Here is a 54309-nt window from a genome sequence, read left to right as displayed (position 1 = left end):
CAACCGTTCGGGCAGCGCCGACAGTCCGGCCGCGGCGGCGACACCGCCCAGGACGGTGCCGAGGCGGGTGGTCTCCTTGTCGTGTTCCCCCGACATGGCCACGGTGGCCTCGACCACCGGGGTGGGCGCGGTGTCGACCAGCAGCCGACTCACTCCGTCGATGAGCGAACCCCCGCCGCTCGCGGCGATCAGCTCACCGGCGCCCAGGGCACCCAGTCCCACCGCGGCGGCCCCGAACACCCGGCGCTTCCCGTTCCTCGACACAGTCGAACCTGCTTCCCACACGATCGGTCGTCTCGGCCCATTGTTCCCCAACCCGGGGAGCGCCTCGCGGGGTTCGCCGCCATCGGCCGGAAATCCGGTGCGTACTCAGTCTCGCGGTGCCGACGGTGAGCGGTGGCCCGCCAGGTACGCGTCCACCCGCGGTCCGATATCGGCGAGCGCCTCCGGCGTGATCAGCCGGTTGTGTTCGAAATCGAGCGTGACCTCGTGTATTTCGCCGTCGACATACGGAATCCAGGTGTCCACGTTGGGTTCGGGCGGCCCGGCCGCGGCGGTGAAGAACAGCACGTCGCCGTCGAAGACCTCGGGGCGGTGGGCGCCGATGCGGTGGAGCAGGCCGCGTAGGTCACGATAGAGGCGGTCGAGATCAGCGGCCGTGAGGGCGCTGGCCGCGCCGGTGGTCGAGTGCAGCAGATCGGCCGCGCGTTCGGCGGTCAGGGCGACGCCCTGCGGGACGTCCACTCCGCCGAACTCGGCGAGCAGCAGTTCGGGGGCGGGCATGCGATCGTCGGTGACCTCGACGTCGGCGCGGGCGTCCATCATGATCAGCGAGGGCACCGGTGCGCCGCGGCGGCGCAACTCCACCGCCACGGCGTGGGCCAGCAGCCCGCCCGCCGAATAGCCGAGCAGATGGTAGGGGCCGTGCGGTTGGGTGCGCTGGATCTCGTCGGCGTAGCAGGTGGCGAGATCGCCGACCGTGCCGCCGTCGGGAATGCCCGGTGACTGGATGCCGTGGACGGGCCGCGCCGGGTCGATGTACCGCACCAATCCCGCGTAGCACCAGGCCAATCCGATGGCGGGGTGGAGGCAGAACAGCGCCGGTGCGGTACCGGTCGACCGCAGGGGCAGCAGTATGTCCGCGTCGGAATCGGGGGTGCTGTCACTCAGGCGGCGGGCCAGTGCGGCCGGGGTGGGTGCGGCGAACATCAGGTGCAGCGGTACGGCGTCGCCCGTGCTGGCACGCAACCGCTCGGCCAGTCGGACCGCCGCCATGGAGTTGCCGCCGTGGTCGAAGAAGTTGTCGTCCACGCCGATTCGCGGATTCTCCAGTACGGCCTCGAAAGCGTCGACGACCAGTCGTTCCAGTTCGGTACGGGGTGCGCGGTAGGGACGCGGCGGGACCGGTTCGGGGCGGCCGTGCACCGTCGGGACAGCGGTCGCCGTGGCCACGCCGGTCCAGCCGGTGAGTTCGGCGAGGGTGCTCTCGGGCGCGGTGGTCGCCGCCTCGATCAGGCGCTCGAGGCCATCGGCCATGGTCTGGGCGGTGGTGCGGTCGAACAGGTCGGTGGCGAAGATGAGCGAGCCGGTGATACCGGCGGGCTCTCCGGCGGGGCCGAAGTGTTCGGCGAGCATCCATTCCAGATCGAACTTGGCGCCGGGGGCCGCGGTGTCGAGTGGTCGAATGTGCAGACCGGGCAGCGCGGTCGCCGCCGGGGGCAGGTTCTGGAACGCCAGCAGCACCTGGAACAGCGGATGGTGCGCGGTGTCGCGGGTCGGTGCCAGGGCCTCGACCACCTGCTCGAAGGGGAGGTCGAGATTGCCGTAGGCGGCCAGGTCGGCGCGGCGGGTGTCGGACAGCGCGGCGGCGAAGCTGAGTGCCGGGTCGAGATGGGAACGCAGCACGACGGTATTGACGAACATGCCCACCAGATCGTCCAACTCCCCGTCGCCGCGGCCCGCGACCACCGAGCCGATGGCGATATCGGGGACACCGGACAGGCGGGCCAGCAGGACCGCGAGCGCGGTGTGCGCCACCATGAACGGGCTCGCACCGGCTGCCCGGGACAGCATGTGGACGCGGTCGTGCACCTCGGCCGGAATGGTGAAGGCGATGCGGTCGCCGCTGCCCGAGGGGGTGGCCGGGCGGGGCCGGTCGGTGGGGATGGTGTGCCGTTCGGGCAGGCCGTCGAGGGTGGTGCGCCAGAACTCCAGCTGGCGGTGGGCGAGACCGGCCGGATCGTCGGCGGCGCCGAGCAGATCATGTTGCCAGAGGGCGTAATCGGCGTACTGCAGGGGCAGCGGCGTCCACCGGGGCGGTGCACCGGACAGGCGGGATGCGTACGCGGCCAGCACATCTCGAGCCAATGGTCCCATCGACCAGCCGTCGGCGGCGATGTGGTGGACCGTCATGGCCAGCACGGCGTGTTCGGGTGCCAGGCGCAGCACCCAGACGCGCAACGGGGTCTCCCGGGTGAGGTCGAAGCCACGAGACAGGCGGGCCGCCAGCATGTCGTCGAGTTCGTCTGCGGCCACCTCGAATTCGCGCACCGGGGTCATTCCCGGTGCGGAAGCCAGGATCTCCTGCCGGGGCAGGCCGTCCGCGTCGACCGGGTAGCGGGTGCGCAGGATCTCGTGCCGTGCCACCACATCGTCCAGCGCGGCGCGCAGCGCCGAAATATCCAGTGCCCCGGTGATGTCGAAGGCGGCGGGGATGTTGTAGGCGGGTGACCCCGGGTCGTAGCGGTTCAGGAACCACATGCGCCGCTGCGCCGCCGACAGCGGAATGCGTTCCGGACGCGGCCGCGGACCGGGCCGGGTGCGGCCGGACGTGGCACCGGAGGTGACGAGTTCGGCCAGCTCCCCCACCGTGGGCGCGTCGAACAGTGCCCGCACCGGTACGGCGGCGTCCAATGCCGCGCCGAGGCGGGACACCACGCGGGTGGCGATGAGCGAATTGCCGCCGAGGGCGAAGAAGTCGTCGTCGAGCCAGACCCGCTCGACCGCCAGCACCTCCTGGAACACGGTCGCCACCGCGCGCTCGGCGGCGGTTTCGGGGGAACGGCGTTCGGCTGCGGTGGGCTGCGGCGCGGGCAGTGCGTCGAGGTCGAGCTTGCCGTTGGCGGTGCGCGGAAGAGAGTCCAGCACCACGATGGCCGAGGGCACCATATAGGACGGAAGTCGCTGCGCGGCAGCATGTTTCAGCTGCACGACGTCCGGCGGTCCGGCCGCGCCCAGCACGTAGGCGACCAGCGCGTCACCGCGGCCGTCGGCACGGATGACGGCCACCGCGTGGGCGACGGCCGGGTCGGCGGTCAGCGCCGCCTCCACCTCACCGAGTTCGATGCGCAGGCCGCGCAGCTTCACCTGATTGTCGGTGCGGCCCAGATATTCGAGCTCGGTGCCGCGCCGCCGCACCAGATCGCCGGTGCGATACACGCGCTCCCCCGCGGCGCCGTACGGATCGGCGACGAAACGAGCCGCGGTCAGGTCGCCGCGCCCGATGTAGCCACGGGCGAGGGTGATCCCGGACAGGTACAGCTCCCCCACCACACCATCGGGGACCGGGCGCAGCCGGTCGTCGAGAATCACGGCCCGCACACCGGGTGCGGGCGTGCCGATGGTGACGGCGTCCCCCGGATGCAGTGCGGCGCTGCCGGTCGCCCACACCGTCGCCTCGGTCGGACCGTAGTCGTTGTAGTGCGCTCGACCCGGGGCCGACCAGGCGGCCACCAGCTCCGGCGGGCAGGGCTCGCCGCCATTGATGATCACCCGGAGTGCGTCCAATCCGGCCGGATCGACCGTGGCCAGCGCCGACGGGGTGAGCGCGATATGCGATACCCGTTCGCGCGCCAGCAGATCCGCGAGTTCACTGCCAGCGAAGACGGTCGGCGGGGCCACCACCAACGTCGCCGCCGCACTCGCCGCCATGACCAACTCCAGTACCGAGGCGTCGAAACTCGGTGAGGCGACGTGCAATACCCGCGAGTCGGAGGTCAGGTGGCACCGCTTCCGCTGTGCGGCAGCCATATTCGCCAGCCCGGCGTGGGTGACCACCACGCCCTTCGGGGCACCGGTCGAGCCGGAGGTGAACAGCACGTACGCCGGGTGCTCCGGGCGGATCCGACGCGGGAGTCGGTGCTGCTCGGCGGCGGTCGGCCCACTGTCCGCGTAGTCCGGATACCGACTGTCCAGGTTCCACCAGTGCACGGTGGCGGGCAGGCGGTCTCGGCAGGCGGGCACGGTCAGACCGAGGCGCACTCCGGCCGTGTCGATGATGTGCGCGATGCGCTCGGGCGGATAGGACGGGTCCACGGGGACGAAGGCGGCCCCGGTGCGGGTGACGGCCCAGACGGCGAGAACCGATTCGAGCGAACGCGGAATACCCACGGCCACCACGGTTTCCGGTCCCGCGCCCGCGCGGGTCAACTGCCGGGCCAGCCGTTCGGCGCGGGCGTCGAGTTCCCGATAGGTGAGCTGACGGTCCGCACAGCGGACGGCCACGCCGTCCGGGTTGGCGGCGACGGCCTCGGCCAGGAGATCCGCCAGCGGACGCGGCGTCGCCACGGGCGTGGTGTGCGTGCGCAGGTGGAGCAGTTCCGTCTCGGTGCACAGCTCGATGTCTCCCACCGGTCGGGCCGGATCGGCGGTGACTGCGGTGAGCAGTCGCACCAGTCGCCGCAGGAGCATGCGCACGGTGGTGGCGTCGAACAGGTCGGTGGCGTAGTCGCAGCGCAGCTCCATGCCGTCCGCGCCGCCGGAGACGGTGAGGCTCAGGTCGAATCGGCTCACGGTCCGGGGCAGCTCCACGGGTGCCACCGTGAGGCCGGGGAGGGTGAACTCCGGGTGGGTGAGGTTCTGGAACACCAGCATGACCTGGGTGATCGGGTGCCGGGCCGCGGACCGGGCCGGTGCCAGCTCCTCGACGAGGCGCTCGAAGGGCAGGTCCGCGTGGCCGAAAGCCTCCAGGTCGGTGCGGCGCACGCGTTCGAGCAGTGCGCCGAAGCCCTCGTCAGCGCGGATATCGGTGCGTAGGGCGAGGGTGTTGACGAACATGCCGACGAGGTCGTCCAGTTCGCGTTCCCCGCGCCCGGCGATGGGCGTGCCGATCACCACCTCGCGGGCACCGCTGAGCCGGGCCAGCAGGATCGACAGCGCGGCGTGCAGGACCATGAACGGGGTGGCGCGCCGGGTTCGGGCGCAGCGGTCCACGGCCGCCGTCAGGTCGGCGTCCAAGCGGTCGGATACCTCGGCGGCGCGATGCGAGGCGCGGGCCGGGCGAGGTCGGTCGGTGGGCAGGTCCAGCTGGTCGGGTGCGTCGGCGAGGACTTCGGTCCAGTATCGAAGCTGGTGATGCAGCAGGGATTCCGGGTCGTCGGCGGCACCCAGGCGGGTGTGTTGCCAGAGCGCGTAGTCGGCGTACTGCACGGGTAGCGGCTGCCACGCGGGTGCGGCGCCGCGCACGCGTGCGGTGTAGGCGGTCACCACATCCCGGACCAGTGGTGCCATCGAATACCCGTCCAGGGCGATGTGGTGGGCGACCACCACCAGGACGAAATCGTCGGTCCGATCGACCCGAAACAGCCGCAGCCGCAGGGGAACCGAAGCGGTGACATCGAACCCGGTGCCGACGGCGGCCGCCACCGCCGCGCCGATATCGGCCGCGCGCACGGGGATCGGGGTCAGGTCGAGTTCCACCGCCGCGGCCGCGACGATGCGCTGGCTGCCGACGCCATCGATGTCCGGATAGACGGTGCGCAGCGCTTCATGCCGTTCCAGCACGTCGGAAAGTGCGCGACGCAATGCTGTTCGATCGAGGTCGCCCGAGAGTCGCAGGGCCAGCGGGATGTTGTAGGCCGGGGATGTCGGGTCGTAACGATTGACGAACCACATGCGCTGCTGGGCCGGGGACAGCGGTATCCGGTCGGGCCGTGGGCCCGATACCAGCGGCGGTGCGGCGGCCGTGGTCGCGGTGTCCAGGCTGCGGGCGAGATCGGCCACCACGGGTGCCTCGAACAGGGCGCGCACCGGGATCGCGGTGTGCAGGGCCGTGCTCAGCCGGGCGGCCACCCGGGCGGCGAGCAGTGAATCGCCGCCGAGAGCGAAGAAGTCGTCGCGGGCACCCACGCGGTCGGCGTGCAGGACCTCGGCGAAGGTAGCGGCCACGACGGCCGCGGTGCCGGTCGGAGCCACATACTCCGTGTGCGGCGCTTCGGGTTCAGGCAGGGCACGTAGGTCGACCTTGCCGCTCGCGGTGCGCGGCAGCTCGGGCAGCACGGTAATGCTCGACGGCACCAGATAGCGGGGCAGCCGCTCGGACAGCCATGCGGTCAGTCCGGTGACCGACGGCGGCGCGGCAGACTGAGCTTCCTGCGGTGGGACGCTCGGCTCTGTGTGCGACGGCGGCACGGGAGGCGCAGCGTCCTGCGATGGGACGCTCGGCTCGGTGTGCGACGGCGGCATGGTGGGTGCAGTGTCCGACAACGGCACAGCGGACTCGGCGACCTGCGGCGGGAAGGTCGGCTCGGTGTCCGACGGCGGCACGCTCGGCCCCGAGTCCGACAGCGGCACACTCGACCCAGTGCCCGACAGCGGCACGCTCGACCCGGTGAACAGCGGGGGCTCGGCGGCTGTCGGGGTGCGGAAGGTGATGTAGGAGCACAGTGCGGTCGTGCCCGCGCGGGTGGACCGGGCCACCGTGACGGCCGACTCCACCTGGGGATGCGCGGTGAGCGCGGAATCCACTTCCCCTGGCTCGACCCGGATTCCGCGCACCTTGACCTGGGAATCGCCGCGCCCCACGTATTCCAGCGTCCCGGGTGCGGTGTGGCGCACCAGATCGCCGGTGCGGTACAGCCGTTGGCCCGGTGTGAGCGGGTCGGCTACGAAGCGGCTCGCGGTCAGGGCGGTGCGCCCGGCGTATCCGCGGGCCAGGCCCGGGCCGCGCACGTACAGCTCGCCGACCGTGCCCAGCGGAACGGGCCGCAGCCAGCGGTCGAGCACCAGCAGGGTGGCACCCGGTACCGGCGCGCCCACGACGGCGGCGGTGTCGGGGGTCATGGGGTCGCCGAAACTCACCGCGACCGAGGTTTCGGCCGGGCCGTAGGAATTCACCAGGGCGCGAGTGGAACCCAGCCGCGCGACCAGCGCGGGCGGGCAGGGTTCACCACCGATGATGGCCGTCGCCACGCCGCGCAACTGTTCGTCGCGCAGGGTGGCGAGGACGCCGGGCGTGCAGATCAGGTGGGTCGGCGCACCGGTCGCGATGGCGTCGGCCAGTTCACCGCCCGCACTCGCCTCGGGCGGGGCGATGACGAGCGTGGCCCCGACGGCGAAGGCGCTCAGCCACACCAGGATCGCGGCGTCGAAACTCGGGTTCAGGGCGTGCAGCAGGCGGGAATCGGGGGCGATGCGGCCGTCGGACGCCGCGGCGGCGACCAGGTTCACCAGGCCCGCGTGTGTGACCACCACGCCCTTGGGGGTTCCGGTGGAACCGGAGGTGAACATCACGTAGGCCGGATGCTCGGGGCGCAGCGGTGCGAGCCGGACGGTGTCATCGACGGCAGCGCCCGGTGCGGCGGCGGTGGCCGCGCCGGTCTCGGGATCGTCGAGCAGCAGCCAGCGTACCGAATCCGGGAGTGCCGCATCCGCTCCCGCCGCGCTGATGCCCAGGACCGCGTCGCATTCGGCGGCGATGGCGGCCGTCCGCGCGGCCGGCTGCGCGCAGTCCACCGGCACGAACGCCGCGCCGGTCTTGGCGACCGCCCACAGCGCGATCATCTGATCGACCGAGCGCGGCAGTGCGAGCAGCACGGTTCGCTCCGGTCCGGCACCGGCCCGGATCAGCACGCGGGCAAGGCGATTGGACAGCTCGTCGAGCTGGGCGTAGGACACCGCCGTCATACCGAACCCGACGCCGCCGTGAACATTCGAGCCCGGCGTCGCGTGCCCGCGACGGTCGAGTTCGCCGACATCGGGCTGGCCGAGCACCGTCGATCCCCGCTCCGCACTCATGCCACGATCGAAGTCCCGGGCGTCGGACTCACCACGCCCGCTCGAACCCGGCTCCGCGAGTTCACACCGACCGGAGTCCCCGGCAACGGACTCACCGTGCCCGTTCGAACCCGGCTCCGCACCTCGGCCCCGACCGAAGTCCCCAGCGACGAGCCCGCCGCGCCGCGCGGGCACGGTCGGCTTCGGGGTCGCCATGGTCGCGGCGAGGGCGTCCGGTGACCCGGTGGCGGTCAGGAGATCCGGTAGGAGACGTGGCGGAAGCGTGGGAGGGCCGGACCATTCCGGGTGTCCGCGATCGGCTGTGCCGCGCACCTCGGCGGTGCGGAGGTTGTCGCCGTCGGCCAGGGTGGTGAGGATGCGGGACAGGGCGCGGGCCATCGACTCGGTCTGGTCGGCGTCGAAGTGGCGGGGTGAGCGGCTGAGGACCAGGCGCAGGCCGTCACCGGCGTAGGTGGCCAGGGCCAGCGGGTAGTGGGTGCCGTCGTGGCCGCGGATGCCGGTGACGCGCAGGCGGGCCTGGCGGGTCGCGGCGGTGAGGGCCGCGGCGTCGACCGGATAGGACTCGAAGACCGTCGCCGTATCGAAGAGCGGACCGATTCCGGCCAGCGCCTGGATCTCGTCCAGCCCCAGCGTGTGATGTTCGGCCAGGGCGCTCTGCTCGGCGCGGACGCGGGTGAGCAGGTCGGTCACGGATTCGGCGGGTCGCAGGGTGATGCGCACCGGAACGGTGTTGACCAGCATGCCGATCATGCGATCGGAGCCGGGCAGCTCCGGCGGGCGACCGGAAACCGTTGCGCCGAAGACGATATCGGTGTCACCGGTCAGCTCGGCGAGCAGCAGCGCCCACGCCACCTGCACCAGGGTGTTCACGGTGACCTCGCGGTCGGCGGCCGCGCGGCGCAGCCTCGCCGCGCAGCCCTCGGGCAGCGGCACCTCGTGGGCGACCGGCGTCGTGGCCGCCTCGCCCCGGGGTGCGGAGGGTGCGGCCAGGGTGGGACCGTCCAGACCGGCCAGGGCCGAGGTCCAGGCGGCGCGGGCCGGGTCGCGTGGACGGGCGGCGAGCCATTCCAGATAGTGGCGCGGCGCGGGCGGCTCCGCGAATCCGGTGTCGCTGCCACCCGTTTCGTAGAGGGCGACGAGGTCACCGAACAGCAGCGGCATGGACCAGCCGTCGAGAATCAGGTGGTGGTTGGTGATGACGAGCCGGAACCGGTTCGGGGCCACCGCGATACCGGCGAAGCGCAGCAGCGGTGGGCGATCCACCTCGAACGGGATGCGCAACTGCCGTGCCGCGAGCTCGTCGAGTTCGGCGTCGGTGGCACCGTGCGCGTCCAGCTCGGTCCAGGGCACCTCCACGTCCGAGACGATCACCTGCACAGCCGTTTCCGCGGTCTGCACGAAGGCCGCCCGCAGGGCCGGATGGCGGCGCACCAGGGCGGCGGCCGCGGCGGTCAGCCGATCACGAGCGAGTTCGGCCTCGATATCGATGACGGCCTGCACCGAGTAGCCGTCCAGCCCGTCCGGGGCGAGCTGCGCCTGGAACAGCAGGCCGCGTTGCAGCGGCGTCAGCGGCCACACATCGTCCAGGTGGCCGAAACGCGCCTCCCAGGAATCGATCTCGGCCTGCGTGGTAGCGACCAGCGAAAGGTCGCTCGGCGTGCGGCCGCCCGTCTCCGGCTCGGTCAGCCGCCGCGCGATCTCGGTCACCGCCGCCAGCCAGTCCTGGGCGAGTTCGTCGGCGGCCTCGTGGTCGATGGCCGCGCAGGCGTACTGCCAGACGGCGTGCAGTCGGGTGCCCCGCTCGGTCACCAGGGCGGCGGCGTCCACCGACAGCACCGCGGCCAGCGGCATATCCGGATGCGCGTGCCCGCCCAGCCGATCCGTCATCCCCACCGGCATCCAGTCGGCCTCGACGGCGGCACCGGGAATCCGACCGAGATAGTTGAAGCCGATTTGCGGCTCCGGCAGCGCGGCGAGGTCGCCCCCGGCGGGGTTCAGATATCGCAGCAGACCGTAGCCGACACCGCCCGCGGGTACCGAGCGCACCTGCTCCTTGACGGTCTTCACCACCGCCGCAACGGTTTCCGCGGCGGGCCCGATCCGCAGCGGCACCTGCCGGGTGAACCAGCCGACCGTCCGCGACAGCTCCGCGCCGGGAGCGACGGCCTCGTCCCGGCCGTGCCGCTCCACGGTCACCACCGTCTCGGCATCGGGCCGCCCGCGGCGCGCGCGGAACCGCGCCAGCGCCAGCACCAGTGCCGCCAGCAGCGCTTCCTCCACGCCGCAGCGGTAGGCTGCCGCCACCCGCGTGAGCAGCACCTCGGTCTCGGCCTCGGGCAACTCCACGCGGATCCGGCCCGCGGTCCGATGCGTATCCACCGCCGGGTCGAGCCGACGGCGACCGAGGACCGGGTCCGGGGCCAGGACGGCACGCCAGTGGTCGAGACCGCCGAACCGTTCGGCGAACCCCTCCGGCAGCCCGTCCGCGTCCTCATCGACGGCCAGGGCGTGCAGGACATGCGCCCAGGTGCGCACGGATGTTCCGGTCTCCGGCAGCTCGGCGGCATGTCCGGTGCAGGTTCGCGACCAGGCGGTCATGAGATCGGGCAGCAGAATGCGCCAGGAGACGGCGTCGCAGGCGAGATGGTGGGCGGCCACGATCAGACGGCCCGACGCCGTCGGGCCGGGATCGAGCCAGGTCAGTGCGAGCATGCGGCCGCCGCGCGGATCGAGCCGCCGCACCGCCTCGGCGAGTTCCCGGTCGACGCGCGGATCAGGATCGCCGCACGGCACCCGGGTCAGCAACTGCTCGGCGTCGGCCAGCTGCGGCGGCGCCACCTCGAGCAGCGGACCCGCCACCGCTTCCACCACCCGGGCGCGCAGCATGTCGTGCCGGTCCAACAGACCCTGCACCGTGCGGACCAGAGCCGCGGACTCGATGCCGACGGGCAGCCGCACCACCATGGACTGGGCGAAGCGCTCCCAGCCCGGACGTGCCAGCAGCCAGGCGGCGATGGGGGTGAGCGGCATGCGGCCCACTCCCCCACCCGGCAGCTCCGGAAGGCGATGCGGCCCATCGGAAGTCCGGTGCGCGGCGGCGGCCAGGGCGGCGGGGGTGCGGTGTTCGAAGATGTCGCGCGCGGAGAACACCAGTCCGGCGGCGCGGGCGCGGGACACCAGGCCGATGGCCATGATCGAATCGCCGCCCAGGGCGAAGAAGGAGGAGTCGGGATCCACCGGCTCAGAACCCAGTACCTCACCGAACAATGCGCACAGCAGGCGCTCGGCCTCGCTGGCCGCCGCGCGCCGCCGCACCGGCGGGGCGACCACCGGCTCCGGCAGGGCCGCGCGGTCGACCTTGCCGTTGCCGGTGAGCGGCAGCGCGCCCAGCACCGTGACGGTGGCGGGCACCATGTACGGGGGCAAGCGTCGCGCGGCATGCTCGAGCAATTCCGGCTCACCGATCCGGGCGCCCGCCACCGGCACCACATAGGATGCCAGCGCGGTGCCCGCGCCGACCGGGCGCGCCACCGTCACAGCGATTTCCACGCCCGGGTGGGCGTCCAGCACGGCGTCGATCTCACCGAGTTCGATCCGCATCCCGCGCAGCTTCACCTGGAAGTCGCCGCGCCCCACGTACTCCAGGACGCCGGGGGCCCTCCAACGCACCAGATCGCCGGTGCGGTAGACGCGTTCGCCCGACGGCGCGGCCACGAAACGCTGCGCGGTGAGCCCCGGCCGCCCGGCATAACCGCGCGCCACGCCCGCACCGGCCACGTACAGTTCACCGACCACGCCGATCGGGACCGGGCGCAGCAGTCGGTCCAATACCAGCATCCCGACCCCCGGAATCGGGTCGCCGAGGCCCGCGGGCACGCCCGGCAGCAGGGCGTCGGTGTAGGTGACGGCCACCGTGGTCTCGCTGGGGCCGTACGAATTCAGCAGCCGCCGCCCGGGGCCGAAGCGCGCCACCAGTTCGGGCGGGCACGGCTCCCCGCCGGTGGACACCGCCCGCACCCCGTCCAGGGCATCGGGCTTCAAGGTGGCCAGCACGGCGGGCGTCGAACACACCTGTGTCACACCGTATTCGCGCACGATGCGCGCCATCTCACCGCCGAGCACCGGATCGGCGTCGGCGACCACGAGCGTCGCCCCGGCCGCGAACGCCTGGAGCCATTCCAGCACGGCGGCATCGAAACTCGGGTTGAGACACTGCAATACCCGCGAGCCCGGGGTGACGTCGTAGGCGTCGACGATCGCGGCGGCCAAGCCGGCCAGGCCTCGGTGGGTCACGACCACGCCCTTGGGCACGCCGGTCGACCCGGAGGTGAACACGAGATAGGCGGGATTGTCGATGCGGGCGCGGGACAGCGGCCCCTGCGACTCCACGCCCCGCGGCTCCACGCCTTGCGCTCCCGAATCGTGCGGCTCCCCACCCTGCGGCTCCGCGCCCAGCGGCTCAACACCCCGCGATTCCGAGCCCTGCGGCTCCCCACCCTGTGGCTCGACACCCCGCGATACTGCGCTCTGCGACTCCCCACCCCGCGACCCCCGACTCTGCGGCTCCGGGCCATCCCCCGCGACCTCGACTGGTTCGCCGGAATCGGCTTCCAGCACGAGCCAGCCGACCGAACCTGGGAGTCCCGGAAGCGTTTCCGCGACCGTCAGGCCCAGGCGCGCATCGCACTCCCCGGCGATCCGCAGCACGCGATCACCGGGCAGCGCGGTGCCCAGCGGTACGAAGGCGGCCCCGGTCTTGGTGACCGCCCAGACGGCGACCACCGCGGCCACCGAGCGCGGGAGGGCCAGCAGCACAGGTGTTTCCGGACCCACCCGCACCCCGGTCGCGGCACCCGCGGCGATCAGCCGGTGCGCCAGGCGATCCGAGAGGGCGTCGAGTTCGCCGTAGGTGAGCCGACGGTCTCCCGACACCACCGCCACCGCGTCGCGCCCGGCGCGACGCAGACCGTCCCGCAGGATGTCCGGCAGCAGCCGCGGCCGCGGCGCTCGCGGACCGAACGCGCCCCGCGACACCGCCTCGTCGGCCGGGCCGCGGTAGGCCAGCTCCGACAGCGGTGTCGACGGCGCGGCGTCGAGTAGCGATTCCAGCAGTGTCAGGAAGCGGCCGTGGTGGCGGCCGAGCGAATCCTCGTCGTAGAGACGGGGATTCGCGGCGAAATCCACATGGATCGGCGCGTCGGCACCATGCTGGTAGAAGTTGACGAACAGATCCTCGATGGGGCCGGAGGTGAGCACGTGCAGGCTCGACTCCACCCCTTCGAAGTCGATCCCGCGCGGGAACAGCATGATGTTGACGACCGGGCCGACCAGACCCCGGCCGAACTCGGGCTGATCCTCCGCGCCGTCGCGCATATCCTCGTGCCGGAAGCGCTGATGGCGCAGCGCGCCCGACGCCGCCACCCGCAACGCCTCCATGACGTCACCGACGGCGCCGCGGTCGGGAACCGCGACCCGCAGCGGCACCACATTGGCGACCATGCCGCCCGAACGCCGTAGCAGCGCGGTGGTACGACCGGAGACCGGCAGGCTGATGACCACCTCGTCCATGGCGGTCAGCCGCGCGTAGTACAGCGCCAGCGCCGCCATCACCAGGGTGGCGGAGCTGGTGTCGAAGCGGCGCGCCGCGGCCTCGAGCCGCGCGGCCGTCTCCGGCGACAGTTCACCGCGCTGCTCCCGGGCCAGCGCGCAGGCCGGTGCGGTCGCCGAGACCAGCGAGCAGCGGTCGGGCATACCCGCCACGATCTCGCGCCAGTACCGCTGATCGGCGCGGTAACGGCTCGAATTCCGGTACGCGACTTCGGCTTCGTGCACCTCGAGCAGCGAGGCGGCGCGGCTCGGCGGCGCCGACTCCCCGCGCGTCGCCGCGTTGTACAGCTCGGCCACCCGATACAGCATGCTCACCGAGCCGAAGCCGTCGATGAGGATGTGGTGCGCCCGCGAGTACCAGAGGTGATGGTCGGCGCCGACCTTCAACACCACCGTCATCCCGACCCGGTCACCCAGCAGGTCGATGGGCTCGGCCACCTCGGCGCGCATCCACTCCAGTGCCGCCGCCATCGGATCCGGCCGCCAGCTGAGGTCGAGGTACCCGACCGCGGTCTCCAGGCCGGGGTCGACCACCTGGTGCGGCTCTCCGTCGATCTCGACGAGACGCAGCACCCCCGAACCGAATTCGCGAGCGGCGGTGATCGCGGCCGTGCGCAGCCGCTCCCGATCCAGTGGTCCGCGCATCTCGATGTACTGGGCCTCCGAGAGCGGAACGCTCGGGTCCAGCTGCTGTGCGTACCACATGCCGGACTGGGCCGGGGACAGCGGAAATACCGTGGCGGTCGCCTGCGCCGTGACTTCGCGCGTCATGGCCGGTCACCGGGCGGGCAGCGGGCAGGCGGAGTCCTCCGGCTGCACCTCGTAGGCGGGTACCGGTGCGTCGGCGCGGGAGGTCAGGCGTCCCACCACCACCGATCGCACATGCGCCGGAATCATGGGCGCGAACTTGCGGACGTAGGCGTCCATCCATTCCGTACGGTCGAGTAGGAATGGGAAATCGGTGGTCATCATGGTGCGCACCACCAGCATGGGCAGCGGTGCGTCCAGGGGCCGAAATTCCCTGTTCCACAATCCCGGTTGATCACAGCCGGGATAGAACTGCCCCAGCATGAATCCGCGTTCCACGAAGCTGCTCTTGAATTCCGCGTGCAGATCGTCGATCAGCGAATAGTCCCCGAGGTTCGGGAACACCGTGATCAGTCCGCGCAGCACCGAGGTGGAACTGCCGTTCCCGGTGGGTAATTCGGGATAGATTTCCAGGGCGTCCTCGATGATCGTGCGCATCCAGCTCAGCCGCGGCCGGACGGCTGGGACCTGTCCCAGCCAGAGCAGATCACGTCGGATGGAGGGCCGGACGTACGGACATACCGGTCCGTCCCGACCCAGGTCGTCGCAGGGCTGGGTCAGAAAACGATCCGCCCAGGATTTGAATGAAGTTACAGTGGACCGCGCCGCGGTACACATGGATAATGACTTGTCCCCCAATGAGACCCATTGCAGGCCCGAGCGGGGACCGATTACTCGCTCGCTCATGACTCACCTCAGGCAGATAGAGCTACAGCGTCAGGCGCCGATGCCCACACACATAAATAGTGCGACGGTCATGGGTTGTTAACACGAGTAGTCGCATACCCGAATTTCTGCGTATGCCCCGAATTTCTGGGGCAGAAAGCAAAAAGAAAGGACCGGTCGATTTCGACCGATCCTTTCCTGTGACTTTATTCAGGAACCCAGCAGCCGTGTGGCCAGGTAGTTCTCCACCTGATCGAGGCCGATCCGCTCCTGCGCCATGGAATCCCGTTCCCGAACCGTTACCGCCTGGTCCTCCAAGGTATCGAAATCGACAGTGATACAGAACGGGGTACCGATCTCGTCCTGGCGGCGGTAGCGGCGACCGATGGCCTGGGCGTCGTCGAACTCGACGTTCCAGTTCTTGCGCAGCCGCGCCGCGAGATCCTTCGCCTTGGGCGAGAGGTCGGCATTGCGCGACAGCGGCAGCACCGCCGCCTTCACCGGTGCGAGGCGGCGATCGAGCCGCAGCACGGTGCGCTTCTCCATCACGCCCTTGGCATTGGGCGCCTCGTCCTCGCTGTAGGCGTCGATGAGGAAGGCCATGAGCGAACGGGTCAGGCCCGCCGCGGGTTCGATGACGTACGGGGTGTAGCGCTCACCGGTGGCCTGGTCGAAGTAGTTCAGATCGTTGCCGGAATGCTCGGAGTGGGTCTTCAGATCGAAGTCCGTGCGGTTGGCGACACCCTCCAGCTCACCCCACTCGCTACCGGCGAAGTGGAAGCGATACTCGATGTCGACCGTGCGGGTCGAGTAGTGCGAGAGCTTTTCCTTCGGGTGCTCGTAGAGTCGCAGGTTCTCCGGGGCGATGCCCAGATCGGTGTACCAGGCCAGCCGGGTGTCGATCCAGTACTGGTGCCACTCCTCGTCCTCGCCCGGCTTGACGAAGAACTCCATCTCCATCTGCTCGAACTCGCGCGTGCGGAAGATGAAGTTGCCCGGGGTGATCTCGTTGCGGAAGCTCTTGCCCATCTGGGCGATGCCGAACGGCGGCTTCTTGCGCGCGGTGGTCATGACGTTCGCGAAGTTCACGAAGATGCCCTGCGCGGTCTCCGGCCGCAGGTAGTGCAGGCCCTCCTCGGACTCGATCGGGCCCAGGTAGGTCTTGAGCATCATGTTGAAGTCGCGCGGCTCGGTCCACTTGCCGACGGTGCCGCAGTCCGGGCACGCGATGACCTCCATGGACACGCTGTCCGGGTCGTCGATGCCCTTCTTCTCCGCGTAGCCCTCCTGCAGGTGGTCCTGCCGGTGCCGCTTGTGGCAGTTGAGGCATTCCACCAGCGGGTCGTTGAAGACCGCGACGTGACCGGAGGCGACCCACACCTGCCGCGGCAGGATGATCGAGGAGTCCAGGCCGACCACATCCTCGCGGCTGGTGACCATGGAACGCCACCACTGCTTCTTGATGTTCTCCTTGAGTTCGACTCCCAGCGGGCCGTAATCCCACGCCGACCTGGTGCCGCCATAGATCTCACCCGACGGGTACACCAGGCCCCGGCGCTTGGCCAGGTTGGCGACGGTGTCCACCTTCGACTTGGGTGCCACTCGAGATTTCTCCATCCGGTCCGGAAGATTGCAAGGGATTGGCTCCAGACTATCGGCACCGACCAAGCGGATTTGCACCCACTCGCCTCCGATGTCGCGGCCCCCACATATCCTGCCGGTGCCGACTCGCCGCGCACCTGTTTGACATGCGCACCTGTGCATACCAATAATGGCAGTGGTTTCCAATAAGGAGTTGGTTCGATGACCGCCGACAGCGGCGCCCCCACGCGGCGATCCCGCGTGGACACCGAAGCGCCGACCGCGATCCCGCACGACCCGTACCCGTACCGGTCGCCCACCCCACCTGCCGTTCCACCGCGCGGCATCCTCGACAATGCCGGGGAACTGCTGCGCGCACTGGCCGCACCCGTGCGCATCGCCATCGTGCTGCAACTGCGCGAATCGCCGCGCTGCGTGCACGAACTGGTCGACACCCTGGGTGTCACCCAGCCACTCATCAGCCAGCACCTGCGGATTCTCAAGTCCGCGGGCGTCGTGCGCGGGGAGCGAACCGGGCGCGAAGTGATCTACGAACTCGTCGACGAGCATCTGGCGCATATCGTGGTCGATGCCGTGGCGCATGCGGAGGAAGGGTGATGGTGGCGGGGAAGTCGGAAGCCAAGACGGTCGGGGTCCGCAGCACCCGTCAGCGCAGTGCCATCTCGGCGCTGCTGTCCGATATCGAGGAGTTCCGGTCGGCGCAGGAGTTACACGACGAACTCCGCAAACGAGGCGAGGGCATCGGGCTGACCACCGTCTACCGGACGCTGCAGTCGCTCGCCGACGCCGGGCACGTGGACGTACTGCGCACCGACTCCGGCGAATCGGTGTACCGGCAGTGCTCCAAGGGCCACCACCACCATCTCGTCTGCCGCCACTGCGGGCGCACGGTCGAGGTGGAGGGGCCGACCGTGGAGGCGTGGGCGGACACTGTCGCGGCCGAACACGGATTCAGCGATATCAGCCATACGGTGGAGATCTTCGGCTGCTGCCGAGCGTGCGCCAACGGCAAGCGCTGAGCGCGATCGGCAACAGCCGCCACGCCGCGAGGTCGAACGCACATCACGCGACGGCGCAGCGCCCGCTCCCGAAGGAGCGTGCGCTGCGCTGATTTCGCCGGGTGATGCCTCAGGCGGCGACCGGAACCGGGGCACCGGCCGGGGCCTCGACCCGGCGGGCACGCACGGCACCCAGTCCGAGCAGGGCCAGCGCCGCGGCGGCCCAGACCAGCAGGACGGTCAGCGGTGCCGCCGCACCGGCACCGTCGAAGAACGCCACCGAGCGGAGCAGGCTGGCCGCCGCGCCGGGCGGCAGCAGCTGACCGAGGGCACCCCAGGGCTGCGGCAGGAGTTCGGGAGCGGAGGTGGCCCCGGAGAAGGGGTTGCCGATCAGCAGCAGGGTCAGCGCGGCCAGTCCGATACCCGCGCGGCCGACGGCGGTGGCCAGTCCGACCACGGTTCCGGCGACGGTGAAGGAGACCAGACCGGCGATGGCGGCGAGTGTCCAGTAGGACCCGGGCAGGATCGACAGCCAGCCCTGCACGATGGCCATGCTCAGCAGTCCACCGGTGACGGCGAAGCTGAACAGTCCCGTGACGCGTCCGCCGACCGCGGGAATCAGCAGGGACAGCAGCACCCCGGCGGCGAGACCGGACATCACCAGGGGCAGCACCATCGCGCCGAATCCGGCACCGCGCGGATCATCGGGATCGGCGGCCACCACATCCTCGACGGGAGCGGCGGGGGTGCCGGCGAGCTGCTGGCCGATGGCCGTGAGCTGTTGTGCCACCGCGGGACTCGCGCCGGAGGCGATCAGCACCCGGGGTTGTCCGTCCCCGGTCACGATGGCGCCGTACACCTCACGCTCGTCGATGGCGGTGCGGGCGGCGGATTCGTCCGCGACGGTGGTGATCTCGAAGGCGTCCGCGTCTCGCTGGGTGAGTTTGTCGGCCACCACGGCCGATTGCGGTCCGGTCACGGCGATGGGCAGCTCCCGCGCCCCGATATTGACGGCGGGCCAGGCGAAGGCGATGAGCATGACGGCCTGGATGAGGGCGGCGGCGATCCCGAGGGCGATGGCGCGCTGGGTGGTGTTCATCAGGTGGCTCCCAAGAAAATCGGAGGCTCGTTCTCTTTTGATGGGACAACCCTGACATCCGGTTGTCAGCTTGTCAAGAACGGATATTCGTTTTACTTTTGAACCATGCCCAGAGTCAGCGAAGAACACCTGGAACGCCGCAGGCAGCAGATCCTCGAAGCCGCCCAGACCTGCTTTGCCCGCAAGGGCCTGCACACCGCCACCATGCAGGACGTCTTCGCCGAGGCCGGACTCTCCGCGGGGGCCGTCTACCGCTACTTCAAGAGCAAGGACGACATCGTCGCCGCGCTCATCTACCAGGCCAGCAGCGGGCTGCGCGAGTCGCTCACCGCGGCGGTGCACCGCGATCCGCTGCCCACTCCCCCGGAGCTGGTGCGCCTCATGGCCGAGACCATCACGCAGCAGGCGCAACCCGGCGGTCCGGTGCGACTGCTCCCCCAGGCGTGGTCGCTGGCGCTCACCAATCCGCACATCGCCGACTTCGTGCGCACCAATATCGGCAGTATCCGCGGGCTCTGGATGGAGTACGCCCGCCGGATGCGCGACGTCGGCTGGCTACCCGAGACCGCCGACATCGAGGCCGTCGCCAAGACGCTCATGGGCATCCTGCCCGGCTACATCCTGCAGCACCTCATCATCGGCGACACCACGCCGGAAGACATCGCCCGCGGCACCGAACTACTGTTCCCGCAGTACCGGGCCGACGAAATCGCTCCCGCCTGAACTGGATTCGCGGCGGTGCGCTCAGTCCACGGGCTCGTCCGGCCGTAGCATGGGCACCAGGAAGCGCCGCGCGATCTCGGCCAGCCGCTCGTCGTCGTCCAGATCGACGATCCGGCTCGGGATCGCCAGGAACGACGCGCAGGTGCGCACCATGAGTTCGGCCACCAGATCGACCTGAACCGCCTCCGACACCGTGCCCGCCCGCTGCTCCTGACGCAACTGACCGGCCACGAACTGACTCACCATCGCCACCGTGCGCCCGTCGTCGCCGATGAGCGAACTCACCAGGTGATTCGGCTCCGCGGCGATCAGACCGCCGATCAGCGGGTTGTTCCGGATGGTGCGCAGGGAACTCACGAACCCGAGCACCACGCGGTCGGCCGCGGATTCGGCGGGCGCGATATCCAGGAAGAACTGGCGGAAGTACCGGCGGAACTCACGCAGTATCACCTCTTCGACCAGCAGGTCCTTGGTGGCGAAGCGGCGGTAGAGGGTGATGCGGGAGACCCCGGCGCGCCGCGCCACATCCTCCATGGTCGAGCGCTGGATGCCCAGCCAGCAGAACTGCTCGAAGGCCGCGTCGAGCAGTTTCGCCCGGGTGGGGTCGGTGTCGTCGACGCGCGCGACGACCTGCTGATAGGCGCGTTCGAGCAACGTCTCCGCATTCGGGTCCGGATTGTGAACGGGCAGCGCAGATTCCACGTGTCCTCCTGAGAGAGACAATGGTACACAGATACGGCAGCTGTTTCATTATGTCACGGCGCCGTATCCGAATCGCTACGGCAGCAGCCCCTGCCGGGCGCGCCCCGCCCCCGACAGCACCAGCAGCAGCATGGTCGCCAGCGCCTCATCGTCCAACCCGGCCGCCGGGAAGGTGTAGCGCAGGATGACATCGGCCTGCTTGTCGTGGCCGATCACCGTGATGGAACCGAACTGGAGCCCGGCATTGCGTTCGGCGACGCGCTTGTGCAGCTGCGGTTTCAGCGGCCGGTCCCAGGCCAGCACGCAGGTCAGGGTGAGCACGTCCAGGCCGGGAGCCAGGTTCACCCCACGCAGTGAGCAGAGCGCGCCGTCGTATTGGAAGCCCAGACCGCCGTCCTCCACCTGCACCGGGACGTCGTAGCGCTCCAGGCACGCACCGGCGCGGGCCTGGAGTTCCTCGGCGGTGGTCGTCTCGCTCACTTCACCCCGCCGAACCGGCGATCGCGCTTGGCGTATTCGAGGCATGCGGCCCACAGATTGCGGCGGTCGAAATCCGGGAAGAGCGTGTCCTGGAAGACGTATTCGGCGTACGCGGACTGCCACAGCAGGAAGTTGGAGCTGCGGAACTCACCCGAGGGCCGCAGGAACAGGTCCACGTCCGGCATATCCGGCTCGTCCAGGAACCGGGCGAAGGTATCTTCGTTGATCTTCTCCGGATCGATCTCGCCCGCCTGCACCCGGCGCGCGATTTCCCTTGCCGCATCGGCGATCTCGGCGCGACCGCCGTAGTTCACGCACATGGTCAGGGTCATCACCGTATTGTCCCTGGTGAGCTCCTCGGCCACCTCGAGTTCCTTGATCACGCTGCGCCACAACCGCGGTCGCCGCCCCGCCCAGCGCACCCGCACCCCCATCTCGTGCATCTCGTCGCGCCGCCGCCGGATCACATCCCGGTTGAAGCCCATGAGGAAGCGCACCTCATCGGGGCTGCGCCGCCAATTCTCGGTGGAGAACGCGTACGCCGACAGCCACTTGACCCCGATCTCGATACAGCCCTCGACGGTATCCATGAGCACGGCCTCACCCCGCTCGTGCCCCGCGGTCCGCGGCAAACCCCGCTCCTGCGCCCACCGACCGTTGCCATCCATCACCAGCGCCACATGCCGGGGCACGAACTCGGCCGGAATCTTGGGCGGCGTCGCCCCCGACGGATGCGGCGACGGCGGACGCACGGCAGGCATGGCTACGGAGGACTTGCGATTACCGATCACGCCCCCAATCCTGCACCACGCCGCACAGCGCCCGACCGAGACCGTCGCTATCTCCGCCAACTCTCCACAAGTCGGCCGCGCTGCTCGCGGTCCGGAGTGCTGGCGGACACCGGGGTCGAAGATCAACCCACCTGGGATGCCGCCGAGGCTTCGAGGGGTTCGTGGGGGCGGGTGCGTTCGATGAGGGGGAGGGTGCGGAGCTGGCGTTCCAGGTGCCATTGCAGGTGGGCGGCGATGAGGCCGGTGGCCTGGCGGCGCAGGTGGTCGGGGACGGTGTCGACCATCGACCAGTCGCCGCGTTCCAGGGCGTGCATGTGGTCGAGGACGCCGAGGGCGGGGGTGGCGGCGCCGGGTGGGCGGCAGTGCACGCAGACCGCGCCGCCGGCGGCCACGTGGAAGGCGCGGTGCGGGCCGGGGGTGGCGCAGCGGGCGCAGTCGGCGAGGGCGGGGGCCCAGCCCGCGAAACCCATGGCGCGCAGCAGGAAGGCGTCCAGGATGAGTTCGTGCGGGCGGTGGGCGGCGGCGATGGCGCGCAGGGCGCCCGCGGTGAGGGTGTGCAGGCGGGGGGCGGGGGCGCGCTCCTCGCCCGCCAGCCGCTCGGCGGTCTCGAGCACCGCGCAGGCGGCGGTGTAGCGGCCGTAGTCGGCGACGATATCGGCGGCGAACGCCTCCACCGTGTGCACCTGGGTGATGGTGTCGAGGGTGCGGCCGGGATACAGCTGCACGTCCACGTAGGCGAACGGCTCCAGCCGCGCCCCGAACTTGGACCGGGTGCGCCGGGCCCCCTTGGCGACCGCTCGCACCAGCCCGTGCTGGCGGGTCAGGAGCGTGACGATGCGATCGGCCTCGCCCAGCTTGTGCTGGCGCACCACCACGGCATGGTCCCGATACAAACGCACGCGGGTAAGTCTCCCACGTCGCCCCGACGAATCGCGATGTCGGCCGGAGCCGAGTCGCGACGGGACGTGCCGGGCGGCGGCCCGACGATCCGCCGCCCGGCACGACACGGGTCTACGAACAGCCGGGTAAGCGGCGGCGACCCGGACTCGTTCGACGCGTCGGATCGGTGGCACAGGGTTCCGGGGGCGGCAGAGCGCCGCCGCACGGTGCTCGTAAACATGGGCGGTGAGGCTGGCCGGATTGCACGGCGGGATCGCTCGGAAACCGCCATCCGGCTCACCGCAGGATCGAAGCCGGGAAATGACATGTCTGATTTCCGCCAGTCATGTCGTTGCCGGGGCGGCAGAGTCGGTGGGGAACGACGAGTGAGAGGAGGCGGCCATGACCGTCTACACGACAATGGACAGCCCGCTGGGGGAACTGCTGCTGGTCGGGGAGCCGGTGCGCGGGGGCGTCGCGCTCGCCTCGGTGTCGGTGCCGGGGCAGAAGGGCGGGGCGATCGTACTGCCCGAGTGGACCCCGGACGCGGCGGCGTTCGACACGGTCACCACGCAGCTGCGGGAGTACTTCGATGCGGGACGCACCTGGTTCGAGCTCGAATTCGGCAGCGGTGGCAGCGACTTCCAGCGGCGGGTGTGGCGGGCCGTCGAGGAGATCCCGTACGGCTCCACCGCCACCTACGGCGAGATCGCGGCGCGGGCGGGGGAACGGCGGGAGCGGGTGCGGGTGGTCGCCGCGGCCGTCGGCGCGAACCCACTGCTCATCGTCCGCCCCTGCCACCGGGTGATCGCCGCGAACGGGGCGTTGACCGGGTACTCCGGTGGGCTACAGCGCAAGCAGCGGCTGCTGGAGCTCGAGCACGTGCTGCTACCGGCATGACCGCGACCCGGCTCGATACCGCCGCGCAGCGGGAATACGCGGTGGCACAGCAGGATTGGGCCGGTATCGCGGCCGAACTCGACGCGTACGGCAGCGCGCTCACCGGGCCGCTGCTGGACGCCGACGAATGCCGGGCACTCATCGGCCTGTACGAGTGCGACGAACTGTTCCGCACCACCGTGAACATGCAGCGGCACCGGTTCGGTTCGGGCGAGTATCGGTACTTCACCCACGACCTGCCCGCGGTGGTGCGGGAGCTGCGGGAAGCGCTGTATCCGCGACTGCTCCCCATCGCCCGGGAGTGGGCGCGGCGGCTGGAACTGCCCGCGCCCTGGCCGGATTCGCTGCCGGAGTGGATCGCTATGTGCCACCGCGCGGAACAGTCGCGGTCGGCGCAGATCCTGCTGCGCTACGGACCCGGCGACTGGAACGCCCTGCACCGAGACGTCTTCGGCGACATGGTGTTCCCGCTCCAGGTGGTGATCGGCCTGGACCGCCCCGGCGTGGACTACACCGGCGGCGAATTCCTCATGGTCGAACAGCGCCCGCGCGCCCAGTCCCGCGGTTCGGCGACCGCCCTGCCGCAAGGCCACGGGCTGGTGTTCACCACCCGCGACCGGCCGGTGCGCTCCAGCCGGGGATGGTCGGTCGGCCCCATGCGGCACGGCGTGAGCACCGTGCGCTCGGGCCGCCGCCATACTCTCGGCCTGGTGTTCCATGACGCGGCCTAGTGGTGCATCGCCCGCCCGTGACCGCGTCCCGGCGGCTGACCGAACCACCGCCCCACCCGGTGACCGCGTCGCCACGACAGACCGGATCGCCGCCTCCGCCCGGGCCACGACGACGCGACGGGCCGGCGGGAAGCCGCCCACCGTGGAGACCGTGTGGGAGGTGGCGGCATGGCGTACATCCTCGTAGGCGCGGACGGGCAGCCGTACCCGAGCACCACCCCCGGAACACTCGGCGGACATCGCCGTGCGCGGATCTACGGCCGCCTCGACTGCCCGTCCGCCCTGCGCGCTCTGGCCCACGGGAACTATCGACGGCATCGCGTCTTCTTCGCCGACGATCGCACCGCCGTCGCCGCTGGATACCGCCCCTGCGCCCGCTGTCTGCCCGCCGCCTACCGGCGCTGGAAGATCGCGCACCGTTAACAGCACCCCGGCGAGTCGCGCTCCTGTTCGCGAGGGGGAACTGGTGGCGGGACCCTCTTGCGCGATGCCGCCACCGGTTCCCCCTCGGCGCGCGGGAACGGGAGGGCGGACGCATTGGACGTGTGACCAGAATCGCGCTACCTTGCGAATGGGATATCAGGGAGACGGGAATCACATGACGATGGCGGCCGTGGGCGAATTGGGCTTGGTGGAACTCGCGGCGGCGCTGGCCGCCGGACAGGTCGGCTCGGTCGAGGCGACCACGGCCGCGCTGGATCGGATCGAGGCCAGCCAGCCCACGCTCAACGCGTTCCGGGTGGTGGTGCGCGAGCGGGCGCTCGCCGACGCGGCGGCGGCGGATCGGCGGCTGGCCGCCGGGGAGCGGCTGCCGCTGCTCGGTGTGCCCATCGCCATCAAGGACGACACCGATCTCGCCGGTACCCCAACGGCTTTCGGCTGTGGCGGCGATTTTCCCGCCAAGACCGAGGACGCCGAATCGGTGCGGCGACTGCGCGCGGCCGGTGCGGTGATCGTCGGCAAGACCAATACCTGCGAACTCGGACAGCTCCCGTTCACCAGCGGAGATGCCTTCGGGCACACCAGGAATCCGTGGAGCGCCGAGCATACGCCGGGCGGCTCCTCCGGTGGTTCCGCCGCGGCGGTGGCGGCCGGATTGGTTCCCGCCGCACTGGGTTCCGACGGCGCGGGGTCGGTGCGCATCCCCTCGGCGTGGAACAACCTGGTGGGCATCAAACCGCAGCGCGGACGCATCTCCACCTGGCCGCTGGCCGAGGCGTTCGAGGGGCTCACCGTGAACGGCCCCCTCGCCCGCACCGTGGCCGACGCGGCGCTACTGCTCGATGCCGCCGCCGGGCCGCATCCGGGTGACAAGCACGTCCCGCGCGCCCTGCGCGTCTCCGAGGCCGTGGGCCGCGATCCCGGCCGCCTGCGCATCGCGCTGTCCCTGCGCATCCCCTTCACCGCCACCAGGACCGCACTCGATCCGGAGGTGGCGGGGCGCGTCCACGCGCTGGCGGACACCCTGCGCGGCCTCGGCCACGAGGTGACGGTGGCCGATGTGGATTACGGCGTGCTTCTCGGCGCGAGCTTCCTGCCCCGCTCCATGGTGGGCATCCGGCACGCGCTCGACCGACTGCCGGGCGCGGCCGTCGATCCGCGCACCAGGCACAATGCCCTGCTCGGCCGCGTGCTCGGCCCGGCCCTGTTCGCCGCCCGCGCCGCCGAACCCCTGCTGCGCATGCGCATCGGCGCCATGTACGACAGGTTCGACGTGGTGCTCTCCCCCACCACCGCCACCCCGCCCCCGGGCGTCACCGAGATCGACGGCATCGGCACCATGGCGACCGACGCCCTCATCACCGCCGCCTGCCCGTACACCTGGCCGTGGAATGTGCTGGGCTGGCCCAGCGTCAACGTCCCCGCGGGCTTCACCGCCGCCGGACTGCCGGTGGGTGCGCAGCTCATGGGCCCGGCCAACTCCGAGGAGCTGCTGGTTTCGGTTGCGGCCCAACTGGAGTCGGAGCTGAAGTGGTACGAGCAGCGGCCCGCGCCGTGGTGGCTGGAGCATCCGGCGGCGTGAGCACCGACAGGCGGTAATCGGCCGGGATCGTCGATTTCCGGCCGTGTCGACGACGCTGCGGCCACGACAGCGTGGACCGTGACAACACCGAGCACAGCCGCGACACCACCGGCACCACCGCGACGGCTTAGGCACCACCGCGACGGCTTAGGCACCACCGCGACGACTTCGGCACCACCGCAGCGATATCTCGTCTACCGCCATGTCGCGACATCCGCTCCGAACCGTGCGACTTCACCGGCTGCACCACCGCGGCGACATCGGCACCACCGAAGCCACACCGCCACATCGACGGCGTGCCCGCACCCGCTGAGCCGCGCCGAGGCGGCGTGCCTGCGGGGTGACCAATGCCGCGCCCGGTAGCATCCCGCACGACCGGACGCCCGACCGGAACCCAGATCCCTGCCCCCTGGACCCATCCCTGGTAGGCCACGCGGTCCGGGTGCCTGAGACCGGATCACTGAGAGCGAGTCCCCGACCTCGAGGAGGCCGTCGTGCTGGCAGTCGTACAGATCCTGGCCGCGCTCGCGGGTCTGGTGCATGTGGCGATCTTCTATATGGAAGCGGTGCGGTTCACCGACCCGAAGGTGCACCGCGGCATCTTCGGCGTCGCCGAGGACGAGGTGGCAGCCACGCAGCCGTGGGCGTTCAACCAGGGGTTCTACAACCTGTTCCTCGCCATCGGCGCATTCGTCGGCGTGGCCCTGGTCCGTGCCGACGCCTCGGCCGGTTGGGCGCTGATCCTGATGAGCTGCGGCTCCATGCTCGCCGCGGCCGTGGTACTGGTCGCCCGCTACCGCGACAAGGCCAACGCGGCCGCCAAGCAGGCTCTCTTCCCGGCTCTGACGCTGCTGGCCGCGCTCTCCCAGCTGTAGGCCCGGCCGTCAGCCGGTGCGGCGCGGCCCGGCTCTCCTCGTCGGCGGCGCGATAGATCACCAGGTGGTGAAGGAGGTGGCGGCGCAGCCGGGCCGCACCCCGGCGCAGGTCGCGCTGGCCTGGACGCTGCGCAATCGGCCGTCACCGCGCCGATCATCGGCGCGCGGACGCCCGAACAGCTTGAGGACAATCTCGGGGCGCTCACCGCGGAGTTCGATGCCGGGCAGGTGGCGCGACTGGAAGCGGCGAGCGCCGTCGACCTAGGCTTCCCGCACGAGTTCCTGGCCCGCGAGATGACGCGCACCGTGACGACCGGCGGACTCACCGTCCAGGCGCGGCGGTGAGGCCGCCGCGCGACCGGCTCAGAAGCCCAACTTGCCCAACTGTTTCGGGTCTCGCTGCCAGTCCTTGGCGACCTTGACGTGCAGGTGCAGGTAGATACGGGTGCCGAGGATGTGTTCGATCTGCTTGCGGGCGTTGGTGCCGACCTCTTTGAGGCGGGAGCCGCCCTTGCCGATGATGATCGCCTTCTGGCTGGGGCGTTCGACGTAGAGGAGGGCGTGCACGTCGAGCATGTCCTTGGCGGACTTGGCATTCGGGTCGTCGGCGTCCACCTCGCGGGGCAGGATCTCCTCGATGACCACGGCCAGGGAGTGTGGGAGCTCGTCGCGCACGCCTTCGAGGGCGGCTTCGCGGATGAGCTCGGCCATGAGGGTTTCCTCGGGCTCGTCGGTGAGCTCGCCGTCGGGGTAGAAGGCCGGGCCCTCGGGCATCTTCGAGGCGATCACATCGACGAGGGTTTCCACCTGCTCGCCCTTGACCGCCGATACCGGCACCACGTCGGCGTCGGGCCCGAGCAGTTCCGAGACCGCCACCAGCTGGTGGGCGATCTGGTCGCGGCTCACCTTGTCGATCTTGGTGACCACGCCGAGCAGGGTGGTCCTGGGGGCCATGAGCTTGATCTGCTCGATGATCCAGCGGTCGCCGGGGCCGATCTTCTCGTCGGCCGGAACGCACATGGCGATCACGTCGACCTCAGAGTAGGTGTCGCGCACCAGGTCGTTGAGCCGTTGCCCGAGCAAGGTGCGGGGCCGGTGCAGGCCGGGGGTGTCCACCAGGATCAGCTGGGCGTGCTCGCGGTGCACGATACCGCGAATGGTGTGCCGGGTGGTCTGCGGCCGCGAGGAGGTGATGGCGATCTTCTGCCCCACCATGGCATTGGTGAGCGTGGACTTGCCGGTATTCGGCCGTCCCACGAAACAGACGAAACCCGAACGGAATTCACTCATTCGAACACCTCGGATCCGGTATGTGCGTCGGAGCCCTCCGGTACGCCGGAGCGCTGGGCGGGATCGCCCTCCACGGGCCCGTCGACAATGTCGAAGACCTTGCCCTTGGCATCGGAGAAGATGATCTTCGCCGTCTCCGACACCTCGCGTACGGCGGCCACTCCCCGGTCGGAGAACGGGCTGCCGACCACCACCGCCGCCTCGAAACCCTCGGCGCCACTGGAGATCGCGGCCGCGACGGCGGCCTGCAGCGCGGTCAGCCGCAGGGCGTGCAGCGATACCTCACCGGCGGCGTAGGTGCGCCCGTCGGTGTCCCGGATCGCCGCCCCGCCGGACCCCCCGGCGCGGCCCATGGCCCCGCGCGCCAGGATCAGCAGCTTGTTGTCCTCGGCATCCAGTTCAATCATCGGCCTCTCCATCCTCATTCGCGCCGGACCCGCCGACGCCGTCCGCTCCGGCCGATTCGCCGTCGCCCCGTTCCGATGCGGCCTTGCCGGCACCGGCCTTCTCGGCGGCCCGCTTCACCACGACCGTGTGCACCCGCACCCGGCCGCGGGCGTCGGAACCGCCCTCCCCCTTCAGCACCAGTCCGTGCGCCACCGCTTTCGAACCCGGCAGCGGCACGCGCCCCAATTCGTGTGCGAGCAGCCCGCCGACGGTGTCGACGTCCTCCTCCTCGATCGCCATGCCGAACAGCTCGCCCAGGTCCTCGACCGACAGTCGGGCGGAGACACGGTATTTGCCGTTGCCGAGGTCCTCGACATCGGGCACCTCGTTCTGGTCGTACTCGTCCACGATCTCGCCGACGATCTCCTCGAGCACGTCCTCGATGGTGACCAGTCCGGCGATGCCGCCGTATTCGTCCACCAGCACCGCCATGTGATTGCGACGGCGCTGCATCTCGTCGAGCAGATCGTCGAGCGGTTTGGAGTCCGGCACGAAGACGGCCGCGCGCATCACCTCGTGCACGCGGACCTTCCGGCTGCGATCCGCGTAGGGCACCATATCCTTCAGGTACACCACGCCGACGATGTCGTCGACGTTCTCGCCGATCACCGGAATCCGGGAGTGCCCGGACCGCACCGCCAGCGACATCGCCTGCGCCACGGTCTTCTCCGACTCGATCCACACCATTTCGGTGCGCGGCACCATGACCGCGCGGGCCGCGGTGTCGCCGAGTTCGAATACCGACTGGATCATGCGGCGTTCGTCGTCGGCCACCACGCCGCGCTCACCGGCGAGGTCGACCACCTCGCGCAGTTCGATCTCGGAGGCGAAGGGGCCGTTGCGGAATCCCTTACCGGGGGTGATGGCATTGCCGATGAGAATGAGCAGCCGACTGATCGGGCCGAGCAGGGTGCCGATGGCCTGCAACGGCAGCGACGCCGCCAGTGCGAGCGAATACGCGTGCTGGCGTCCCAGTGTGCGCGGCCCGACCCCGATCACCAGATAGTCCACCAGCACCATGACGGCGGCGGTGACGACCAGTGCCCAGAGCTGATCCATCCAGTCCAGCAGTACCGCGGCCAGCAGCACCGTCGCGGTGATCTCGCACAGCACCCGCAGCAGCACCATGAGATTCACATAGCGGGGCCGATCGGTGATGATGTGCGCCAGCCGCGCCGCGCCGGGCCGCTCGGCCCGCACCATATCGTCCACCCGGGCCGCCGAAATGGTGTTCAGCGAGGAGTCGAGCGCCGCGAAGATGCCACCCAACGGCACCAGCACGATCGCCAGCGCCAGCAGAAACAGTGAATTCACGCCGGGTCCAGCGGATCTCCGGGCGCGGTGAAGCCGGTCTTGCCGAGCAGCCGGGCATCCCGCTCGGCCAGTTCGGCGCGCCGCTGGGCCTCGCGCACACTCTCGTACCAGCCCTCCAGCAGCGACGCCTGGAGGGCGAACATCTCCTTCTCCTCCTCCGGCTCGGCGTGGTCGTAGCCGAGCAGGTGCAGGACGCCGTGCACGGTCAGCAGCGCCAACTCGTGGTCGACGGAATGTCCGGCCTTGGTGGCCTGCTGTGCCGCGAATTCGGGGCACAGCACGATATCGCCCAGCATGGAGGGGCCGGGCTCACCGGCGTCGGGACGCCCGCCCGGTTCCAGCTCGTCCATGGGGAACGACATGACGTCGGTGGGACCGGGCAGATCCATCCAGCGCATGTGCAGATCGGCCATGGTGTCGAGATCGACCAGCACCATCGACAGTTCGGCCGCCGGATGCACGTCCATCTGGCCGATCACGAAACGCGCGACACTGACCAGCTCCTCTTCGGATACGTCCATACCCGATTCATTGGCGATCTCGATGCTCACCCGCTCAGCCTATCGGCCGAGTTCAGCGCCGCTCCGCTCGGCTCGCGGCACGCCGCTGCGCACGATTGCCCGGATAGTGCGCCGTCACCTGCGGGCGCGTCTCCGCCTCGAACCGGTCGTAGGCGTCCACGATCTGCCCGACCAGCCGGTGGCGGACCACATCCGCGCTGGTGAGCTCGGAGATATGGATGTCCTCGATGCCGTCGAGGATCTCCGTCGCCGCCCGCAGCCCCGACCGCGCACCACTGGGCAGATCGACCTGGGTGATGTCACCGGTCACCACGATCTTGGAACCGAAGCCCAACCGGGTGAGGAACATTTTCATCTGCTCGGCCGTGGTGTTCTGCGCCTCGTCCAAGATGATGAAGGAATCGTTGAGGGTGTTGTGCGTGAGCAGGAAATCCTCGGTCACATACAGCGAATCCGCCGCCGCGACCCGGATGCACACGGCTTCCTCGGTTCCCGCCTCCTCGATGCGATCGATGAACCGCATCGGCCGCCCGCCGCCGGTGGCCGCGTACTTCTCGGCCTTGCGGGCCAGTCGGAAGGGAGCGATGCCCTCCGGCAGGCGAATATCGAGTATGTGCGCATCGGAGCGGTGATGCACCTCCCGGCCTCTCGCCAAGCCGGGCCGGCGTCCGAGTGCCGGTCGGGTGCGGTGGTACACCACACCGCCCAAGGATTGGACGAGGAAGACGACATCGTCACGCAGACGGTCCGACACGGTCGTGAACTGGATGCGGCAGGTTCTCCCCTGCTGGGTGACCGGACCGCCGTCGGAATCGAGCAGACCCTGCAAGACACCGAGCCGGACATCAGACGAGTTGAACAGATACTCACTCGGTATGAACTTCGAATCCGAACGCGAACCCGCCAGTCCGAGTGTCCGCGCGACCGCCGTCACCGGATTCTCGATGGTGATCACTTCGCCCGGCGTCGTGATGCGATTGAGCACGTAGTCGACGTCGGATTTCCGGCGGGCGACGATACCGGGGATCAGATTCTCGAGCGCCCGCACCAACTCGGGATCGGTGGTCGCGAAACTCTGTGTGGACGAGCAGGTCAGGCAACCGTCTCCGAGCAGCAGGCCGAGGGCGTACGGGTCCATCGGCACCGGACGCGGTTCGAACCGCACCGCATCACTCAGGAGCGGCAGTTCGTAACGGTGATAGTGCGCGGCCCGCAGGTTGCCGATCATCTCCTTCGTCTGGAGCACCCGAGCGGGCTTGCCACGCCGCCGATCATCCCGGGTGTACACGGACCACAGGTGGTCGCCCGAAGCCAGTGTCGAGGAGCCGTCCTGGGTGTGAACGCGATAGATCTCCTTGAATCCCTGCGGGTACACACCGAGCACCTCGGTCGGGCGGCCATCGGAACCGATGACGTAGTCCCCGACCTCGATCGTGCCGATCGGGCGGAAGCCAGCGGGCGTCAGCACCTTCGTGAAGAGGGGCTGCGCACGGCCGCGCATGTACGCCAGCGGCGCGACCTCGATGACGCCCGCGGCCATGAGCTTGGGAATGGCCTCGGGATCCATCATGTCGTGCAGGGCGTCGTAGAGCGGGCGCAGGTACGGGTCGATCTTCTCGTTGAGCGTGCCCGGCAGGAAGCCGAGCCGCTCCCCCGCCTCGACCGCGGGCCGGGTCAGAATGATGCGGTTGACCTGTTTGGTCTGCAACGACTGCACGGCCTTGGCCATGGCGAGGTAGGTCTTGCCGGTACCGGCCGGGCCCACGCCGAACACGATGGTGTGCTCGTCGATGGCGTCGACGTAGCGCTTCTGATTGAGAGTCTTGGGCCGGATGGTCTTGCCGCGCCGGGACAGGATGTCCAGGCTCAGCACCTCCGCCGGGGAATCCGAGGAACCCTCGGTGAGCATGGAGTACGTGTGCCGGACCGCCTCGGGGGTCACCACCCGGTTGCGCGCGGTGAGCGCCACCAGCTGGGCGATGACGCGCTCCGCGAGAGCCACGTCGGCCGGTTTGCCGGTGAGGGTGACGGAATTGCCGCGGACATGGATGTCGGCGTCGAGCAGGCGTTCGAGTTCACGCAGGTTCTCATCCGCCGAACCCAGGAATCCGAACACCGATTCCGGTGCGAGTTCGATACTCGAACGTACGGTCCGCCCCGCCGGTCCGGACCCGTTGCCGCCGGCTCCGATGCCCGCGACGGGAGTGGTCTGGTCGCCGTTTTCGCCTGGTGTTCTCAAAAGTGGCTATAGCCTGCTTTCCGGTCTCGAACGTCACCTTCGTTGATGAAAGTTTAGCGCCGTCCACCGACAGCGCCCAGTGAATATGCTGCTACCGGCAGTGCCGCTGCGAGACCGTCACCCGGCCGAGGCGGGCTGGTGACCGGGGCGCGGCTCGGGTCGCGCCGCCGCCCAGTCGAGGGTGAAATCGCGGAACCGCCGCACCGCCTCCGACGGCGCGGCGCCGGGCGTCCAGATCATGCCGACGGTGCGCAGGGCATTCGAATCGGTCAGCGGCAGCAGCGTCAGCCCCGGCTGGAGGCCGGTGATACGCGGGTCCTCGAGCGGCAGCAGCGCCACCCCGAGACCCACCGCGACCAGACCCGCGATGGTGCCGAGATTGCTGCATTCGAAGCCGATGCGGGGGCGGAAGTCGGCGGCGGCGCACAGATCGTCGAGCACCCGACGCATGCCGAAACCCGGGTGCATGGCAATGAATTCGGCATCGGCCGCATCGGCCAGGCCGACCTGCCGCCGCCCGGCGAGCCGATGGTCGGCGGGCACCGCCAATGCCAGCTGCTGGCGCAGCAGCGGCCGCCAGCCCAATCCGGGCGCGGCCGGTTTGGGCGAGACCAGGCCCAGATCGGCGCGGCCGTCGAGCACCGCCGCGGTCACCACATCGGCCGCGTCCTGGCTCAGGGTGAAGGTGATGCGCCCGGTGCGGCGGCGGAAGCCCGCGATCAGTTCGGGGACCAGACGTGCGCCCAGAGAATGCTGAAAGGCCAGCCGCACCACGCCTTTGGCGGGGTGCGCGAGGTCGGCGAGTTCCCGCTCCGCGGTCTCGAGTTCGGCGCGGGCACGTCGTGCGTGCTCGTAGTAGACGCGCCCGAAGTCGTTGAGCGTGAGGCGTTTTCCGTGCCGGTCGAACAGGTGCACACCGAGGCGGCGTTCCAGGCGGGCCAGCATGCGCGACAGGGTCGGCTGGGTCAGGTGCAGGCGTTCGGCGGCCGCGCCCACCCGCTCGAGTTCGGCGAGCGTGATGAACCAGTGCAGATCGTCACTGCCCATGCCATCCTCCGCCGGTTAGCTGCACAAATACCGATTCGGCATCAACTTCCGATTCATTATGCATTTCCTTTGTCATGCCCGGTGTGCGCATGGTGGGCAACATGAGCATCGCGGCGGCCACCGAGACCGCGTCCCGGGACAAGCGCATCATCCTCGCCCTGTTCGCGGCGGGTTTGACCACCTTCGCGTCCATGTACAGCGCACAGGCGCTACTGCCCAGCCTGTCGGCGGCGTTCGGGGCGACCCCGGCGCACGCGGCGCTGGCGGTCTCGCTCACCACGGGACTGCTGGCGCTGGCGATCGTGCCGGTGAGCGTGCTGTCGAATCGGTTCGGGCGCACCCGGGTGATGCGGGCGTCGGCCCTGGCGAGCTGTGCGATCGGGCTGCTGCTCCCCTTCGCCCCGACGCTCGACGTGCTGCTGGCCGGGCGCGCGGTGCAGGGGCTCGCGCTGGCCGGGGTGCCCGCCGTGGCCATGGCGTATCTGGCCGAGGAGATCGGCACGGCGGGGCTGGGCGCGGCCATGGGCGTGTACGTGTCCGGCACCAGCGTCGGTGGTCTGTCGGGGCGACTGATTCCGGCGGTCACCCTGGAGGCGGCCTCGTGGCGCTGGGCGGCGGCGGTGCTGGCGGTGGCAGCGGCGCTGTGCACCGTGTGGTTCGTGCGGGTGCTCCCGCCGTCGCGGCACTTCACCCCGGTCACCGCCGATATCCGCACGCTCGCAGCGGATCTCGCGGGCCACCTGCGGCATCGCACCCTGCTCCCGCTGTTCGCCACGGCCTTCGTGCTGGCGGGCGGATTCACCGCGCTGTACAACTTCCTCGGCTTCCGCCTCACCCGGCCGCCCTTCGCACTGTCCGAGGCCGTGGCGGGTTCGGTCTTCGCCATGTATCTGGCGGGCACCGTGGCGGCCACGCTGGCGGGCCGCTGGGCCGATCGCCACGGCCGACACCGCGTGCTCATCGCGGCCATCCTGGCCATGGCCGCGGGTGTGGTACTCACTCTGCCCGACCACCTGCCGCTCATCTTGCTCGGCGTCTTGCTCTGCACCGCAGGCTTTTTCGGCGCGCACGCGGTGGCCAGCGGCTGGGTGGGCACGGCCGCCGTCGGCAACCGCGCCGCCGCGTCGTCCCTCTACGTCTTCGCCTACTATCTGGGCAATTCGATCATCGGCGGTGCGGCGGGCCTGGCGTACGGCCACCGGGGCTGGGTCGGGCTCACCGCATACGTGGCCGTACTCGTCGGCGCGGCCGTGCTGCTGGCGGTGCCGTTGTACCGCGCCGCCCGGGCGGCTCCTCTCACTGCTGCCATGCACGGCACCGATAGCCCTGCATTCCGCACACCCGAGCCGGGCCCATCGGAACCGGTCTGAAACCCGTCGTCAACCGCGCACCCGGCACACCGGATGGCGGGCCGCACGGCCTTGCCGGATCGCAGCTCGTGTGGTCCTGCCCGTTGCGGGTCGTGCGGTCTTGCCGTGCCGCAGGCTGTTCAGGCCTTGGTGGGCAAGGCCGGGAGACCCGGCTGCCGTATGCCACGGTTCGCACACGGCCGCGCGGCGGGTGCGAACGTCAGCGTGCGGGGCTACCAGCGGGGTGTCAGCGCGCCCAGTGCGCCGAGCGCGACGGCCGCGGCGGTGGAGGTGCGCAGCACGGTGGGGCCGAGCAGGACGGTGTCCGCGCCCGCGTCGGCGAGGGCGGTCAGTTCGGTGTCGTCCAGGCCGCCTTCGGGGCCGACGATGAGCACGATCTCGGGTGCGTCGGCGAAGGGCAGGCGGGTGAAGCGGCCGGTGCCGGATTCGTGCAGGGCGGCGACGACCGCGCCCGCCGCCTTGGCGGTGCGGACCAGGTCCAGCACGTCGGCGGTGCGGTGCAGGTCGGCCACGTCGGGGATGTAGGCGCGCCGCGACTGGCGGGCGGCCTGTTTGGCGGCGCTGCGCCATTTCTCGACGGCCTTGTGCGCCTTGGCTTCCCAGTTGGAGACGCAGCGGGCGGCCTGCCAGGGGACGATGGCGTCCGCGCCCGCCTCGGTCATGAGTTCCACCGCCAGTTCGGAGCGGTCGCTCTTGGGTAGCGCCTGGACGACCGTCACCTGCGGGGTCGCCGGATCGGCGACCCGGCGGCCGAGGACCTTCAGTTCCAGCCGATCCTTCTGTGCCGCCACCACTTCCGATTCGGCGAGGACCCCGTGCCCGTCGGAGAGGGTGATGGGCTCACCCACTCGAACGCGGCGCACCGTGGCGGCGTGCCGCCCCTCCGGGCCGTCCAGGACGGCGGTGCCGCCCGGTTCGGGGACCTCGTCCAGGTAGAAGACGGTGGCGGCCACCGGGTCAGCGTCCGCTGAAGGAGGCGCGCAGCCGGGCGAACAGCCCGCTGTTGTGCTCGGACTGGGCCGTCAGCACCTCGGTGCGCTCGTTGCCGCGCAGGCCCTTGTATTTGCGCAGCAGATCGGTCTGCTTGCCGTCCAGCTTGCTCGGGATGACGATGTCCAGGTGTGCGATCAGATCGCCGCGGGAGTTGGCACGCAGCTTGGGCATGCCGTGGCCGCGCAGCACCGACACCTCGCCGGGCTGGGTGCCAGCCGGAATGGTGAGCTCCACCGGACCGTCGAGGATGGTGTCGATGACCACCGTCGCACCCAGCGCCGCGTCCACCATGGGGACGCGGATGGTGCAGTGCAGATCGTCGCCGTCACGCACGAAGGTGTCGTGCGGCTGCTCCACGATCTCCACGTACAGGTCACCGGCCGGGCCACCGCCGGGGCCGACCTCGCCCTGCGCGGCCAGACGCACGCGCATGCCGCTGGCCACACCCGCCGGAATGGGCGCGGCGATCTCACGCCGCGACCGCACCCGGCCGTCGCCGCCGCACTTGCGGCACGGATCGGGAATGGTCTCCCCCGCGCCACGGCAGGTCGGGCACGGCCGCGAGGTCATGACCTGGCCCAGGAAGGACCGCTGCACGGTCTGCACCTCGCCCGCGCCGCCACAGGTCTCACAGCGCACCGGTTTGGAGTTGCCATTGGTGCCCGCACCCTGGCACAGGTCGCAGAGTACGGCGGTGTCGACGGTGAGGTGCTTGGTGACCCCCACCGCGCACTCCTGCAAGGACAGCCGCGTCCGCAGCAGCGAATCCGCGCCGGGCTGCACCCGCCCACGCGGCTTGCGCTGACCACCGGAAGCGCCCATACCGCCGAAGAACGCCTCGAACACGTCCCCGAGGCCGCCGAAACCGGCACCGGAGAAGCCGCCGCCCATGCCGCCGCCGGACTCCAGCGGGTCACCGCCGAGATCGACGATGCGCCGCTTCTCCGGGTCGGTGAGCACCTCGTAGGCGCTCGACACCTCGCGGAAGCGCTCCTGCGCACCCGGATCCGGATTCACATCGGGATGCAGTTCACGCGCCAGCTTGCGGTAGGCGCGCTTGATCTCCTGGTCGGTCGCGTTACGCGCGACACCGAGCAGTGCGTAATAGTCCCGTGCCACTTGCGCTCTCTAGTCCTGTCCTGGGGCTCGTCCCCGCCCGTGCGGGGAAACACTGTTCAACCGGCTCACCGTTCGGCGAGCACCTCACCGATATACCGGGCGACCGCGGCCACCGAAGCAATGGTCCCGGGGTAGTCCATCCGGGTCGGACCGAGCACACCCATTCCCCCGAGCACGGTACCCGTTACGCCGTAGCCGGTGGACACCACCGCCGTACCGCGCATCTGCTCGACCTTGGTCTCCTCCCCGATCTGCACGGTCACGGTACCCGGCTGCTGTGCCGCGGCCAGCAGCTTCAGCACGATCACCTGCTCCTCGAGCGCCTCCAGCACCGAACGCAGCGAGCCGGGGAAGCCGTTGCCCGCGAAATCGGAGGCGCTGCGGGTCAGATTGGCGGTGCCGCCGAGCACCAGCCGCTCCTCCGGATGTTCGACGAGGGTTTCCACCAGCACCGTCGACACCCGCACCAGCACGTCCCGCAGTTTGGCCGGGGCGTGCTCGGGCAGTTCGGCCACCGCGGCCGAGGCCGCGTTCAGCCGTTTGCCGTCCATGGCCTTGCCGAGCATGCCGCGCAGCGCGGCGAGATCCTCCTCGGAGACCACATCGCCCAGCTCCACCAGCCGCTGGTCGACGCGGCCGGTGTCGGTGATGACCACCAGCAGCAGCCGGGCGGGATTGAGCGCGACCACCTCCAGATGGCGGACGGTGGAGGCGGTGACGGTCGGGTACTGCACCATGGCGACCTGACGGGTCAGCTGGGCCAGCAGGCGCACCCCGCGCCGCAGCACATCGTCGAGATCGACGCCGTTCTCCAGGAATTCCATGATCGCCCGCCGCTCGGCCCCGGACAGCGGTTTCACCTCGGCGATGTGGTCGACGAACTGGCGATAGCCCTTGTCGGTGGGGATGCGGCCGGAGCTGGTGTGCGGCTGGGTGATGTAGCCCTCGGCCTCCAGCACCGCCATGTCATTGCGCACGGTCGCGCTGGAGACGCCCAGGTTGTGCCGATCGACCAGACTCTTGGACCCGATCGGTTCCTTGGTCGCGATGTAGTCCGCGACGATCGCGCGCAGGACTTCGAGCCGCCGTTGCTCGGTGCTCGACATCTGCCCCACCTCCTCGTTCGCCTTCGGGTCCGCCGCCCGCGCGCACCCGTTCGGAGCGCAGGGTGGACTCGCGGATTCCCGGTTGATCCGCGATCCAGTTTAATTGCCCGACGGCGTATCGCCCGCGCACCCGTCACCAGCTGCGTGGATCTCGGCCCGCAGCACTATCCCAAGATCATCCGCGGTTCATTGCCGGGCTTCCATTTGATGCCGCAGCCGATGCTGGGCGTATGCGGTTCCGGAACGATCCCGCCCGCGAACACGAACGACACCGCCGACCGCAGCGACGCACCGTCGGAGGGCAGATCGTTGCCGGGCCGGGCGGCGTCGAATTCGCCGCGGTAGGCCAGGCGGCGGTCGGCGTCGTAGAGGAACAGGTCCGGGGTGCACTGCGCTCGGAACGCCTTGGCCACCTCCTGCGATTCGTCGATCAGGTACGGGAACCGGAATCCGGCCCGCCGCGCCTGCTCACGCAGGTGGTCGGCATCGTCGTCGGGATAGTCGCGCACATCGTTGCTGCCGATCGCGACCGTGGCCAGGCCCTCGGTCGCCAGTTCCGCGGTCACCGCGCCGAACGCGTGCTCGATCCGCCGCACGTACGGACAGTGATTCGACAGGAAGGCGACCAGCAGGGCCGGTTGGGAAGCGAAACTGCTCAGCGAGAACGTGTCACCGTCGACGGACGTCAGGGTGAAGTCGGGGGCGGGCGTGCCGAGCTGAACCATCAGGGATTGGAGCGCCATCCGCCCATTGTCCGTCGCCGGGGCGCGTCTGTGCGGGGTTCGGCGTGGCGAATCAGCTCAGTTCGGCGAAGAAGGCGCGGATGTCGGCGGCCAGGATGTCGGGAGTCTGCATGGCCGCGAAGTGACCGCCGGAGTCGTAGTCGGTCCAGCGGACGATGTTGTTGACCTGTTCGGCATAGCGGCGGATGGCGACATCCTCGGCGAAGTTGGCCACGGCCGTGGGAGTGCGGGAGGGGGTGGGGAGGTTGCGGGTGTGCAGCGACTCGTAATACAGCTGGGCCGAGCTGCTTCCGGTGTTGGTGAACCAGTAGACGGAGATATTGGCCAGCATGTGGTCGCGGTTCACCCGGTCGTCCAGGGTGCCGTCGGTTCCGGTCCAGGCCTCGAATTTCTCGACGATCCAGGCGAGTTGGCCCGCCGGGGAGTCGGCCAGCGCGAAGCCGAGGGTGTGCGGTCGGGTGCCCTGGATCTGGAAGTAGCCGCTGCCGTCGGAGAGGTAGCGGCCCAGGCGCAACAGGCGGATGCGCTCGAGTTCGGTGAGGGTCTCCACCTCCTGGTCCGGTACCGGGCCGTAGGGGATGAAGCCCATGGTGGCGGCGTTGACGTGCACGCCGATCACGCTGCCGGAGTCGATGCGGCCGAGGTCCGGGGCGATGAACGCGCCGAAGTCGCCGCCCTGCACCCCGTAGCGCGGGTAGCCGAGGCGGCGCATGAGTTCGGCGTAGGCGCGGGCGGTGCGGGTGCTGTCCCAGCCGATGTCGGGGGTGGGGCCGGAGAAGCCGAAGTTGGGATGCGACGGAATGATCAGGTCGAAGACCGGGCCGTCGTCCCCCGGATCGGTGAGCGGTTCGATGACGTCCAGGAATTCCAGCACCGACCCGGGCCAACCGTGCAGCAGCACCATCGGGATGGCATCGGGATGGCGAGAACGGATGTGCAGGAAGTGGATTCGCGTGCCGTCGATGGTGGTGAGGTATTGCGGATAGGAGTTGAGCCGCTTCTCCCACACCGTCCAGTCGAACCGCTCCGCCCAATGCCCGGCCAGTTCGCGCAGATAGTCGACCGGGACGCCTCGCGCCCAGCCGACGCCGGGAATCTGTGTGGGCCAGCGGGTTTCGCCGAGCCGTCGGCGTAGATCCGACAACTCGTCCCGGCCGATCTCCACCTGGAACGGAACAATGTCCTCGTCGTACATGACGGATTCCTCGCAGCCGCGAAACGAACTCGAAAGCCCTGGTGGGCAGCAGCCTAGTCGGCCGCCTCGGCATTCCGGCACGGTTTCGGTGCGCCCGCCCCCGGCAGCCCGTTCCCCCCGACCTCGCCGCATCGGCGAGCCTGCCGGTCACAGCCGCACCGGGCCGCCGGTCGACAGGGCATGGATCGCGACGCGACGGGGCGTGGATCGCGACGCCTCCCACCGACCGGGAGAGCGAACCGCGACGCGGTATCCAGTCGGCTTCATCCGACGAACCACGGCACAGCCCTGCGATCGCCAGCGACGGACCGCACTCCGTCGGCCTATGTGAGCAGCGTGCGGACGACTGCGTCGGCCAGCAGGCGGCCGCGGTCGGTGAGCATGAGCCTGTCCTCGCGACGTTCGGCGAGCCCGTCGGCAATGACGCGGGCGGCGGCGGCGCGACCGGCGGCATCGAGTTCGTCCAGGGGCAGGCCGGTGCGCAAGCGGACGGTGAGCATGACCCGCTCGGTGTAGCGCTCCTCGGCGGTGAGCTGTTCCCAGCCGGCGGCCGGGAGCGCGCCGGTGGCGACCCGCTCCGCGTAGCGCGCCGGATGCTTCACATTCCACCAGCGCACGCCGCCCACGTGGCTGTGCGCGCCCGGACCCGCGCCGAGCCAGTCGCCGCCGTCCCAGTAGCCGAGGTTGTGGCGGCAGCGGGCGGTGTCGTCGGCGGCCCAGTTGGAGACCTCGTACCAGTGCAGATCCGCCTGTTCGAGGCGGGCGTCGAGGCGTTCGTAGCGGGCGGCGAGCACATCCTCGTCGGGGGCGGGCAGTTCACCACGGCGCACGCGGCGAGCCAGGGCGGTGCCGTCCTCGACGATGAGCGAATACGCCGAGACGTGGTCGACTCCCGCGGCGAGCACGGCGTCGATGCTGGCGTCCAGATCGGCGTCGGTTTCGCCCGGGGTGCCGTAGATGAGATCCAGGTTGACGTGGTCGAATCCGGCGGCGCGCGCCTCCCGGGCGGCGGCCACCGCCCGGCCGGGGGTGTGCGTGCGGTCGAGCACCTTCAGCACGTGCGCGGCCGCGGACTGCATGCCCAGTGAGATGCGGGTGTATCCGGCCGCGCGCAGCCGCTCGAAGAAGGCGGGCGAGGTGGATTCCGGATTCGATTCGGTGGTCACCTCGGCGTCGGCGGCGAGGGTGAAGTTGGCGCGCACCGCGTCGAGCACGTCCGCCAACCCGTCGCCACCGAGCAGCGACGGGGTGCCGCCGCCGACGAACACGGTCTCCACCGGCGGCACCGCACTCGGCAACGCCTCGAATTCCCGTGCCGCCGTGGCCAGTTCACCGCGCAGCGCCTCGAACCAGGTTTGCGGCGACGAGGAAGTGCCCAGTTCACCCGCCGTGTAGGTGTTGAAATCGCAGTAGCCGCACCGTGTGGCGCAGAACGGCACGTGGATGTAGATCCCGAACGCCCCGCCCCCGAAGTCGCGCAGCGTCGGCACCGACGATTCGGTGTCCGCCGGGGTGGCGTGGGCGGAGGATGGAGCGGATGCGGTCACCCATCCAGTCTGACCGGTCGCGCACATCACACCGCGAGCAGCACCGCGCTCGGCGCGGGCGTCCGACTTCCGGCCGCGCGATATCCCCGCCGTCGCGCACGCTGGTGGCCGCCCCGCATCCGCTCGGGTCCCGCGAGCCGAGCGGTCGTTCCGGGCAGGGCGGCCCTCCGGCGCGCCGGAGGCGGACTCAGTGGTCGACGACCGGGGTGTTCTGGCAGAAGGTGAGCAGCCAGCGGCCGTCCTCCTTGGTCATGCCGTAGAGCGGTGAGCCCTCGGACTGGACTTCACCGTCGTGGGAGAGATAGCGCTGCCGGACCTTGACGGCGGCCACGTCGGGCCGGATGAAGCGCACGAAGAACACCTCGTAGGTGGCGTAGCCGTCCTTGGTCGCGCCGGGCAGCACGGCACGGGTGAACTCGGCGATCTCGTCGCGTCCGTCGAGGAATCTGCCCGCGCCGGTGGTCCAGATGGCATCGGGGTGGAACAGGGCCAGGAAGGCGTCGGCGTCCTCGGCACGCTGGGCACGGTCGACGGCGGCGACCACGGCGTGGATGGCCTCGAGTTCGGCGGCGGTATCGATATCCGGTGTTGTCATACCCGAGATCGTTCAACCTCGATACCGGTTCAGGTCAATACCCGAAAACCGGTGGCGGGCCGGGCTATGAGAAGCGTCACAAATCAGGTCGGCTGTCCAGGGGATTTCCCGGAGAAGTCCGGAAAATACTGTCGAGCGGTCGGAACGACCCGTCTGACATGGCACAATAAGCTGCATGACGGCACTCGGAGTACGACTCGTGGCACGACGCCATGTCGACTTCAAGCGCGTCTGCAGCGCGAGCTGTCTGCCCGGAAGCCTCCGGTAGATCGGCTCCCCACTCTTCCCGGAAACCGGCGTCACCGCGACGCCGCGGAAACCGGTTCGCTGATAGCCGTATCACTGATTCGGAGGCGTGAGCCAGCCCCTCCCGCCTGCCCGCAAGACCCATCAGGAGCGATCCCCATGACGTCGAGCACCGACGCCACCAGTTCCGATTCCGCTCGCCCCGCCCGGCCCGCACGTCCCGCCGCCGAGCGACGCGTGCGCCCGGACCGGCCGCGTTCGGAAGCGCCCGTGGCACCTCGGGAGCGCACCGGTCGGCCGGTTCGCCGCAAGTCCGAGGGCCAGTGGGCGCTCGGCTACCGCGAGCCGCTCAACCCCAACGAGCAGAACAAGAAGGACGACAACCCGCTCAACGTCCGCGCTCGGATCGAGAACATCTACTCCAAGGCCGGATTCGACTCCATCGACAAGAGCGATCTGCGCGGCCGCTTCCGCTGGTGGGGCCTCTACACCCAGCGCGAAGAGGGCTACGACGGCACCTGGACCGGCGACGAGAACATCGACATTCTCGAGGCGAAGTACTTCATGATGCGGGTGCGCTGCGACGCGGGCGCGCTCAATGCCCGGCAGTTGCGCACCATCGGTGAGATCTCCACCGAATTCGGCCGCGACACCGCCGACCTCTCCGACCGCGAGAACGTGCAGTACCACTGGATCGAGATCGAGAACGTGCCGGAGATCTGGCGGCGGCTCGAGGAGGTCGGCCTGCACACCACCGAGGCGTGCGGCGACTGCCCGCGCGTCATCCTCGGTTCGCCGCTGGCCGGTGAATCCTTCGGCGAGATCCTCGATCCCACCCCGGCCATCGACGAGATCGTCAAGCGCTACATCGGCGACAAGCGCTACTCCAACCTGCCGCGCAAGTTCAAGACCGCCATCTCCGGCCAGCAGGACGTGGTGCACGAGATCAACGACGTCGCCTTCATCGGCGTCGAACATCCCGAACACGGTCCCGGACTCGATGTCTGGGTCGGCGGCGGCCTGTCCACCAATCCCATGCTGGCGCAGCGCTTGGGCGCGTGGGTGCCGCTCGACGAGGTGCCCGATGTGTGGGAGGCCATCGTGGCGCTCTACCGCGACTACGGCTACCGCCGCCTGCGCACCAAGGCGCGCATCAAGTTCCTGGTGAAGGATTGGGGCGTCGAGAAGTTCCGCGAGGTGCTCGAGACCGAGTACCTGAAGCGCAAGCTCATCGACGGACCCGCCCCGGAGAAGCCCGCGCGCCCCATCGACCACATCGGGGTGCAGAAGCTGCGCAACGGCCTCAACGCGGTCGGCTTCTCCCCCATCGCCGGTCGCGTCTCGGGCACCATCCTGCAGCAGGTCGCCGATGCGGTGGAGCGCGTCGGCTCCGACCGGGTGCGCTTCACCCCCTACCAGAAGCTCATCGTCCTCGATGTGGCCGACGACAAGGTCGATCAGCTGATCGACGAGCTGGCACCGCTGGGTCTGCACGCCCGTCCGTCGCACTGGCGACGGAATCTGCTGGCGTGCAGCGGTATCGAGTTCTGCAAGCTGTCGTTCGTGGAGACCCGCAAGCGCTCGCAGGTGCTGGCTCCCGAACTCGAGCAACGGCTCGCGGACATCAACGCCGACCTGGACGTGCCCATCACCATCAATATCAACGGTTGCCCGAACTCGTGCGGCCGGTCCCAGATCGCCGATATCGGCTTCAAGGGCCAGCTCGTCGACGACGGCGACGGGAATCAGGTGGAGGGCTTCCAGGTTCACCTGGGTGGCAGCCTCGGGCTCGACAGCGGTTTCGGCCGCAAGCTGCGCCAGCACAAGGTGACCAGCGCCGAGCTCGGCGACTACATCGAGCGCGTGGTGCGCAACTTCGTCAAGAACCGTGACGGTGACGAGCGGTTCGCGCAGTGGGCTGTTCGCGCCGACGAGGCAGATCTGCGGTAGTTGGGAGATACTGAAATGAGCACAGCATCGCACGGCGATCCCGTGGGGGGTGGCGGCCGGGTGACGGGCGGGCCAATAAAACTCGCTGAATCCGAGCTGCGGGCCATCGCCGAGAAGGGGGCGGCCGAACTCGGTCCGGACGCCACCGCGCTGGAACTGCTGCGGTGGACCGAGGACACCTTCGGATCCGATTACATCGTCGCCTCCAATATGCAGGACGCCGTGCTGGTGCAGCTGGCCGCGCAGGTGCGGGCCGACGGCGGAGCCGTCGATCGGGGTCCGGTGGACGTGCTGTTCCTCGACACCGGCTACCACTTCGCCGAGACCATCGGCACCCGCGACGCCGTGGAGATGGTGTACGGCGTGAACATCGTGAACGTCACGCCCGAACACACTGTGGCCGAACAGGATCAGCTGCTGGGCAAGGATCTGTTCGCCCGCGACGCCGGAGAGTGCTGCCGCCTGCGCAAGGTGGTGCCGCTGAAGAAGTCACTGTCCGGCTACAACGCCTGGGTCACCGGCATCCGCCGCGTGGAGGCTCCCACCCGCGCAGGCGCGCCCCTGATCTCCTTCGACGAGGCGTTCGGCCTGGTGAAGATCAATCCGATCGCCGCCTGGTCCGACGAAGAGATGGCCGCCTATATCGAGGCCAACGGCATCCTCGTCAATCCCCTTGTGGAAGAGGGATATCCGTCCATCGGTTGCGCTCCGTGCACGCGGAAGCCGGAACCGGGATCCGATCCGCGATCCGGCCGCTGGGCCGGGCTCGCCAAGACCGAATGCGGGTTGCACGCCTCATGACCAGTTTGATCGAGCCCAACGCCGTCACCGGCAACACCGTCACCGATAACACTGTCACCGAATTCGACACCCTGGCAGCGCTGGAGTCGGAGTCCATCCACATCTTCCGCGAGGTGGCGGGCGAGTTCGAACGGCCGGTGATCCTGTTCTCCGGCGGCAAGGACTCCACCGTGCTGCTGCACCTGGCCATCAAGGCGTTCTGGCCCGCGCCACTGCCCTTCGCGCTGCTGCACGTGGACACCGGGCACAACCTGCCCGAGGTACTCGAGTTCCGCGACAAGGTGGTCGAGAAGTACGGGCTGCGCCTGCATGTCGCCTCGGTCGAGGAGTACCTCGCCGACGGGCGGTTGACCGAACGCCCGGACGGTATCCGCAATCCGCTGCAGACCGTGCCACTGCTGGACGCCATCGCCGAGAACCGCTTCGACGCGGTCTTCGGTGGCGGCCGCCGCGACGAGGAGCGCTCGCGCGCCAAGGAGCGCATCTTCTCGCTGCGCGACGCCTTCGGACGCTGGGATCCCAAGCGGCAGCGGCCCGAACTGTGGAACCTGTACAACGGTCGCCACGCGCCCGGTGAGCATGTGCGGGTGTTCCCGCTGTCCAACTGGACCGAGCTGGACATCTGGCGCTACATCGCCCGCGAGAACGTGGAGCTGGCCACCATCTACTACGCCCACGAGCGCCCGGTGTACCTGCGCGACGGCATGTGGATGACCCCGGGTTCCTGGGGCGGCCCGGCCGAGGGTGAGGAACTGGTGGTCAAGTCGGTGCGCTACCGCACCGTGGGCGACGGCTCCACCACGGGCGCGATCATTTCCGATGCCGCCGACAACGCGGCGATTCTCGCCGAGGTGGCCGCGTCCCGGCTCACCGAACGTGGCGCGACCCGCGGCGACGACCGCGTCTCCGAGGCCGCCATGGAAGACCGTAAACGAGAGGGTTACTTCTGATGTCCGACCTGTTGAGACTCGCCACCGCCGGGTCGGTGGACGACGGCAAGTCCACCCTGGTCGGACGCCTGCTGTACGACACGAAATCCGTACTGGCCGACCAGATCGACGCGGTCACCCGCGCCTCGGTCGACAAGGGCCTGTCCACCCCGGATCTGTCGCTGCTCGTGGACGGCCTGCGCGCCGAGCGTGAACAGGGCATCACCATCGACGTGGCGTACCGCTACTTCGCCACGCCCAAGCGGTCTTTCGTACTCGCGGATACGCCGGGACACGTGCAGTACACCCGCAATACGGTGTCCGGCGCGTCCACCGCGCAGCTGGTGATCCTGCTCGTGGACGCCCGCAAGGGCGTGATCGAGCAGACCCGCCGTCATGCCGCGGTCATGGCGCTACTGGGCGTACCGAAGCTGGTGCTGGCGGTCAACAAGATCGACCTGGTGGACGATCCGGCCGCCGTGTTCGACAAGATCCGCGGCGAATTCGGGGAACTGACCGCCAAACTCGGCTGGGCTCCCGAGGATGTGCAGGAGATTCCGGTGTCGGCGCTGCACGGTGACAATGTCGCCTCGCGCTCGGAGAACACCCCGTACTACACCGGCCCCTCGCTCATCGAGCATCTGGAATCGGTGCCGGTGGACGCCGACAGCCACGGCCGCCACGAGGTGGGGCTGCGCTTCCCCGTGCAGTACGTGATCCGGCCGCGCACCGCCGAGTACCCGGACTACCGCGGCTACGCCGGACTGGTCGCCGCGGGCGTGGTCACCAAGGGCGACGAGGTCGTGGTGCTGCCCTCGGGCACCCGCACCACCGTCGAGCGCATCGACACCCCCGATGGTGAACTGCCGCAGGCACAGCCGGGACGCAGCGTCACCCTGGTGCTGGCCGACGACGTGGACGTCTCGCGCGGCGACACCATCGCCGCCGCGGCCGACGCCCCCGAGCCCATCGACTCATTCGACGCCACCGTGTGCTGGCTCGGTGACAAGCCGCTGCGCCCGGGTGCACGCCTGCTGCTCAAGCACGGCACCCGCACCACCCAGGCGATCGTGGGCGCACTGCTGGAGCGTTTCGACGAACAGCACCTGGCCGCCGACCCGAATCCGGAAACGCTGTCGCTCAACGATATCGGCCGCATCTCGGTGCGCGTGGCCGATCCCGTGGTGGCCGACGACTACAGCGTCAACCGGCACACCGGCTCCTTCCTGCTCATCGACCCCGCGGGCGGCAACACCCTGGCCGCGGGCCTGGTGGGCGATGCGCTGACCGCCGTCGAGGTCGGTGCGGAGATCGGCGTGTGAGCAGCGCCGAGGCGCGTCCGCAGCGGTGGACGAATTCTTCTGGTACCTGGACGGGTTCGGCCGCCGGGCCGCCGGAAGTCGGCTCTCCGGCACCGGAGATTGCCGCGGCCGCGCCGCTCGGGCACGGCGCGCGAGGCACCCCCGCGACCGGAGTGACACCGCACGGCGCGAGTGCGCCACGCACCGCCCCGGGTCCCGGTGGTCGCGGACGACATCGAGCGCCGGCGCTGATCGCGGTGGCGCATGGCAGCCGTGATCCGCGTTCGGCCGCGACCATGCACGCCCTGACCGAACGGATCGCCGCCGCACGTCCGGATCTGGATGTGCGCCTGGCGTTTCTGGATCTGAGCACGCCGTCGGTCGAACAGGTCGTGGCCGCGGTGGCGGCGGACGGTCATTCGCACGCCGTGGTGGTGCCGCTGCTGCTGGGCAAGGCTTTTCACGCCCGGGTGGATCTGCCTGGGCTGCTCGCCGAGGCGGGTGCCCGGTATCCGCGACTGCGGCTCACCCAGGCCGATGTGCTCGGACCCGATCCGCGGCTGGTCGAGGCGTTGCGTGACCGCGTGGTCGAGTCGCTGACCGCCGGGTCGACCGCTGCGGTGTCGCCCGCCGCGTTCATCGACACGTCCCTTCTCGAATCCGCACGCGCCGGCACGCGTGCTTTCACCGCTTCGTCGCTGACGAGCGACGTGCGCCTCGGCGTTGCCGTGGCCGCCGTGGGTTCGTCGTCCGCGGCAGCGAACGAACGAACAGCACATGTGGCCCGCGAGCTCACCGCGCTCACCGGCTGGGATTCCGAGATCTGTTTCGCCACCACCGAACCCACCGTCACCGCCGCGCTGTCGCGCCTACGCTCCCGTGGTGCGCGGCGTCTCCTGGTCGCCCCATGGTTCCTGGCTCCCGGCCTGCTCACCGACCGGCTGGTGAACGCGGCCCCCGACACAACCCACGCCGCCGCGATCGGCGCGCATCACCTGCTCGCCGACGTCGTGCTGAACCGATTCGACGCCGCGGCGTCGCTCCCCCGCACGCTGACCGCCTGACACATCCGCGACCCGGTCCCGTTCGTGACGGACACTTCCGCCACCTCTCGCTTCACGACCGCACCACCGTCCGCCCGCGCTGTTCGCTGCCACGTCGGCGTGGCCGGGACACCGCATCCATCGCCTCCACGGGTGGACATGCCCGGCGCCGAAGCAGCGCCACGGTGGGACGTCCTTCGGCATCGCCGCAGGCGAATGCCGGGTCGCGCGGTCGTCCGACACCATCGGCCCGAGCCGGTACCCCCGCCCGGGACTGCTCGGGCCGACAGCCGCATGCGCACCGGTGTCGGTGACTACATGCAGGCTTCGTAGTCCTTGCCGAAGGACCCGGTCACCGACGAGCACATGTCGTCGCCGATCGGAGTCGAACGGGTGTCGGAGGTGGCGACTTCGGCGGGCGCCTCGACCAGCGGGATATCGGCGGCTGCCGGTCCCGCGAGGGCGGCGGCCGCACCGATTCCGAAGGCGACGACGCCGGTCCGCAGCAGGATGCGCATGAGGGAACTCCTTTTGAAAGGCGATAGTTTCACAAACGCCGTCCGTACCATACCCACCGCCGACCGATCACGCCCGGGAACCGCGTCACTCACCCCGATATCGGGCCGCGCCGCTCACCCCGGCATCGGACCACGCCGCTTCCGCCGCCGGACACACCCGCCGATCTCACCCCGAGCCGGGGGCCGCTCACCCTCGTCCCACGCACCGATTCCGCCACCGGGCCGAGGAGGGCGCTCGGCCCGTCCCGCGCACCGATACGCTGGGCCGATGATCAAGGCTGTGGTGTTCGATGTGGGCGAGACGCTGATCGACGAGACGCGAATCTGGTGCCGGTGGGCCGACCGGCTGGGCGTGCCCCGATTCGCCATGCTCGGGGTGATCGGCGGCATGGCCGCCACCGGGCGACCGCTGGCCGACGCCTTCGAAGTGCTCTCGCCCGGAATCGATCTGGAGGAGGAGCAGATCGCCTGGGCAGCCGAGGAGCCCGACAGCCTGCGGGTGAACTTCGACGCCGACGATCTGTACCCGGATGTGCGCCGGGCACTGGCCAAGCTACGCGCCCGCGGGTTGCGGGTGATCATCGCGGGCAATCAGCCGCCGCAGGCCAAGGCGGCGCTGGAAGGCATGGACCTGCCCGTCGACGCCGTCTACACCTCCGCCGAGTGGGAGCTCGAGAAGCCGGATCCGAAATTCTTCGACAAGGTGGTGGAGGTGACCGAGCTGCGGCCGCCCGAGATCTGTTACGTCGGTGACCGGGTCGACAACGATGTCATGCCCGCCAATGCCGCGGGTATGGTGCCGGTGCTCATCCGGCGCGGGCCGTGGGGCTATCTGCATGCGGAACTGCCCCAGGCCACGCGCTACGGCGTGGTGGTCGACGGCTTGGACGCACTGCCCGATCTGCTCGCCCCCACCGACCGCTGAGTTCTCGCCGCCGAACGCGACGACCGATTCCCGCCGGAGCCGAACCCGCGCGCGTCCTTTACTAGACGTGTCAACGAAACAATCTCTACCGCAAGGGGATAGCGCGATGGGTTCTCGCTTCGAGTCGAAGGTCGTTCTGATCACCGGCGCCACCTCGGGTGTCGGCGCGGCCGTGGCACGGCGGATCGCCGCCGAGGGCGGCGCGGTGGTGCTGGGCGCCCGTGGCAAGGAGGTCGGCGACCGGATGTCCGAGGAGCTGCGGGCAGCCGGTGGGCGGGCGATCTTCGTGCCCACCGATGTCACCGTGGAGGCGGATGTCGAACGCCTCACCGCCGCCGCCGTGCACGAATTCGGCAGGCTGGACGCCGCTTTCAACAATGCCGGGGCGATCAACGCCTTCGGCGATATCGAGTCGATCGACGAGGCGGGCTGGCGCGCCGACCTGGAACTCAATCTCACCAGCGTGTACTACGGTCTGCGGCACCAGGTTCCGGCCCTGGCCGCATCGGGCGGCGGCGCGATTCTCAACAACGCCTCCAATCTGGGCGTGGTCGGCATGGGACAGGTCGCCCCGTACGTGGCGGCCAAACACGGCGTCATCGGACTCACCCGGGCGGTCGCACTGGAGGCCGCCGGACGGGGCGTCCGGGTCAATGCGGTGGTGTCCGGGGCCGTCGACACCCCGGCCTTCCGCAATTCCATGGGTGCGACGCCCGAAGGTGAGGCGGCGATCGCCGCCCTGCATCCCGTCGGACGCATCGCCACCCCCGACGAGATCGCCGCCTTCTGCGCCTACCTGCTCAGCGACGAAGCGGCATTCGTCACCGGCGCGGCACTCGCGATCGACGGCGGCTTCACCGCGCGCTGAACCCTCGTACGCCGACCGAGGCGGCGAATCTCCGGGCGCACGTGTACGACGGTCGCCAGCGGGTACCAGCGAGCACACCGGGTGGTGGCCGCTCGAATCGGGTCGTCCGGGCATACGAACACACGTAGACCACCGCCACCACCCGCTCGACGAGAGGAGTTCCGATGAGCACCGTTGCCGCCATGGTGGATTCGCATCCCGCGAACCGGCACGCCGACCGCCACGAACACTGCCGTATCCGCGCCGAAACGTGTCCGCGCTGTGCCCGGTCCTGCCGGGAGTTGCTCGCCGCTCTGAGCTGACGGCGATCGGGACAGCTCATGTGGTTCGACGCGTGGCCGGATCTGCTGCGGGTGCTGTTGGTGGGGTCGGCGGCCTATGTGACGCTGGTGGTGGTGCTGCGGGCCACCGGTAAGCGCACGTTGGCGAAACTGAACGCGTTCGACCTGGTCGTCACGGTGGCGCTCGGTTCCACCCTGGCCACCATCCTGCTCAGCGCGGAGGTGTCCTGGGCCGAGGGAGCGGTGGCGCTGCTCCTGTTGGCGCTGCTGCAGTATGCGGCGGCGCTGGTGGCGACGCGGCCGCGCGGCGGACGGCGGCTGCTCACCGCTGCCCCCACCCTGGTGGTGCGCGACGGTCGACTGCTGGAGCGGGCGATGCGGCAGCAGCGGCTCAGCGCCGCGGATATCCGGCAAGCGGTGCGGTCCGACGGTCACGGCGACCTGACGCGCATCGCGGCGGTGATCCTGGAGACGGACGGGAGCCTGAGCGTCATCACCGGCGCCGCGTTCGGCGACGGTTCGGCCCTCGACGGGGTGGCAGAGCCCGAGTGAACGGGGGACGAATCCTGCTCGCCCACTCGGAGGTTGGGGACGCCCGCCGCCGCGGTGCGGACACGCGGCGGCGGGCGGTCGAACGGCCCACCGCCGCGTCGCGGGCACGAAGGACGACGCGGGGTGGACCCGTTGGAGGCCGCCCGAGCACGTAACCGGTGGCATGCCGGTGACACGAAGGGCAATTCGTCGTGCTGGGCGGCGAGCCGACCGTCACACGGGTCGCACGGGGGGCGTGACGGCCGACCAGTTCGAGGGCTACCTGCGAGGGGCGCGGTAGCCGGTGGGATGGACAGGGATTCGGTACTGCTCGGGGTCGATCCGGGTGCTACTTGTCGGAACCACCGCCTCCGCCGCCGGAACCGCCCGAGCCACCGCTGCCACCCGAGCCACCGGAGCCACCGCTGCCGCCCGAGCCACCGCTGCCGCCGGAGCTCTTACCGGAACCGCCGGAGGACGATCCACCGGAGCCGCCCGAGCCCTTGCTCGAGCCCCCGGAGGAGGAATTGCCGCCGGATGAACTCTTGCCGCCGGAACTGGAGCTGCCCCCCGAGTCGGACCCGCCGGACGAGGAGCCGCCCGAGTCGGAACCACCGGAGGAGTTGCCGCCGGAACCGTAGCCCCCGCCGCCGTATCCGCCGCCGGAGCCCCCGGACCCGTAGCCGCCCCCGGAGGTCGAGCCGCCGGAGGTGGAGCCACCCGAGCCGTACCCGCCGGAACCACCCGACGTGTTCCCGCCCGAGGTACTGCCACCGGAGGTGGAACCGCCTCCGGTAGAGCCACCGGAGGCGCTGCCGCCCGAGGTGGAGCCGCCGGACGTCGATCCGCCACCGTCGGTGCCGCCCGTGGGCGCACCGCCACCGGAAGTCGTTCCGCCGCCGGTATTCCCACCATCGGTGGTGCTCCCGCCCGCAGGGGCCCCGGTGCCGCCGCTCGTATCCGGCGTATCGCCGGTGCCGACCGGATCGCCGGGGATCGCGCCGCCGGTACCGTCGGGCAGCGCCGCACCGGGATCGGTGGTGCCGGGCGTGGTTCCCGGCGCGCTCGGCAGGTCGGGCATCGCATCGGGCATCGAGGGCAGCTGCGGCGTGCCACCCACCGGTGCGGTCGGGATATCGCCGAGATCGGGCATTCCGATCGGATTCGTCACCGGGTCACCGGCATTCGGCATGCCGGGCAGACCGGGTGGCAGGCTCACCGACGGGATCTGCCCCGGATCGATGGGTCCGATCACCACGCCGCCACCACCGCCACCGTTGTCCCGGGGCAGTTCGAAAGGCACCGGATTGGTGAACCGCGACGGGTCGGCGTAGGTGGTATTGCCCGCGTTGGAACGGGTTTCGCACTGGTTGCCCGCGCGCAGCCGATTCACGGGCCGTCCGCCGGACCATTCGGCGGTCACCGTCGGCGGCATCACGCCGTACTGGCGGATGCTCGCCGCGGTGCTCACCGCGTGGACGCGGCTCCCGGGCCCGGCGCTCACGTCGTCGAGGAGGAGAACATCGTGAGCGCCGGTCCCGGAAGTCTTGGTGGTGCCGGTATTGTCCGGCGTCGCCTGGAAGCCGGGCGCACCCGAGGTGCCGCCCATCATGGCGGCGGCCGACATGGCCAGCGCCGAGGCGACGGCGGCGCCGGAGAAGGCGGCCGCCTTGGGCGCGTATTTGCCGATGGCCGAACCGGTCTCGGCACTGCGCGCGGCGGCGATGGCCGCGCCGATGGCGACGGTGTGCGCCGGATCCGGCGACATGATGATGGGCAGTCCGAGCTCGCTCAGCGCCCGCGCCACCTCGACCGGGCGGGCCGCGCCGCCGATGAGCAGAATGCGGTCGATGTGGTTGAGGCTCAGGCCGCAGCGGTGCACCGTGGCGCGCACCAGCCGTAGCGAATTGCGAATATGCCAGGTACGCAGTCTGCTGGTGTCCGCCGCGGGCACCACCGCCGAAACCGGTTGGGCGGCGTCGGGGGCGATACTGCGCGCGTACCGGGCCAGCAGGGTGCCGAGTGGTCGGCCGCCGTAGTCGTGGGAGCGTTCGGCCCGGCCGAGTATCCCGCGCTCACCGCGGTCCGCCTCGGTGCGCACCACCGCGATATCGAGGCTGTTGCCGCCCAGGTCGTAGACGAGCGTGAGGCCGTCCTCGGAGATGCCGTGCTGGGCGTCGAGCCATTCCACCGCCGCCACCGGTTCGGGCATGAGCAGGACGTCGGATCCACCGGACCAGTCCAGCGCCCGCCGCAGCCGATGGACGTGCTTGTCGGAATAGCTTGCGGGATAGGCGGTTACGGCGGGCGCCTCGGGAGCATTGGTCTCGATGAGCCCGTTGACCACCGCGGCGACCAGATCCGCGGGCGACCAGATGCGGCCGCCCACCACCACCGGATCGGGTTCGCGGCTGAGATCGGCGAAATCCGTGACAACAGGGGCGAATCGGGGAATTCCACCGATTCGGGCACCGCCGGCACTGTCGAAGGTGAC

43 protein-coding genes and 1 pseudogene (1 of these 44 only partly in view) are annotated in these 54309 nt (G+C 70.1%); 20 read left to right on the top strand and 24 right to left on the bottom strand.

Annotated features, from left to right (window positions below):
* From QJS31_RS06010 to QJS31_RS05995, 4 genes are all read right to left on the bottom strand, one after another.
* On the bottom strand, positions 1-264 hold a 264-nt coding region (locus QJS31_RS06010), incomplete at its 3' end, for a hypothetical protein (protein ID WP_306356114.1).
* Positions 265-369: 105 nt separating this feature from the next.
* On the bottom strand, positions 370-14391 hold the full coding sequence (locus QJS31_RS06005) for a non-ribosomal peptide synthetase (RefSeq protein WP_306356113.1): 14022 nt from the start codon (positions 14389-14391) through the stop codon (positions 370-372).
* Positions 14392-14397: 6 nt separating this feature from the next.
* Positions 14398-15045, bottom strand: a complete 648-nt coding sequence (locus QJS31_RS06000) for a DUF6875 domain-containing protein (RefSeq protein WP_372341796.1) — start codon at positions 15043-15045, stop codon at positions 14398-14400.
* 258 nt (positions 15046-15303) lie between these two features.
* A complete protein-coding gene (locus QJS31_RS05995; RefSeq protein ID WP_282785908.1) occupies positions 15304-16695 on the bottom strand; it encodes a glycine--tRNA ligase in 1392 nt (463 codons plus the stop codon).
* A gap of 201 nt (positions 16696-16896) precedes the next feature.
* On the opposite strand from QJS31_RS05995, the gene QJS31_RS05990 reads away from it, so the two are divergent.
* Together QJS31_RS05990 and QJS31_RS05985 are read left to right on the top strand one after the other, a co-directional pair.
* On the top strand, positions 16897-17292 hold the full coding sequence (locus QJS31_RS05990; RefSeq protein ID WP_228807276.1) for a metalloregulator ArsR/SmtB family transcription factor: 396 nt from the start codon (positions 16897-16899) through the stop codon (positions 17290-17292).
* Positions 17292-17714, top strand: a complete 423-nt coding sequence (locus QJS31_RS05985; protein ID WP_306356112.1) for a Fur family transcriptional regulator — start codon at positions 17292-17294, stop codon at positions 17712-17714. Before QJS31_RS05990 ends, QJS31_RS05985 begins: the two co-directional genes overlap by 1 nt.
* 109 nt (positions 17715-17823) lie before the next feature.
* Here QJS31_RS05985 and QJS31_RS05980 read toward each other — a convergent pair whose 3' ends face one another.
* The gene (locus tag QJS31_RS05980) at positions 17824-18792 is read right to left on the bottom strand and encodes a hypothetical protein (RefSeq protein WP_306356111.1); all 969 of its coding nucleotides are present in this window, start codon (positions 18790-18792) and stop codon (positions 17824-17826) included.
* A gap of 105 nt (positions 18793-18897) precedes the next feature.
* Here QJS31_RS05980 and QJS31_RS05975 point away from each other — a divergent pair, with 105 nt between their 5' ends.
* Positions 18898-19515 (top strand): TetR/AcrR family transcriptional regulator, encoded by a 618-nt coding sequence (locus QJS31_RS05975; RefSeq protein WP_306356110.1) that lies wholly within the window; start codon positions 18898-18900, stop codon positions 19513-19515.
* 21 nt (positions 19516-19536) lie between these two features.
* Here QJS31_RS05975 and QJS31_RS05970 read toward each other — a convergent pair whose 3' ends face one another.
* The 4 genes from QJS31_RS05970 to recO form a co-directional block, all read right to left on the bottom strand.
* On the bottom strand, positions 19537-20217 hold the full coding sequence (locus tag QJS31_RS05970) for a TetR/AcrR family transcriptional regulator (protein ID WP_282786070.1): 681 nt from the start codon (positions 20215-20217) through the stop codon (positions 19537-19539).
* Positions 20218-20292: 75 nt separating this feature from the next.
* Positions 20293-20697: a CesT family type III secretion system chaperone gene (locus QJS31_RS05965; RefSeq protein ID WP_039811540.1), complete on the bottom strand. Its 405-nt coding sequence runs from the start codon at positions 20695-20697 to the stop codon at positions 20293-20295.
* Positions 20694-21458, bottom strand: a complete 765-nt coding sequence (locus QJS31_RS05960) for an isoprenyl transferase (RefSeq protein ID WP_039811539.1) — start codon at positions 21456-21458, stop codon at positions 20694-20696. Before QJS31_RS05960 ends, QJS31_RS05965 begins: the two co-directional genes overlap by 4 nt.
* Positions 21459-21610: 152 nt before the next feature.
* Positions 21611-22387: a DNA repair protein RecO gene (gene recO / locus QJS31_RS05955; protein WP_306356109.1), complete on the bottom strand. Its 777-nt coding sequence runs from the start codon at positions 22385-22387 to the stop codon at positions 21611-21613.
* A gap of 382 nt (positions 22388-22769) precedes the next feature.
* On the opposite strand from recO, the gene QJS31_RS05950 reads away from it, so the two are divergent.
* The 6 genes and pseudogenes from QJS31_RS05950 to QJS31_RS37330 all read left to right on the top strand — a co-directional run.
* Positions 22770-23267, top strand: a complete 498-nt coding sequence (locus tag QJS31_RS05950) for a methylated-DNA--[protein]-cysteine S-methyltransferase (protein WP_306356108.1) — start codon at positions 22770-22772, stop codon at positions 23265-23267.
* Complete coding sequence (locus QJS31_RS05945) at positions 23264-23998, top strand: 2OG-Fe(II) oxygenase (RefSeq protein WP_282786293.1); 735 nt, start codon at positions 23264-23266, stop codon at positions 23996-23998. Before QJS31_RS05950 ends, QJS31_RS05945 begins: the two co-directional genes overlap by 4 nt.
* 168 nt (positions 23999-24166) lie before the next feature.
* On the top strand, positions 24167-24421 hold the full coding sequence (locus QJS31_RS05940) for an Ada metal-binding domain-containing protein (protein ID WP_282786294.1): 255 nt from the start codon (positions 24167-24169) through the stop codon (positions 24419-24421).
* A gap of 175 nt (positions 24422-24596) precedes the next feature.
* Positions 24597-26021: an amidase gene (locus QJS31_RS05935; protein ID WP_306356107.1), complete on the top strand. Its 1425-nt coding sequence runs from the start codon at positions 24597-24599 to the stop codon at positions 26019-26021.
* 494 nt (positions 26022-26515) lie between these two features.
* Positions 26516-26896 carry a DUF1304 domain-containing protein gene (locus tag QJS31_RS05930; RefSeq protein ID WP_372341486.1) on the top strand — a complete coding sequence of 127 codons (381 nt, stop codon included), beginning with the start codon at positions 26516-26518 and terminating at the stop codon, positions 26894-26896.
* Between the two features lie 120 nt (positions 26897-27016).
* Positions 27017-27091 (top strand): annotated as a pseudogene (locus QJS31_RS37330) (hypothetical protein); the annotation flags it as partial.
* 168 nt (positions 27092-27259) lie between these two features.
* Here QJS31_RS37330 and era read toward each other — a convergent pair.
* From era to QJS31_RS05900, 6 genes are all read right to left on the bottom strand, one after another.
* Entirely contained in the window at positions 27260-28186 is a 927-nt protein-coding gene (gene era, locus QJS31_RS05925; RefSeq protein WP_282778234.1) for a GTPase Era, read from the bottom strand.
* Complete coding sequence (locus tag QJS31_RS05920; protein ID WP_282778236.1) at positions 28183-28593, bottom strand: cytidine deaminase; 411 nt, start codon at positions 28591-28593, stop codon at positions 28183-28185. Before QJS31_RS05920 ends, era begins: the two co-directional genes overlap by 4 nt.
* Complete coding sequence (locus QJS31_RS05915) at positions 28586-29947, bottom strand: hemolysin family protein (protein ID WP_282778238.1); 1362 nt, start codon at positions 29945-29947, stop codon at positions 28586-28588. Before QJS31_RS05915 ends, QJS31_RS05920 begins: the two co-directional genes overlap by 8 nt.
* A complete protein-coding gene (ybeY, locus tag QJS31_RS05910; RefSeq protein WP_029932059.1) occupies positions 29944-30498 on the bottom strand; it encodes an rRNA maturation RNase YbeY in 555 nt (184 codons plus the stop codon). Before ybeY ends, QJS31_RS05915 begins: the two co-directional genes overlap by 4 nt.
* Positions 30499-30520: 22 nt before the next feature.
* Positions 30521-32659 (bottom strand): PhoH family protein, encoded by a 2139-nt coding sequence (locus QJS31_RS05905; protein ID WP_306356126.1) that lies wholly within the window; start codon positions 32657-32659, stop codon positions 30521-30523.
* A gap of 165 nt (positions 32660-32824) precedes the next feature.
* Complete coding sequence (locus QJS31_RS05900) at positions 32825-33754, bottom strand: LysR family transcriptional regulator (RefSeq protein WP_306356106.1); 930 nt, start codon at positions 33752-33754, stop codon at positions 32825-32827.
* A 101-nt stretch (positions 33755-33855) separates the two neighbouring features.
* On the opposite strand from QJS31_RS05900, the gene QJS31_RS05895 reads away from it, so the two are divergent.
* Positions 33856-35124, top strand: coding sequence for an MFS transporter (locus QJS31_RS05895; RefSeq protein ID WP_306356105.1), 1269 nt, complete (start codon positions 33856-33858; stop codon positions 35122-35124).
* Positions 35125-35336: 212 nt separating this feature from the next.
* Here the strand turns inward: QJS31_RS05895 and QJS31_RS05890 are convergent, their stop codons facing one another.
* From QJS31_RS05890 to QJS31_RS05860, 7 genes are all read right to left on the bottom strand, one after another.
* Positions 35337-36077, bottom strand: coding sequence for a 16S rRNA (uracil(1498)-N(3))-methyltransferase (locus QJS31_RS05890; RefSeq protein ID WP_282778244.1), 741 nt, complete (start codon positions 36075-36077; stop codon positions 35337-35339).
* A gap of 4 nt (positions 36078-36081) precedes the next feature.
* Positions 36082-37236 (bottom strand): molecular chaperone DnaJ, encoded by a 1155-nt coding sequence (gene dnaJ, locus QJS31_RS05885; RefSeq protein ID WP_029932054.1) that lies wholly within the window; start codon positions 37234-37236, stop codon positions 36082-36084.
* A gap of 65 nt (positions 37237-37301) precedes the next feature.
* On the bottom strand, positions 37302-38342 hold the full coding sequence (gene hrcA, locus QJS31_RS05880; protein ID WP_282778247.1) for a heat-inducible transcriptional repressor HrcA: 1041 nt from the start codon (positions 38340-38342) through the stop codon (positions 37302-37304).
* Positions 38343-38506: 164 nt separating this feature from the next.
* The gene (locus tag QJS31_RS05875) at positions 38507-39085 is read right to left on the bottom strand and encodes a thioredoxin family protein (protein ID WP_306356104.1); all 579 of its coding nucleotides are present in this window, start codon (positions 39083-39085) and stop codon (positions 38507-38509) included.
* A 52-nt stretch (positions 39086-39137) separates the two neighbouring features.
* On the bottom strand, positions 39138-40280 hold the full coding sequence (locus QJS31_RS05870; protein ID WP_306356103.1) for an epoxide hydrolase family protein: 1143 nt from the start codon (positions 40278-40280) through the stop codon (positions 39138-39140).
* 323 nt (positions 40281-40603) lie between these two features.
* The gene (gene hemW / locus QJS31_RS05865; RefSeq protein WP_372341487.1) at positions 40604-41854 is read right to left on the bottom strand and encodes a radical SAM family heme chaperone HemW; all 1251 of its coding nucleotides are present in this window, start codon (positions 41852-41854) and stop codon (positions 40604-40606) included.
* A gap of 160 nt (positions 41855-42014) precedes the next feature.
* Entirely contained in the window at positions 42015-42422 is a 408-nt protein-coding gene (locus tag QJS31_RS05860) for an SgcJ/EcaC family oxidoreductase (RefSeq protein WP_029932049.1), read from the bottom strand.
* Positions 42423-42597: 175 nt separating this feature from the next.
* Here QJS31_RS05860 and QJS31_RS37325 point away from each other — a divergent pair, with 175 nt between their 5' ends.
* The 6 genes from QJS31_RS37325 (at position 42598) to QJS31_RS05835 (ending at position 48713) form a co-directional block, all read left to right on the top strand.
* Complete coding sequence (locus QJS31_RS37325) at positions 42598-42690, top strand: Ms4527A family Cys-rich leader peptide (RefSeq protein WP_368857812.1); 93 nt, start codon at positions 42598-42600, stop codon at positions 42688-42690.
* A 137-nt stretch (positions 42691-42827) separates the two neighbouring features.
* The gene (locus QJS31_RS05855; RefSeq protein WP_029932048.1) at positions 42828-44618 is read left to right on the top strand and encodes a nitrite/sulfite reductase; all 1791 of its coding nucleotides are present in this window, start codon (positions 42828-42830) and stop codon (positions 44616-44618) included.
* Positions 44619-44633: 15 nt separating this feature from the next.
* Positions 44634-45419: a phosphoadenylyl-sulfate reductase gene (locus QJS31_RS05850; protein ID WP_306356101.1), complete on the top strand. Its 786-nt coding sequence runs from the start codon at positions 44634-44636 to the stop codon at positions 45417-45419.
* Positions 45416-46369, top strand: a complete 954-nt coding sequence (gene cysD, locus QJS31_RS05845; RefSeq protein ID WP_282778259.1) for a sulfate adenylyltransferase subunit CysD — start codon at positions 45416-45418, stop codon at positions 46367-46369. The genes QJS31_RS05850 and cysD overlap by 4 nt, the downstream gene beginning before the upstream one ends.
* Complete coding sequence (locus tag QJS31_RS05840; RefSeq protein WP_039819346.1) at positions 46369-47670, top strand: sulfate adenylyltransferase subunit 1; 1302 nt, start codon at positions 46369-46371, stop codon at positions 47668-47670. Before cysD ends, QJS31_RS05840 begins: the two co-directional genes overlap by 1 nt.
* 275 nt (positions 47671-47945) lie before the next feature.
* On the top strand, positions 47946-48713 hold the full coding sequence (locus tag QJS31_RS05835) for a sirohydrochlorin chelatase (RefSeq protein ID WP_372341505.1): 768 nt from the start codon (positions 47946-47948) through the stop codon (positions 48711-48713).
* Positions 48714-49006: 293 nt separating this feature from the next.
* Here the strand turns inward: QJS31_RS05835 and QJS31_RS05830 are convergent, their stop codons facing one another.
* A complete protein-coding gene (locus QJS31_RS05830) occupies positions 49007-49210 on the bottom strand; it encodes a hypothetical protein (RefSeq protein ID WP_306356100.1) in 204 nt (67 codons plus the stop codon).
* 268 nt (positions 49211-49478) lie between these two features.
* Between QJS31_RS05830 and QJS31_RS05825 the strand changes: the two genes are divergently transcribed.
* The 4 genes from QJS31_RS05825 (at position 49479) to QJS31_RS05810 (ending at position 51836) form a co-directional block, all read left to right on the top strand.
* Entirely contained in the window at positions 49479-50135 is a 657-nt protein-coding gene (locus tag QJS31_RS05825; protein WP_282778264.1) for an HAD family hydrolase, read from the top strand.
* Between the two features lie 106 nt (positions 50136-50241).
* Entirely contained in the window at positions 50242-51003 is a 762-nt protein-coding gene (locus QJS31_RS05820; protein ID WP_282778266.1) for an SDR family NAD(P)-dependent oxidoreductase, read from the top strand.
* Between the two features lie 164 nt (positions 51004-51167).
* A complete protein-coding gene (locus QJS31_RS05815; RefSeq protein WP_282778267.1) occupies positions 51168-51305 on the top strand; it encodes a hypothetical protein in 138 nt (45 codons plus the stop codon).
* An 18-nt stretch (positions 51306-51323) separates the two neighbouring features.
* A complete protein-coding gene (locus QJS31_RS05810) occupies positions 51324-51836 on the top strand; it encodes a DUF421 domain-containing protein (protein ID WP_282778269.1) in 513 nt (170 codons plus the stop codon).
* A 328-nt stretch (positions 51837-52164) separates the two neighbouring features.
* On the opposite strand, the gene QJS31_RS05805 is transcribed toward QJS31_RS05810, so the two are convergent.
* Positions 52165-54309, bottom strand: the 3' portion of a protein-coding gene (locus QJS31_RS05805) for a hypothetical protein (protein ID WP_306356099.1). Its footprint extends 102 nt past the window's final position; only the last 2145 of its 2247 coding nucleotides appear in the window; its start codon lies off the right edge, out of view; it ends in the stop codon at positions 52165-52167.

Origin of the sequence: Nocardia sp. CC213A, from assembly GCF_030766805.1 — a bacterium.
Taxonomy (GTDB): Bacteria; Actinomycetota; Actinomycetes; order Mycobacteriales; family Mycobacteriaceae; genus Nocardia; species Nocardia otitidiscaviarum.
This window is presented reverse-complemented; position numbering and strand designations above follow the sequence as displayed.

Bases quoted from the DNA above. Each gene is read 5' to 3' on its own strand.
- QJS31_RS06005 (WP_306356113.1), bottom strand. From the start codon at position 14,391: ATGACGCGCGAAGTCACGGCGCAGGCGACCGCCACGGTATTTCCGCTG.
- QJS31_RS06000 (WP_372341796.1), bottom strand. From the start codon at position 15,045: ATGTGTACCGCGGCGCGGTCCACTGTAACTTCATTCAAATCCTGGGCG.
- QJS31_RS05990 (WP_228807276.1), top strand. From the start codon at position 16,897: ATGACCGCCGACAGCGGCGCCCCCACGCGGCGATCCCGCGTGGACACC.
- QJS31_RS05985 (WP_306356112.1), top strand. From the start codon at position 17,292: ATGGTGGCGGGGAAGTCGGAAGCCAAGACGGTCGGGGTCCGCAGCACC.
- QJS31_RS05980 (WP_306356111.1), bottom strand. From the start codon at position 18,792: ATGAACACCACCCAGCGCGCCATCGCCCTCGGGATCGCCGCCGCCCTC.
- QJS31_RS05975 (WP_306356110.1), top strand. From the start codon at position 18,898: ATGCCCAGAGTCAGCGAAGAACACCTGGAACGCCGCAGGCAGCAGATC.
- QJS31_RS05960 (WP_039811539.1), bottom strand. From the start codon at position 21,458: ATGCCTGCCGTGCGTCCGCCGTCGCCGCATCCGTCGGGGGCGACGCCG.
- QJS31_RS05950 (WP_306356108.1), top strand. From the start codon at position 22,770: ATGACCGTCTACACGACAATGGACAGCCCGCTGGGGGAACTGCTGCTG.
- QJS31_RS05945 (WP_282786293.1), top strand. From the start codon at position 23,264: ATGACCGCGACCCGGCTCGATACCGCCGCGCAGCGGGAATACGCGGTG.
- QJS31_RS05940 (WP_282786294.1), top strand. From the start codon at position 24,167: ATGGCGTACATCCTCGTAGGCGCGGACGGGCAGCCGTACCCGAGCACC.
- QJS31_RS05935 (WP_306356107.1), top strand. From the start codon at position 24,597: ATGACGATGGCGGCCGTGGGCGAATTGGGCTTGGTGGAACTCGCGGCG.
- era (WP_282778234.1), bottom strand. From the start codon at position 28,186: ATGAGTGAATTCCGTTCGGGTTTCGTCTGTTTCGTGGGACGGCCGAAT.
- QJS31_RS05920 (WP_282778236.1), bottom strand. From the start codon at position 28,593: ATGATTGAACTGGATGCCGAGGACAACAAGCTGCTGATCCTGGCGCGC.
- QJS31_RS05900 (WP_306356106.1), bottom strand. From the start codon at position 33,754: ATGGGCAGTGACGATCTGCACTGGTTCATCACGCTCGCCGAACTCGAG.
- QJS31_RS05895 (WP_306356105.1), top strand. From the start codon at position 33,856: ATGAGCATCGCGGCGGCCACCGAGACCGCGTCCCGGGACAAGCGCATC.
- hrcA (WP_282778247.1), bottom strand. From the start codon at position 38,342: ATGTCGAGCACCGAGCAACGGCGGCTCGAAGTCCTGCGCGCGATCGTC.
- QJS31_RS05875 (WP_306356104.1), bottom strand. From the start codon at position 39,085: ATGGCGCTCCAATCCCTGATGGTTCAGCTCGGCACGCCCGCCCCCGAC.
- QJS31_RS05870 (WP_306356103.1), bottom strand. From the start codon at position 40,280: ATGTACGACGAGGACATTGTTCCGTTCCAGGTGGAGATCGGCCGGGAC.
- hemW (WP_372341487.1), bottom strand. From the start codon at position 41,854: ATGTGCGCGACCGGTCAGACTGGATGGGTGACCGCATCCGCTCCATCC.
- QJS31_RS05860 (WP_029932049.1), bottom strand. From the start codon at position 42,422: ATGACAACACCGGATATCGATACCGCCGCCGAACTCGAGGCCATCCAC.
- QJS31_RS37325 (WP_368857812.1), top strand. From the start codon at position 42,598: ATGACGGCACTCGGAGTACGACTCGTGGCACGACGCCATGTCGACTTC.
- QJS31_RS05855 (WP_029932048.1), top strand. From the start codon at position 42,828: ATGACGTCGAGCACCGACGCCACCAGTTCCGATTCCGCTCGCCCCGCC.
- QJS31_RS05850 (WP_306356101.1), top strand. From the start codon at position 44,634: ATGAGCACAGCATCGCACGGCGATCCCGTGGGGGGTGGCGGCCGGGTG.
- cysD (WP_282778259.1), top strand. From the start codon at position 45,416: ATGACCAGTTTGATCGAGCCCAACGCCGTCACCGGCAACACCGTCACC.
- QJS31_RS05840 (WP_039819346.1), top strand. From the start codon at position 46,369: ATGTCCGACCTGTTGAGACTCGCCACCGCCGGGTCGGTGGACGACGGC.
- QJS31_RS05835 (WP_372341505.1), top strand. From the start codon at position 47,946: ATGCACGCCCTGACCGAACGGATCGCCGCCGCACGTCCGGATCTGGAT.
- QJS31_RS05830 (WP_306356100.1), bottom strand. From the start codon at position 49,210: ATGCGCATCCTGCTGCGGACCGGCGTCGTCGCCTTCGGAATCGGTGCG.
- QJS31_RS05825 (WP_282778264.1), top strand. From the start codon at position 49,479: ATGATCAAGGCTGTGGTGTTCGATGTGGGCGAGACGCTGATCGACGAG.
- QJS31_RS05820 (WP_282778266.1), top strand. From the start codon at position 50,242: ATGGGTTCTCGCTTCGAGTCGAAGGTCGTTCTGATCACCGGCGCCACC.
- QJS31_RS05815 (WP_282778267.1), top strand. From the start codon at position 51,168: ATGAGCACCGTTGCCGCCATGGTGGATTCGCATCCCGCGAACCGGCAC.
- QJS31_RS05810 (WP_282778269.1), top strand. From the start codon at position 51,324: ATGTGGTTCGACGCGTGGCCGGATCTGCTGCGGGTGCTGTTGGTGGGG.